Origin of the sequence: Pseudomonas sp. NBRC 111124, from assembly GCF_001320245.1 — a bacterium.
Lineage (GTDB): Bacteria > Pseudomonadota > Gammaproteobacteria > Pseudomonadales > Pseudomonadaceae > Aquipseudomonas.
Window position 1 is genome coordinate 1 of sequence record NZ_BCBA01000060.1, and the last position, 57,671, is coordinate 57,671.

Annotated in this window: 49 protein-coding genes (1 of these 49 running past the window's edge); 27 read left to right on the top strand and 22 right to left on the bottom strand. The window is 62.2% G+C overall.

Annotated features, from left to right (window positions below; translation table 11 throughout):
- The first annotated feature begins 218 nt into the window (after positions 1-218).
- On the top strand, positions 219-1,106 hold the full coding sequence (gene rhtA, locus APH28_RS22570; RefSeq protein WP_060512737.1) for a threonine/homoserine exporter RhtA: 888 nt from the start codon (positions 219-221) through the stop codon (positions 1,104-1,106).
- A 190-nt stretch (positions 1,107-1,296) separates the two neighbouring features.
- On the top strand, positions 1,297-1,578 hold the full coding sequence (locus APH28_RS22575) for a hypothetical protein (protein ID WP_060512738.1): 282 nt from the start codon (positions 1,297-1,299) through the stop codon (positions 1,576-1,578).
- A 54-nt stretch (positions 1,579-1,632) separates the two neighbouring features.
- Here APH28_RS22575 and APH28_RS22580 read toward each other — a convergent pair whose 3' ends face one another.
- On the bottom strand, positions 1,633-3,441 hold the full coding sequence (locus tag APH28_RS22580; RefSeq protein ID WP_060512739.1) for an aminopeptidase P family protein: 1,809 nt from the start codon (positions 3,439-3,441) through the stop codon (positions 1,633-1,635).
- 220 nt (positions 3,442-3,661) lie between these two features.
- Between APH28_RS22580 and APH28_RS22585 the strand changes: the two genes are divergently transcribed.
- Both APH28_RS22585 and APH28_RS22590 read left to right on the top strand, forming a co-directional pair.
- The gene (locus APH28_RS22585) at positions 3,662-4,780 is read left to right on the top strand and encodes a DUF3182 family protein (protein ID WP_060512740.1); all 1,119 of its coding nucleotides are present in this window, start codon (positions 3,662-3,664) and stop codon (positions 4,778-4,780) included.
- A complete protein-coding gene (locus APH28_RS22590) occupies positions 4,764-5,534 on the top strand; it encodes a S9 family peptidase (RefSeq protein ID WP_060512741.1) in 771 nt (256 codons plus the stop codon). Before APH28_RS22585 ends, APH28_RS22590 begins: the two co-directional genes overlap by 17 nt.
- Here APH28_RS22590 and APH28_RS22595 read toward each other — a convergent pair.
- On the bottom strand, positions 5,513-5,893 hold the full coding sequence (locus APH28_RS22595) for an antibiotic biosynthesis monooxygenase (RefSeq protein ID WP_060512742.1): 381 nt from the start codon (positions 5,891-5,893) through the stop codon (positions 5,513-5,515). The genes APH28_RS22590 and APH28_RS22595 overlap by 22 nt on opposite strands.
- Positions 5,894-5,977: 84 nt before the next feature.
- Between APH28_RS22595 and soxR the strand changes: the two genes are divergently transcribed.
- On the top strand, positions 5,978-6,430 hold the full coding sequence (soxR, locus tag APH28_RS22600) for a redox-sensitive transcriptional activator SoxR (protein WP_060512743.1): 453 nt from the start codon (positions 5,978-5,980) through the stop codon (positions 6,428-6,430).
- Here soxR and APH28_RS22605 read toward each other — a convergent pair.
- Positions 6,422-7,411 carry a GlxA family transcriptional regulator gene (locus APH28_RS22605; protein ID WP_060512744.1) on the bottom strand — a complete coding sequence of 330 codons (990 nt, stop codon included), beginning with the start codon at positions 7,409-7,411 and terminating at the stop codon, positions 6,422-6,424. The two genes, soxR and APH28_RS22605, sit on opposite strands and share 9 nt — an antisense overlap.
- An 82-nt stretch (positions 7,412-7,493) precedes the next feature.
- Between APH28_RS22605 and APH28_RS22610 the strand changes: the two genes are divergently transcribed.
- Positions 7,494-8,042, top strand: a complete 549-nt coding sequence (locus tag APH28_RS22610; RefSeq protein ID WP_060512745.1) for a cysteine hydrolase family protein — start codon at positions 7,494-7,496, stop codon at positions 8,040-8,042.
- 12 nt (positions 8,043-8,054) lie between these two features.
- On the opposite strand, the gene APH28_RS22615 is transcribed toward APH28_RS22610, so the two are convergent.
- Positions 8,055-8,618 carry a helix-turn-helix domain-containing protein gene (locus APH28_RS22615; protein ID WP_060512746.1) on the bottom strand — a complete coding sequence of 188 codons (564 nt, stop codon included), beginning with the start codon at positions 8,616-8,618 and terminating at the stop codon, positions 8,055-8,057.
- Between the two features lie 83 nt (positions 8,619-8,701).
- On the opposite strand from APH28_RS22615, the gene APH28_RS22620 reads away from it, so the two are divergent.
- The 7 genes from APH28_RS22620 to APH28_RS22650 all read left to right on the top strand — a co-directional run bounded on the left by APH28_RS22620 (position 8,702) and on the right by APH28_RS22650 (position 15,859).
- On the top strand, positions 8,702-9,652 hold the full coding sequence (locus tag APH28_RS22620; protein WP_060512747.1) for a DMT family transporter: 951 nt from the start codon (positions 8,702-8,704) through the stop codon (positions 9,650-9,652).
- Between the two features lie 149 nt (positions 9,653-9,801).
- On the top strand, positions 9,802-12,717 hold the full coding sequence (locus APH28_RS22625; RefSeq protein ID WP_060512748.1) for a monovalent cation/H+ antiporter subunit A: 2,916 nt from the start codon (positions 9,802-9,804) through the stop codon (positions 12,715-12,717).
- Positions 12,717-13,061, top strand: coding sequence for a Na+/H+ antiporter subunit C (locus APH28_RS22630; protein ID WP_003250128.1), 345 nt, complete (start codon positions 12,717-12,719; stop codon positions 13,059-13,061). The genes APH28_RS22625 and APH28_RS22630 overlap by 1 nt, the downstream gene beginning before the upstream one ends.
- On the top strand, positions 13,058-14,737 hold the full coding sequence (locus tag APH28_RS22635) for a monovalent cation/H+ antiporter subunit D (RefSeq protein ID WP_060512749.1): 1,680 nt from the start codon (positions 13,058-13,060) through the stop codon (positions 14,735-14,737). The genes APH28_RS22630 and APH28_RS22635 overlap by 4 nt, the downstream gene beginning before the upstream one ends.
- Positions 14,734-15,222 (top strand): Na+/H+ antiporter subunit E, encoded by a 489-nt coding sequence (locus tag APH28_RS22640; protein WP_060512750.1) that lies wholly within the window; start codon positions 14,734-14,736, stop codon positions 15,220-15,222. Before APH28_RS22635 ends, APH28_RS22640 begins: the two co-directional genes overlap by 4 nt.
- The gene (locus APH28_RS22645; protein WP_021783192.1) at positions 15,219-15,497 is read left to right on the top strand and encodes a K+/H+ antiporter subunit F; all 279 of its coding nucleotides are present in this window, start codon (positions 15,219-15,221) and stop codon (positions 15,495-15,497) included. Before APH28_RS22640 ends, APH28_RS22645 begins: the two co-directional genes overlap by 4 nt.
- Positions 15,494-15,859: a Na+/H+ antiporter subunit G gene (locus tag APH28_RS22650; protein WP_060512751.1), complete on the top strand. Its 366-nt coding sequence runs from the start codon at positions 15,494-15,496 to the stop codon at positions 15,857-15,859. Before APH28_RS22645 ends, APH28_RS22650 begins: the two co-directional genes overlap by 4 nt.
- Positions 15,860-15,870: 11 nt before the next feature.
- Here APH28_RS22650 and APH28_RS22655 read toward each other — a convergent pair whose 3' ends face one another.
- Both APH28_RS22655 and APH28_RS22660 read right to left on the bottom strand, forming a co-directional pair.
- Positions 15,871-16,083 carry a hypothetical protein gene (locus APH28_RS22655; RefSeq protein WP_060512752.1) on the bottom strand — a complete coding sequence of 71 codons (213 nt, stop codon included), beginning with the start codon at positions 16,081-16,083 and terminating at the stop codon, positions 15,871-15,873.
- The gene (locus APH28_RS22660) at positions 16,080-16,550 is read right to left on the bottom strand and encodes a hypothetical protein (RefSeq protein WP_060512753.1); all 471 of its coding nucleotides are present in this window, start codon (positions 16,548-16,550) and stop codon (positions 16,080-16,082) included. The genes APH28_RS22655 and APH28_RS22660 overlap by 4 nt, the downstream gene beginning before the upstream one ends.
- A 306-nt stretch (positions 16,551-16,856) precedes the next feature.
- On the opposite strand from APH28_RS22660, the gene APH28_RS28295 reads away from it, so the two are divergent.
- The gene (locus APH28_RS28295; protein WP_371263105.1) at positions 16,857-17,054 is read left to right on the top strand and encodes a hypothetical protein; all 198 of its coding nucleotides are present in this window, start codon (positions 16,857-16,859) and stop codon (positions 17,052-17,054) included.
- A gap of 6 nt (positions 17,055-17,060) precedes the next feature.
- On the opposite strand, the gene APH28_RS22665 is transcribed toward APH28_RS28295, so the two are convergent.
- Together APH28_RS22665 and APH28_RS22670 are read right to left on the bottom strand one after the other, a co-directional pair.
- Positions 17,061-17,255, bottom strand: coding sequence for a hypothetical protein (locus APH28_RS22665; RefSeq protein ID WP_060512754.1), 195 nt, complete (start codon positions 17,253-17,255; stop codon positions 17,061-17,063).
- 186 nt (positions 17,256-17,441) lie between these two features.
- The gene (locus APH28_RS22670) at positions 17,442-17,846 is read right to left on the bottom strand and encodes a TraR/DksA family transcriptional regulator (protein ID WP_012271506.1); all 405 of its coding nucleotides are present in this window, start codon (positions 17,844-17,846) and stop codon (positions 17,442-17,444) included.
- 302 nt (positions 17,847-18,148) lie between these two features.
- Here APH28_RS22670 and APH28_RS22675 point away from each other — a divergent pair, with 302 nt between their 5' ends.
- On the top strand, positions 18,149-22,705 hold the full coding sequence (locus APH28_RS22675) for a hypothetical protein (protein ID WP_060512755.1): 4,557 nt from the start codon (positions 18,149-18,151) through the stop codon (positions 22,703-22,705).
- 36 nt (positions 22,706-22,741) lie between these two features.
- Here the strand turns inward: APH28_RS22675 and APH28_RS22680 are convergent, their stop codons facing one another.
- The 9 genes from APH28_RS22680 to APH28_RS22720 all read right to left on the bottom strand — a co-directional run bounded on the left by APH28_RS22680 (position 22,742) and on the right by APH28_RS22720 (position 39,456).
- Positions 22,742-23,515, bottom strand: coding sequence for an enoyl-CoA hydratase (locus APH28_RS22680; RefSeq protein ID WP_060512756.1), 774 nt, complete (start codon positions 23,513-23,515; stop codon positions 22,742-22,744).
- Positions 23,516-23,528: 13 nt separating this feature from the next.
- On the bottom strand, positions 23,529-24,656 hold the full coding sequence (locus tag APH28_RS22685) for an acyl-CoA dehydrogenase (RefSeq protein ID WP_060512757.1): 1,128 nt from the start codon (positions 24,654-24,656) through the stop codon (positions 23,529-23,531).
- An 8-nt stretch (positions 24,657-24,664) separates the two neighbouring features.
- Positions 24,665-25,858 carry an acetyl-CoA C-acyltransferase gene (locus APH28_RS22690; protein WP_060512758.1) on the bottom strand — a complete coding sequence of 398 codons (1,194 nt, stop codon included), beginning with the start codon at positions 25,856-25,858 and terminating at the stop codon, positions 24,665-24,667.
- 11 nt (positions 25,859-25,869) lie between these two features.
- On the bottom strand, positions 25,870-26,637 hold the full coding sequence (locus APH28_RS22695) for an SDR family NAD(P)-dependent oxidoreductase (protein ID WP_060512759.1): 768 nt from the start codon (positions 26,635-26,637) through the stop codon (positions 25,870-25,872).
- 14 nt (positions 26,638-26,651) lie between these two features.
- Positions 26,652-28,298, bottom strand: coding sequence for an acyl-CoA synthetase (locus APH28_RS22700; RefSeq protein ID WP_060512760.1), 1,647 nt, complete (start codon positions 28,296-28,298; stop codon positions 26,652-26,654).
- A gap of 122 nt (positions 28,299-28,420) precedes the next feature.
- Positions 28,421-32,851, bottom strand: coding sequence for an NEL-type E3 ubiquitin ligase domain-containing protein (locus APH28_RS22705; RefSeq protein ID WP_371263106.1), 4,431 nt, complete (start codon positions 32,849-32,851; stop codon positions 28,421-28,423).
- 52 nt (positions 32,852-32,903) lie between these two features.
- On the bottom strand, positions 32,904-37,454 hold the full coding sequence (locus APH28_RS22710; RefSeq protein ID WP_060512762.1) for an NEL-type E3 ubiquitin ligase domain-containing protein: 4,551 nt from the start codon (positions 37,452-37,454) through the stop codon (positions 32,904-32,906).
- Positions 37,455-37,531: 77 nt separating this feature from the next.
- Positions 37,532-38,554, bottom strand: a complete 1,023-nt coding sequence (locus APH28_RS22715) for an AraC family transcriptional regulator (protein WP_060512763.1) — start codon at positions 38,552-38,554, stop codon at positions 37,532-37,534.
- 38 nt (positions 38,555-38,592) lie between these two features.
- The gene (locus APH28_RS22720) at positions 38,593-39,456 is read right to left on the bottom strand and encodes a LysR substrate-binding domain-containing protein (RefSeq protein ID WP_060512764.1); all 864 of its coding nucleotides are present in this window, start codon (positions 39,454-39,456) and stop codon (positions 38,593-38,595) included.
- A 112-nt stretch (positions 39,457-39,568) separates the two neighbouring features.
- On the opposite strand from APH28_RS22720, the gene APH28_RS22725 reads away from it, so the two are divergent.
- Positions 39,569-40,675, top strand: a complete 1,107-nt coding sequence (locus tag APH28_RS22725) for a 2-aminoethylphosphonate--pyruvate transaminase (protein WP_060512765.1) — start codon at positions 39,569-39,571, stop codon at positions 40,673-40,675.
- A 35-nt stretch (positions 40,676-40,710) separates the two neighbouring features.
- Positions 40,711-41,538 (top strand): phosphonoacetaldehyde hydrolase, encoded by an 828-nt coding sequence (gene phnX, locus APH28_RS22730; protein WP_060512766.1) that lies wholly within the window; start codon positions 40,711-40,713, stop codon positions 41,536-41,538.
- Positions 41,539-41,665: 127 nt separating this feature from the next.
- Here phnX and APH28_RS22735 read toward each other — a convergent pair whose 3' ends face one another.
- The gene (locus tag APH28_RS22735; protein ID WP_060512767.1) at positions 41,666-42,226 is read right to left on the bottom strand and encodes an NADPH-dependent FMN reductase; all 561 of its coding nucleotides are present in this window, start codon (positions 42,224-42,226) and stop codon (positions 41,666-41,668) included.
- Between the two features lie 159 nt (positions 42,227-42,385).
- On the opposite strand from APH28_RS22735, the gene APH28_RS22740 reads away from it, so the two are divergent.
- Entirely contained in the window at positions 42,386-42,604 is a 219-nt protein-coding gene (locus APH28_RS22740; RefSeq protein ID WP_027919089.1) for a hypothetical protein, read from the top strand.
- Here the strand turns inward: APH28_RS22740 and APH28_RS22745 are convergent.
- The 4 genes from APH28_RS22745 to APH28_RS22760 are packed head-to-tail and all read right to left on the bottom strand — an operon-like array spanning position 42,588 to position 46,938.
- Complete coding sequence (locus APH28_RS22745) at positions 42,588-44,837, bottom strand: Orn/Lys/Arg decarboxylase N-terminal domain-containing protein (protein WP_060512768.1); 2,250 nt, start codon at positions 44,835-44,837, stop codon at positions 42,588-42,590. The genes APH28_RS22740 and APH28_RS22745 overlap by 17 nt on opposite strands.
- Before the next feature lie 57 nt (positions 44,838-44,894).
- Entirely contained in the window at positions 44,895-45,653 is a 759-nt protein-coding gene (dnaQ, locus tag APH28_RS22750) for a DNA polymerase III subunit epsilon (protein WP_060512769.1), read from the bottom strand.
- A 51-nt stretch (positions 45,654-45,704) separates the two neighbouring features.
- Positions 45,705-46,151 carry a ribonuclease HI gene (gene rnhA, locus APH28_RS22755; RefSeq protein WP_060512770.1) on the bottom strand — a complete coding sequence of 149 codons (447 nt, stop codon included), beginning with the start codon at positions 46,149-46,151 and terminating at the stop codon, positions 45,705-45,707.
- 13 nt (positions 46,152-46,164) lie between these two features.
- A complete protein-coding gene (locus APH28_RS22760) occupies positions 46,165-46,938 on the bottom strand; it encodes a class I SAM-dependent methyltransferase (protein ID WP_060512771.1) in 774 nt (257 codons plus the stop codon).
- 85 nt (positions 46,939-47,023) lie between these two features.
- On the opposite strand from APH28_RS22760, the gene gloB reads away from it, so the two are divergent.
- The 9 genes from gloB to APH28_RS22805 form a co-directional block, all read left to right on the top strand.
- On the top strand, positions 47,024-47,803 hold the full coding sequence (gene gloB, locus APH28_RS22765) for a hydroxyacylglutathione hydrolase (protein ID WP_060512772.1): 780 nt from the start codon (positions 47,024-47,026) through the stop codon (positions 47,801-47,803).
- Between the two features lie 100 nt (positions 47,804-47,903).
- Positions 47,904-49,328 carry a lytic transglycosylase domain-containing protein gene (locus APH28_RS22770; protein ID WP_060512773.1) on the top strand — a complete coding sequence of 475 codons (1,425 nt, stop codon included), beginning with the start codon at positions 47,904-47,906 and terminating at the stop codon, positions 49,326-49,328.
- 177 nt (positions 49,329-49,505) lie between these two features.
- On the top strand, positions 49,506-51,278 hold the full coding sequence (locus tag APH28_RS22775) for an extracellular solute-binding protein (protein ID WP_060512774.1): 1,773 nt from the start codon (positions 49,506-49,508) through the stop codon (positions 51,276-51,278).
- On the top strand, positions 51,275-53,101 hold the full coding sequence (locus APH28_RS22780) for an extracellular solute-binding protein (protein ID WP_060512775.1): 1,827 nt from the start codon (positions 51,275-51,277) through the stop codon (positions 53,099-53,101). Before APH28_RS22775 ends, APH28_RS22780 begins: the two co-directional genes overlap by 4 nt.
- A gap of 1 nt (position 53,102) precedes the next feature.
- Positions 53,103-54,176, top strand: a complete 1,074-nt coding sequence (locus tag APH28_RS22785; protein ID WP_060512776.1) for a microcin C ABC transporter permease YejB — start codon at positions 53,103-53,105, stop codon at positions 54,174-54,176.
- A 1-nt stretch (position 54,177) separates the two neighbouring features.
- Entirely contained in the window at positions 54,178-55,197 is a 1,020-nt protein-coding gene (locus APH28_RS22790) for an ABC transporter permease (protein ID WP_060512777.1), read from the top strand.
- Position 55,198: 1 nt separating this feature from the next.
- Positions 55,199-56,800, top strand: coding sequence for an ABC transporter ATP-binding protein (locus tag APH28_RS22795; protein WP_060512778.1), 1,602 nt, complete (start codon positions 55,199-55,201; stop codon positions 56,798-56,800).
- Positions 56,801-57,115: 315 nt separating this feature from the next.
- Positions 57,116-57,358, top strand: coding sequence for a hypothetical protein (locus APH28_RS22800; RefSeq protein WP_060512779.1), 243 nt, complete (start codon positions 57,116-57,118; stop codon positions 57,356-57,358).
- Positions 57,359-57,515: 157 nt separating this feature from the next.
- Positions 57,516-57,671, top strand: partial view of a DUF3077 domain-containing protein gene (locus tag APH28_RS22805; RefSeq protein ID WP_060512780.1) — the 5' portion only. Its footprint extends 108 nt past the window's final position; 156 of the gene's 264 nt are visible here — the first part of the coding sequence; it begins with the start codon at positions 57,516-57,518; its stop codon lies beyond the right edge, outside the window.

The window sequence follows — 57,671 nt, forward strand, 5'->3', positions numbered from 1 at the left end:
TTCTTAACAACCTAACTCGTTGAATTTCAAGGAGTTTGTCGTTCCGATGTCGCTGGAAGTGGGGCGCATTATAAGGGGATTCAAAACGCCGTCAACCCTTAATTTCATGAAAGTTAAACAATCGATAAAAGCCTATGAAAGGCACCTTGCACCTCACACCCTCCATTGCGCACTATATTGCACACCCCGCCCCTCCGCCCAAGGATAGCCGCGCCGAAATGAACACCCAGCCCCGCAGCCTGGCCGCCACTCTCTTCCCGATAGGCCTGCTGCTCATTGCCATGGCATCGATCCAGTCCGGTGCCTCGCTGGCCAAAAGCATGTTTCCCATCATTGGCGCTCAAGGCACCACCACACTGCGCCTGATATTCGCCAGCATCATCATGTTGCTGATCCTGCGCCCGTGGCGCGTGCGCATGACGGCCAACACCCTGCGCAACGTTGTCATCTACGGGATGTCGCTGGGCGGCATGAACTTCCTCTTCTATATGTCACTGCAAACCACACCGCTGGGTATCGCCGTTGCCTTGGAGTTCACTGGCCCGCTGGCGGTGGCGCTGTTCGCCTCGCGCCGTGCACTGGACTTTGTATGGATTGCCCTGGCGGTTGCCGGCCTGTTGCTGCTCCTGCCAGTGGGGCATGGCGGCCAGCCGCTTGATGTGCCGGGTGCAGCTTATGCGCTTGGCGCGGGCGTATGTTGGGCACTGTACATTCTGTTTGGCCAACGTGCCGGCGCCGAGCACGGCATCCAGAGCGCCGCCCTCGGTGTGGTGGTAGCAGCCTTGTTTGTCGCGCCCATCGGCATCGTGCATGCCGGCAGCGCATTGCTCACCCCTGCCGTGATCCCTCTGGCACTGGGTGTCGCCATACTTTCGACTGCTTTGCCCTATAGCTTGGAAATGGTCGCCCTGACCCGTATGCCAGCCCGTACCTTCGGCACGCTGATGAGTATCGAACCGGCGATTGGCGCACTGTCAGGCCTGCTATTCCTCGGCGAAGTACTGAGCACCACCCAGTGGCTGGCAATTCTTGCCATTATCACGGCCTCGGTCGGCGCCACACTGTCCATGCGCCGTGAAGCGAATCCTGCGGTTGCCGCAGATTGATCTGAGAAATCTTTTCATTTGAGACGAGATTATTCATTGTCCCCACTCGCCTCGCTGATTAAGCTGTCACAGAATCATAATCTTTACGCTATCTACTTGTACGGACACGGAAGCCGAGGAAAATTCAGGAAGAACCGAAGCGATAACGACAGGGTCAGACAGCAGATCAGCCCTGCATTTAAGGACAGGAATGAAACGTATTTTGATCATCCTGGCCGTCTTGGCCATTGCCGGATGCGCCGCAACGGCCAAGACTGAGGTCAAAAAGGGGAAAAAGGGCCTGCATATCAATTGCTCCGGCCTGTCTTCGTCTTGGGACAAGTGCTACAGCAAAGCGGCCGCTTCCTGTACCGCTCGCGGCTACAAGGTGATCGCCCGCTCTGGAGACACCGACGAGGAGCCCGGGGACTACCTGTTCGGCATCAACCCCGCCGGTTACACCAGCCGCAGCATGATTGTCATCTGCAAATAAGAAAGGGCAGCCCACGCGCTGCCCTTCTTCTATTTGCCGACCTGTCAACCCCGCTCAAAGTGGCGCTGTGCGTGCCTTCAACCAGTCCAGCGAAGCCCCTTGCAGCAGGGGCGCCAGTCGCTCACTCACCGTTGCGTGATATTGATTCAACCAATCCCGCTCTTCCTTGGTCAGCAACTCGGGAAGCAGGCAACGGGTATCGATAGGGCACAGCGTCAGGGTTTCGAAGCGCAGGAAGTCACCAAACGCACTCTTGCCCGCCCCACGGTTGACTACCAGGTTCTCGATACGCACCCCCCAGGCACCGGGCCGATAAGTACCCGGCTCAATCGAACTGATCATGCCTTCCTGCATTGCCGTCTGCGGTGTGGTTGCCGCCTGATAGGCGATCACCTGCGGGCCTTCGTGCACGTTCATGAAGTAGCCAACGCCATGCCCGGTTCCATGGCCATAGTCGACCTGGTCCGCCCAGATCGGCGCCCGCGCGATGGCGTCGAGCAACGGTGACTGAATACCCCGCGGGAAGCTGGCACGCGACAGGGCGATCATGCCCTTGAGCACGCGCGTGCAATCCTGCTTCTGCTCCAGGGTCGGATTGCCGACCGGAACCATCCGCGTGATGTCGGTGGTGCCACCCAGATACTGCCCACCAGAATCGATCAATAGCAGGCCATCCCCTTCGATGACCGCATGGGATGCTTCGGTGGCGCGGTAATGTGGCATGGCGCCATTGCCGTTGAATGCTGCGATGGTCGAAAAACTCAATGAGACAAAGCCGGGCCGGCGGGCACGCGCGGCGCTCAACTGCTCATCCACCGTCAACTCGGTGATGACCTCCTGGGCCTGATGCGCTTCAAACCAGGCGAAGAATTCGCACAAGGCCGCACCGTCCTGCTCCATGACCTGGCGTACATGCATCAGCTCCTCTTCGCCTTTGCATGATTTGCTCAGCGTGGTGGGATTCAGCCCTTCGACCAATTGAACCTGGGCATCCAGGTTCTTCAGCAAACCGCAGGTCACGCGGGCCGGGTCGACCAGCAGCCGGCTAGGCGGGGCCAGCTCCGACAGCACCTGATGAACCTCCTCGTAATCGCGCACTTCGATGCCGTCGGCGTTGAGTACCTGGCGCAAATGCTCATCGAGCTTGCCCGCACCGACAAACAGGATCGCCTGGTCCTTACCGATCAAGGCAAAGGCCACGAAAACCGGGTTGTAGGACACATCACTGCCGCGCAGATTGAACAGCCAGGCGATGTCGTCCAGGGTCGCGATGAAATGCCAATCAGCGCCCTTTTCCTGCAGCGTTGCCCGCAGCTGGCGAAGCTTCTCGGCCCGGCTGACCGTGGCGTGGGGCGGCAGGTGCTGATAGATCGGGTTGGCAGGCAGCGCCGGACGGCCTTCCCAAACCTCGGCGAGCAAGTCCCGATCGGTTACCAGGCGTGCCTCGCGAGCCTTGAGCCGCTCTTCGAGCTGGCGCGCTGAAGCCAGCGCCATAACCGACCCATCCACGGAGACGGCGCCACCCACCTGAATATTGTCCCCTAGCCATTCCAGCGCGCCCGGCTTGCCCGGCAACAGCTTCATCAAGGTGATACCGCTACCAGCCAGTTCTTTTTCGGCTTGCTCCCAATAGCGGCTGTCGACCCACACGCCGGCAAAATGTGCAGTCACCACCATGGTGCCCACCGAACCCTCGAAGCCCGAAAGCCAGCGACGCCCCTGCCAGTAACCCGGCAAGTATTCGGAAAGATGCGGGTCGGCCGAAGGCACCAGCAGGGCATCGACGGCCTCACGGGCCATGACTTCGCGCACGCGCGCCAAGCGCTCCGGCACACTTTGCTGAATGGTGGTCTGAACGTTCATGCGCACTCCTGCGGACACATCGGGGTTGTTCCAGGATGAGAATAATGGAACAGCGGCCACGGAGCCGCAATCGCGACGACCGACTCACGGCATGCTATGCCCGTGATGTCACCTGCATATAAGACGATTCCTACAACCCGGCCGGGACCATCAGTCGCTTCCAGCTGAACTTACCGTTGGCACGGGCTTCACAAACTGTACATTCATTGCACACAGGCAAATCCCCATGCCCAGTGTCTGCGACCAGAAGACCGCCGTGGTGCTGCTCGACACCCGCGAACACACCCCGGAACACGAACATGCCGTGCACCTGAAACTGGCTGGCCGCCTGGCCCAGCTGCTGGGCTGCGATGCCGTGCTGCCCGATGTACCGGCCAAGGACGACCCGCACTACTATTACCTACCTACCGAAACCCTGGTCGGCCCTGAGCGTTATGCCGCGATGGGTATCTACAACGAGCAAGACCTGTTCGGCGGCTTGGTCAGCCACCCCTACATGGCCACCAAGGCCATCTCTCACCCGATACCGGCCGATGCCGAATTCCCGCCGGGCTGGACCGATGCCTTTGCTCGCCAGGCCAGTGACGCCCTCCTTTGCGGCTATACCGTGTTCAGCAAGGCCGATGCTCGACGCGCCGCTCAGTTGTTACTCCGTGATGGCCCGTTACGCGTGAAACCGGTGCTGGCTTGTGCCGGCCGTGGCCAGCATGTCATTAATCAGGTAGATGAACTGGAACCGCTACTGGCCAACATCGACGATCGGGACCTGGCCCTGTGGGGCCTGGTGCTGGAGGAGGACCTGAGCGACGTCGAGACGTTCAGCGTAGGCCAGGTCCGCGTCGCGGGCGTGACCTGCAGCTATCACGGCACTCAGCAGTTGACTCGTGACCATCAAGGGATCGAGGTCTACGGCGGCTCCGAACTGGTCGTGGTGCGGGGTGATTACCAAGCGTTGCTGCAGTTGCCTCTTGAGGATCACCTGCGCCTGGCGATCAACCAGGCCATGGCCTACGAGCAGGCCGCCGAACAACATTTCCCGGGATTTATCGCCTCGCGGCGCAACTACGACATCGCCCGCGGCACCACAGCCCAAGGCCATCTGCGCAGCGGCGTGCTGGAACAATCCTGGCGCATGGGGGGAGCCAGCAGCGCAGAGCTCCTGGCATTGCAGGCCTTCGCCGATGACCCCGCCCTGCAGCAGCTTTGCGCATCCACCCATGAAGTGTTCGGTACCCCCAACCTGCCCAGTGACGCCACCCTCTTCTATCAAGGAAACGACAGTGAACTCGGACAACTCAGCAAATACGCGCGGATTCGCCAGCATGAGCATTCAGAGTGAAACCGTGGAACTGCACGTCGAAGATGACAGCATCGTCGGCACCCTGGTCAGCCCCGGCAGCAAGATGCCCGGCATTCTCTTCGTTCACGGCTGGGGCGGCAGCCAGCAGCGCGACTTGGCGCGCGCCCGGCATATCACCGGTCTGGGCTGTGTGTGCATGACCTTCGACCTGCGTGGCCACGAGAAGACCGAAAGCCAGAGACTGACCGTCACCCGCGAACAGAACCTCAAGGACCTGCTGGCCGCTTACGACCGACTGGTCAGCCACCCGGCAGTCGACAGCAGTGCCATCGCCATCATCGGCAGCAGCTACGGTGGCTACCTGGCTACCCTGCTGACCTTGCAACGGCCGGTAAAGTGGCTGGCCCTGCGGGTACCGGCAATGTACTGGGACGACGAATGGAACATGCCCAAGCAGGCCCTCGACCGCCAGCGCCTCAACGCGTATCGCCAGCGCGTCCTCGGCCCGGGAGACAACCGCGCCTTGGCCGCCTGTGCCGAGTTTGCCGGCGATGTGCTGCTGGTTGAATCTGAACAGGATGACTACGTGCCGCATTCCACGCTGATGAGCTACCGCTCGGCATTTGTCAGCGCTCACTCGCTGACCCACCGAATGGTCGATGGCGCCGACCATGCGCTATCCAGCGAGGAAAGCCAGAAGGCCTACAGTTCGATCCTGGCCGCCTGGATCAGTGAAATGGTGGTCGGCGCACGCCTGGACCGCTATCCGCACTACGCCCCCTGGTATGCCTGAGGGTCACCGACCTGGCAGTGCAGGCCACCATCAGCCCCACGTACCAGGCTGCGCAATGCCTGGTACGCAGCAAAGTTGATACCTTTGGCCTGATGGCGACTGAGCAGATCGAAGAATGGCTCGTCGGCAAAGCACTGCGCCGCCTCCACCCAGGCCACGCGAGATTGCCATTGCAGGTACTGCAAGACGCGGCTGCCATCGTCGCTGGCCTGGATGCTGACACTTTGCAAGCCTTGGCAACGCGCAGCCAACGCCTCACTGCGCGTGACCAAGGCCTGCGCCAGCGAAGCCTGACGCGACGCAGGCACTTCATACTCGATCATCTGGGTAAACCACAGGGATTGCGGCGTGGCCGTCATGGCAGGTCTCCTTGCTGCGGCGCTTGCTACGGATTGGCCAGCAGGGTAAAACCTCCACTTAACTCAAGGTCAAGCGATTTTTCCATGTCGAGCACAACTTCAGCCACCACCGAAAAGCTGCTCAGTGTCGGCCAATTGGCAGCGCGCAGCGGTGTGGCAGTGACCGCGCTGCATTTCTATGAAACCAAAGGATTGATCCAGAGCACCCGCAATACTGGCAACCAGCGCCGCTACCCGCGGGCCATGCTGCGTCGGGTTGCCGTGATCAAGATGGCCCAGCGCCTGGGCATACCCCTGGCCGAGATCGCTTCTGCCCTGGCTGAGTTGCCCAACGATCACACGCCGACTGCCGAAGACTGGCGGCGGCTTTCGGCGCGCTGGCGAGAGGACCTGAACCGCAGAATCGACGAAATGGTCAGGCTGCGCGACCAACTCGATGGCTGCATCGGCTGCGGTTGCATGTCGCTGAAGGAGTGCCCGCTGCGCAACCGCCAGGACCATCTGGCTGACGCAGGGCCGGGGCCGCACCTACCCTGAACCGGGCAAGTTGAGGCGCTGCCGGTATTCGCTTGGTGTCAGCCCGGTGATGCGCTGGAACACCTTGCGGAACGCCCCTGGGTCCTGATACCCCACACCCCAGGCAATCTGCTCCACCGTACGCCGGGTGAACTCCAGCATCCGGCAGGCCCGCCCCACCCTGACCTGCTGGCAGTATTCGGTGGGTTTCAACCCGGTGGCCGCACGGAAGCGCCTGAGGAATGTGCGTTCTTCAAGCCCGGCACAGGCGGCCATGCCGGCGAGGTCGGCTTGTTGCGCACCGCCTGACTGCAACCAGTGCTGCACCCTCAGCACCGCCTGATCACCATGCTCCAGGCGCGGACTGAACAACGCCCCCGGCAACGGCCTGGTGGCCGGCTCAACGGACATGTAGCGCGCCGTTTCCCAGGCCACGGAGCCGCCAAGATAGCGCTCCAGCAGGCGCAGCCCCAGTTCGGTCCAGGCCATCAGGCCGGCTGACGTCATGATGTCACCGTCATCCAGCAGCGGCTGATTGGCCTCCACATGAACCTTGGGGTAATGCTCGGCGAGGGTCTGCGCGTAATTCCAGTGGGTACTGGCCGCCCGGCCATCGAGCAGGCCGCTGGCGGCGATGAAGAACACGCCGATGCACACCGAAGCCAGCACTGTGCCCTGGCTATGCCACTGGCACAGCGGCTGCCGATGACGCTCGAGCAGGTCAGACGCAGGCGTCGACTCAAGGCTCGGCGGAATGATCAGCACACGCAACGGCTGCCCCGTCGTGCCAGGGCTATCCTCAAGAAGCCGTAGTTGCCCCGTCTCATCGACTTGCCAGTGGCTGACACGTACCCATGGTAATTCGACCGCCCCCAGTTCGACGGCCACCCGGTTGGCCACGCTGAACAGGTCGCTCAGGCCATGAATCGCCGCGCGCTGCGCGCCCGGGTAATGCAGCAGGCCGATCTCGAGGCGGCCGCTGCTGTCAGTTTTTGCCGTCATTGTGTCGATCGCGCCAATCCTCAAGTCGGTGCCCACAGCCTATAACTATCGTCATCCAACGACTACTGCCACAGGAGGCAGCATGAGCAAGCAGGCCCTGATCATCATCGACATCCAGAACGACTACTTCCCCGGCGGCAAATGGACCCTCGACGGGGCCGACCAGGCCGCGGACAACGCCGCGCGCCTGCTGGCCGCGGCCCGCCAGAAGGGCGATCTTGTGGTTCACGTGCGGCATGAGTTCGAAACCGCCGATGCGCCATTCTTCGCCCCAGGCACCCAGGGCTCGGCCATTCACTCGAAGGTCACGCCAGCAGCGGGCGAACCTGTGGTGCTCAAGCACAAGGTCAACGCATTTCTGGGGACCGACCTGAAGCAGACGCTGGACCAGCATCAGGTCAAGGCCGTGACCATCGTCGGCAGCATGAGCCACATGTGCATCGACGCCGCCTCCCGTGCAGCTGCCGACTTTGGCTACGACGTCACCGTGGCCCACGATGCCTGCGCCACCTTGCCGCTGGAGTTCGATGGCAAACAGATACCGGCCGCCCAGGTGCACGACTCGGCCATGGCCGCGCTGGCGTTTGCTTATGCCAAGGTGGTGAAGACCGATGAGCTGATCAAGGGCTGACCCTGAAAGCTGTCAGATCACCACATTACGCACGAAGCGCACGGGCACTGCTCCATCATTGCGGTAGGCATAGCGACAGTTGCTGGGGAACACATGGAACTGTCCGGCCTGCAGGCAGTGCTCGGCGCCTTCGATGACCAGCGTCAATTGGCCTTCGGCGACGTAGATCTGCTCACGCCAGCCCTCGGCATCGGCTTCGCTGGTGTAGCACTCCCCAGGCGCGAGGGTCCACTCCCAGATTTCAACTTCACGCCGGGCGCTGCTGCTGGCCAGCAGCACGGCCTTGCTCTGCGGGTGCTCGCCGGTCCAGGCCAGCTCGTCGATGCGGCTGGGGTCGCGTTGATCCGGGGCTTGAATCAACGTGCTGAAGGCGACCCCGAGGGCTTCGGCAATCAAGTCGAGGGTGGTCAGGCTGACATTCTTCTCACCCGCCTCGATCGCCACCAGCATCCGCCGGCTGACCCCGGAACGTTCGGCCAGGGCACTCTGACTCATCCCGGCCGCGTTGCGCAGGCTGCGGACATTAAGGCTGACATGCTGCAGCACCGATGCACGGTGCGCGGACTCTTTGTGCACTATATTGCTCACTTGGATGGATTGCGCAGTATACTGCCCACTTTGCGGCGATTGTGCGCCGCCCCCTCCGAGTGCGCAAGCCCATGAGCCAACCGTCCAGCAACTCACAGCCCGCAGTCTCTTTTCGCCTGAGCAAGGCAGAAATGGTACTGGTGTTCATCACCATGTTGTGGGGCGGTACCTTTCTGCTGGTACACAACGTCATGACCGTCAGCGGCCCGATGTTCTTTGTCGGCCTGCGCTTTGCCGCAGCGGCGCTGTTCGTCGGCCTGGCCTCGGCGCGTGCCTTGTCCGGCCTGACCTTCACCGAACTGAAGGCCGGCGTGCTGATCGGTGTATCCATCATGTTGGGCTATGGCCTGCAGACCATGGGCCTGCAAACCATCAGCAGCAGTCAGTCGGCATTCATCACCGCACTCTATGTTCCGTTCGTGCCGCTGCTGCAATGGCTGGTGCTGGGTCGCCGTCCCGGGCTGATGCCCAGCATCGGCATCTGCCTGGCATTCGTCGGGCTGATGTTGCTCGCCGGCCCCGAAGGCGGTGCGTTGCATTTCAGCGAAGGTGAAGTGGTGACCCTGGTGAGTGCCGTGGCCATCGCCGCCGAGATCATCCTGATCAGCCGCTTCGCCGGCCAGGTCGATGTGCGCCGGGTCACCGTCGTGCAGTTGGCGACCGCTTCGCTGCTGGCATTCCTGATGATCGTTCCGACCCAGGAGCGTCTGCCCGATTTTTCCTGGTTGCTGTTGCTCAGTGCGCTGGGCCTGGGTGCCATGAGTGCAGTGATCCAGGTCGCCATGAACTGGGCGCAGAAATCGGTTTCACCGACCCGTGCCACGCTGATCTACGCGGGCGAGCCGGTATGGGCCGGCATCGTCGGGCGTATTGCTGGTGAACGCCTGCCCGGTATCGCGCTGATCGGCGGCCTGCTGATCGTCATCGCCGTGGTCGTCAGCGAGCTGAAGATCCGGCGCAACAACCAAACCAACGAAACGCTCGAAGCGCCAGCCCCTCACGAAACTGAAGCCGGCCTGTAAAGTGCCCGGCAGCGTCTATGCTCTGTAAAAAACTGTTATAAAAAAACAGCTTGTCACAGCGCTTTTGTAGGATTCTGCGACAGCTTGCGTGTTGGTGATCAACGGCCCGACACGTATGATCCTTGCATACCTTTCCAGAATAGAACGCTATGTCTTTGATAGTGCTACTGCTTCTGCCGTTCGTGGGCAGTTGCCTGGCAGCTGCGCTGCCGCACAACGCACGTAACGCCGAGTCCATCCTTGCCGGGCTCGTGGCCCTGGTCGGCACTGTCCAGGTAGCACTGCTGTACCCCCAGATTGCCGACGGCGGGGTGATCCGCGAAGAACTCCTCTGGCTGCCCAGCCTGGGCCTGAACCTCGTCCTGCGCATGGACGGTTTCGCCTGGCTGTTCTCATTGCTGGTGCTGGGCATCGGCACCCTGGTGTCGCTGTATGCGCGCTACTACATGTCGCCGCAGGACCCGGTGCCCCGTTTCTTCGCGTTCTTCCTGGCATTCATGGGTGCCATGCTCGGCCTGGTGATCTCCGGCAACCTGATCCAGCTGGTGTTCTTCTGGGAGCTGACCAGCCTGTTCTCGTTCCTGCTGATCGGTTATTGGCACCACCGCGCCGACGCTCGCCGCGGCGCCTACATGGCCCTGATGGTCACGGGCGCCGGTGGCCTTTGCCTGCTGGTCGGGGCCCTGCTGCTCGGCCATGTGGTCGGCAGCTATGACCTGGACAAGGTCCTGGCTGCCGGCGACATCATCCGCCAGCACGCGCTGTACCCCGTGCTGCTACCCCTGATCCTGATCGGCGCACTGAGCAAGAGCGCGCAATTCCCTTTCCAGTTCTGGCTGCCCCATGCCATGGCAGCACCCACACCGGTTTCCGCCTACCTGCACTCCGCAACCATGGTCAAGGCCGGCGTCTTCCTGCTCGCTCGTTTATGGCCGGTGCTGTCCGGGAGTGACGAGTGGTTCTGGATCGTCGGCGGCGCGGGTGCCATCACCCTGTTGCTGGGCGCCTTCGCCGCCATGTTCCAGAACGACCTCAAGGGCCTGCTGGCCTACTCGACCATCAGTCATCTTGGCCTGATCACTTTGCTGCTGGGCCTCAACAGCCCGCTGGCTGCAGTCGCCGCCGTGTTCCACATTCTCAACCACGCCACCTTCAAGGCCTCGTTGTTCATGGCCGCCGGCATCATCGACCATGAAAGCGGCACCCGTGACATCCGCCGCCTGAGCGGCCTGATACGCATGGTGCCCTACACCGCGACCCTGGCCATGGTGGCCAGCGCCTCGATGGCCGGCGTGCCGTTGATGAACGGCTTCCTGTCCAAAGAAATGTTCTTTGCCGAAACCGTGTTCATCAGTTCCACGGCCTGGGTCGAGGCCACACTGCCGGTGATCGCCACCCTCGCCGGGACCTTCAGCGTCGCCTACGCCCTGCGCTTCACCGTCGATGTGTTCTTCGGGCCCAAGGCCGAGGACCTGCCGCATACGCCGCACGAGCCACCGCGGTGGATGCGCGCACCGGTCGAACTGCTGGTGCTGACCTGCCTGGTGGTCGGCATCTTCCCGGCGCAGTCGGTCGGCCCGCTGCTGGCTGCCGCTGCGCTGCCGGTGGTGGGTGGCACGCTGCCGGAATACAGTCTGGCCATCTGGCATGGCTGGAACGCCCCGCTGATCATGAGCCTGGTGGCCATGAGCGGCGGTATCGTGCTCTATCTGGCGCTGCGCAAGCAGCTGCGCCGTGGTCGCTTCCCTTATCCGCCGCTGATCGAGCGATTCAATGGCAAGCGCTTGTTCGAAACCGGTCAGGTCCGGCTGATGCTGCTGGCGCGGCGCGTCGAGCGGTTGCTGACCAGCCGGCGCCTGCAGTCGCAGTTGTTCATGCTGGTGCTGGCCGCCTTCATCGCCGGCCTCACCCCGATGCTGTACAGCGGCCTGAGCTGGGGCGACCGGCCGAAGATCCCAGGTTCCGGCGTGTTCGTCGCGCTATGGCTGATCGCAATCGCGTGCGCCATCGGCGCCGCCTACCAGGCCAAGTACCACCGCTTGGCAGCCTTGATCATGGTCAGCGTGTGCGGCCTGATGACCTGTATCACGTTCGTCTGGTTCTCCGCCCCGGACCTGGCCCTGACCCAGCTGGTGGTCGAGGTGGTCACCACGGTGTTGATCCTGCTCGGACTGCGCTGGCTGCCACGGCGTATCGAAGGCGTCTCGCCGCTGCCCGGCAGCCTCGACCGCGCCCGTGCCCGGCGCTTGCGCGACCTGCTGTTGGCGGTGCTGGTCGGCGGCGGCATGGCGGTGCTGTCGTACGCCATGCTGACCCGGCCGACGCCCAACGATATCTCGTCGTTCTACCTCAGCCGCGCCCTGCCGCAAGGCGGAGGCACCAACGTGGTTAACGTGATGCTGGTGGACTTCCGTGGCTTCGACACCCTCGGCGAGATTACCGTGCTAGTGGCCGTGGCGCTGACCGTGTTCGCCCTGCTGCGCCGCTTCCGCCCGCCGAAGGAGAGCATGCAGTTGCCGGCCCAGCAGCGCCAGCTGGCGCCCGACGTGGTCACCGACCTGATCAACCCACGGCATGCCACCGACACCGCCTTGGGCTTCATGATGGTGCCTGCCGTGCTGGTGCGCCTGCTGCTGCCAATCGCCTTGCTGGTATCGATGTACCTGTTCATGCGCGGCCACAACCAGCCGGGCGGCGGTTTCGTCGCCGGCCTGGTGATGTCGGTGGCGTTCATCCTCCAGTACATGGTGGCCGGCACCCAGTGGGTCGAAGCGCAGATGAGCCTGCGTCCACTGCGCTGGATGGGCACCGGGCTGCTCTGCGCGACCTTGACCGGGGTCGGCGCCATGCTGCTCGGCTACCCGTTCCTCACCACCCACACCGCTCACCTGCACCTGCCACTGCTCGGCGACGTACATGTGGCCAGCGCGCTGTTCTTCGACATCGGCGTGTACACCGTGGTGGTCGGCTCGACCCTGCTGATCCTCACCGCCCTGGCGCACCAGTCGGTGCGTGCCTACCGCCCGGGCAACCCGTCGAAGTCCAGCCAAGCAGGAGCCGCCTGATGGAAGAAGTCATAGCAGTCGCCATCGGTGTACTGGCCGCCTCGGGGGTGTGGTTGATCCTGCGCCCACGGACCTACCAGGTGATCATGGGCCTGTGCCTGCTGTCGTATGGGGTCAACCTGTTCATCTTCAGCATGGGCAGCCTGTTCATCGGCAAGGAGCCGATCATCAAGGACGGTGTGACCCAGGACCTGCTGCACTACACCGATCCTCTGCCGCAAGCGCTGGTGCTTACGGCCATCGTCATCAGCTTTGCCATGACCGCGCTGTTTTTGGTGGTCCTGCTGGCATCGCGCGGCCTGACCGGCACCGACCATGTGGACGGCCGGGAGCGTGACGAATGAGTGGCATGAGTCAACTGATCGTCGCCCCCATCTTGCTACCGCTGCTGACCGCGGCAGTGATGCTGCTGCTGGGCGAAAAACATCGCCAGGTCAAGGCGCGCCTGAACTTGCTGTCCACCTTCACCGGGCTGGCCATTGCGATCTGCTTGCTGCTGTGGGTACGCAACCAGGGGCAGGCGGAATCGATCGGGGTCTATCTGCCTGGCAACTGGCCGGCACCCTTTGGCATCGTGCTGGTGGTGGATCACCTTTCAGCCCTGTTGCTGACCCTGACCGGTGTCATCGGCATCAGCGCCCTGCTGTTCGCCCGCGCCCGCTGGGATGGCGCCGGCGCCAGCTTCCATGCGTTGTTCCAGATCCAGCTGATGGGCCTGTATGGCGCCTTCCTCACCGCCGACCTATTCAACCTGTTCGTGTTCTTCGAAGTGTTGCTGGCTGCCTCCTACGGCCTGCTGCTGCATGGCTCGGGCCGCGCACGGGTGCGTGCCGGGCTGCATTACATCGCCATCAACCTGTTCGCCTCGTCGCTGTTCCTGATTGGCGCGGCGATGCTGTATGGCGTGACCGGCACCCTCAACATGGCCGACCTGGCGCTGAAGATCCCGCTGATACCAGAGGCCGACCGAGGCCTGCTGCATGCTGGCGCAGCGATCCTGGCCATGGCCTTCCTGGTCAAGGCCGGCATCTGGCCGCTGAATTTCTGGCTGGTACCTGCCTACTCATCGGCCAGTGCGCCCGTCGCCGCGCTGTTCGCCATCATGACCAAGGTCGGCCTGTACGCCGTACTGCGCCTGTGGACCTTGCTGTTTTCCGGGCAAGCCGGTGCGTCGGCACATTTCGGCGGGCAATGGCTGGTCTACGGGGGCTTGGTGACCCTGGCCGTGGCGGCGGTGTCGATACTCGCAGCGCAACGCCTGGAGCGCATGGCTGCGCTGAGCATCCTGGTTTCCGCCGGCACCTTGCTCGGCGCAGTCGGTTTCGCCCAGCCAGCGCTCACAGGCGCGGCATTGTTCTACCTGATCAACTCGAGCCTGGCGCTGTGCGCGCTGTTCCTGCTCGCCGAACTGATCGAACGCTCGCGCTCTGCCAACGAAGCGCCTCTAGATGACGAAGAAGACGCCATGCCCTCCCCCCTCGAGTCGCTGCACCCACCCAAGGGCATCAACCTCGACGATGACCAGAAGGTCGTGATCGGCCAGATCATTCCCTGGACCATGGCGTTCCTCGGCTTGAGCTTCATCGCCTGCGCCCTGCTGATCATCGGCATGCCGCCACTGTCGGGGTTCGTCAGCAAGCTCAACCTCATCAGCGCGCTGTTCAATCCCCAGGGGCTGGGCATGCCAGCCGAGCAGCCACTGTCGGCGGCAGGTTGGGTGCTGGTGGCGTTGCTGATCCTTTCGGGCATGGCCTCACTGATCGCCTTCGGTCGGGTCGGTATCCAGCGCTTCTGGAAGCCCGAAGAGCGCCCCTCACCGCTGCTGCGCCGCTACGAATGCCTGCCCATCGTGATCTTGCTCGGCCTGTGCATCATCCTCAGTTTCAGGGCTGAACCGCTGCTGCGCTACACCCAGGACACCGCAGCCAGCCTGCAGGCACCGGACGCTTACATCGAGGCCGTGATGGCAGCCCGCCCCATCCCTGGCCCGACCACACCCGACGCACAGGTGCAGCCATGAGCCGACTGTTCCCCACGCCGTTGCTGTCTGCCGCCTTGTTCGTACTATGGCTGCTGTTGAACCTGTCGCTCAGCCCCGGCAACCTGTTGCTGGGCGCAGCACTGGGCGTGCTGGCCCCGCTGCTGATGGCTCCGCTGCGCCCGCAATACGCACATGTGAGCAAACCGTGGGTTGTGGCAAAGTTGATTGGCCGGGTTGGCGTCGATGTCATCCATTCCAACTTGCTGGTGGCCATCGGCGTACTGCGTGCCGGGCATCGCCCGCCACGTTCGGCCTTCGTGCACATTCCACTGGACCTGCGCGACGCCCATGGCCTCGCGGCACTGTCGATGATCACCACCGTGGTGCCCGGCACCGTGTGGTCAGAGCTGGCCCTGGACCGCAGCGTACTGCTGCTGCATGTGTTCGAGCTGGACGACGAAGCGGCGTTCATCGAGCACTTCAAGCACACCTACGAACGCCCATTGATGGAGATCTTCGAATGACAGGCCTGCTTGCCAACGCAGTCCTCGCCAGCCTGTTCATCTTCGCCTTGGCCATGGGCCTGACGTTGATCCGGCTGTTTCGCGGCCCCTCCGCCCAGGACCGGGTGCTGGCGCTGGACTATCTGTACATCCTGGCCATGCTGACGATGCTGGTGCTGGGGATCCGCTATGCCAGTGACACCTACTTCGAGGGTGCACTGCTGATTGCATTGTTCGGCTTTGTCGGTTCGTTCGCCCTGGCCAAGTTCCTGTTGCGTGGTGAGGTGATCGAATGACCGAAACCCTTGAGCTGCCATTCTGGCTGGAGCTGGTCACTGCCGCGCTGCTGTTGATCGGTAGCCTGTTCGCGCTGATTGGCGCCATTGGCCTGCTGCGTCTGAAAGACTACTTCCAGCGCATGCACCCACCGGCGCTGGCTTCGACCATCGGTGCCTGGTGCGTGGCACTGGCGTCGATCATCTACTTTTCCTGGCTCAAGGAGGGTCCGGTGCTGCACGCCTGGCTGATCCCAATCCTGCTGTCGATCACCGTACCGGTAACGACACTGCTACTGGCCCGGGCGGCGCTATTCCGCAAGCGCATGTCGAAAGAAGCGGTACCTGAAGAAGTGAGCAGCGGCCGCGATCGCGGCCACTGAAACGGATGACCTTAGCCTTGGGCCAGGCGCTGCAGTTCGCGCCGGACCATGGCGGCATAAGGTGGCGGACTCAGCTGATAGAGCTGGGCTGCCACCCAGCTTAGCCAAGCTCCGCCCATCACTTCACGCTGCGCCAACAGGCGCTGGGCCTCGGCCGAGGCTTGCGCCTGGTGCTGCCGATGAAACGCGGCACGCGTGCCAGGCGCTTCGTCACTGTCACTCATTCACTGGCCTTGAAGGTGGTCAGCTCACCCTTGCGCCACTTGGCCACCTTGCCGGTGACGGCCTTGAGCAACTTGCCCAGGCCTTCCTGAACTTGCTGCTGCGCTGCGAACACCAGCATCACGCCGTGACCTTCGCGGAATACGATGCCTTCGCCTTCCGGCACCGAAACAAACGCGTAGTCGCCCACGCCGTAGACATTCAGCTTGATTTCGCGAAAGCGCATTTCCAGTTTGCCGCCTTCGCGGCTGGGTAGGACGGCGGCACGGAAGTGATCGCCCACCTTCAATTCCAGACGCTGCTTGTCATCGACCACCAAAGCACTTTCGGTATCGATCTCGGCCATGTACAGGCCTTCGGGGTTCTGTTCGGTGACATAGATGAAACGGCCCTGAAACAGCTTGGCCAACTTGCCGCGCAGATCGCCCAGGGCAAACAAGGCGTGGGTATCCAGTGTACTGACTGCCAATGAAGTAATCCTCAAACCGGTGACACCGCCCTCACTCGGAGTCGGTGAGGCGCGGCCATTTCTATTCGATAGGCGAAAAGAATAATAAAGTAATACACGAAACGTCTGTGCCTGCTGGCGATGCAGCACGCAGGAAACTTTACTCTGGCTTGCCAGATATAGCCTCAAGACAGGCTTTCGGCATATTCCCCATCAGGGAAGCGTAATGTCTGACAACAAACCCGCCAGAAAAGATGCGATAGATAACCGCTGGCCCTTCGGCAGAACGGGCTCAGGTATCCATCAGCGCATTACCGGGGAATGAATATGCACGAAAACACTGAAATCCGTCGAGAGGCAAAGAACATTTCTTACCTCCTATGCGGCCGTAACCGGCCACGCTACGTGGTCATACCGGCAGGTATCGAGTTCTTCCACGTTACCGAAAGCGCCACTGGCAGGGTCAAAGGCTTTCGCCGATTGCACCGCGATGCTTGCGCCCTGGCCCGTAGCCTGGAGGCGTGAAACCGCTCAGGCGGCGTGGCCTTCATCCATGATCTGCAACCATGCGGCCTTGCATTCCATAGCTTCGCCACGGGTGGCGAACGCTGTACCACGGCGTTCGCCATTGACCAAGACCACCCAACATACCCGCTTGCCCAGTGCCTGCATATTCGCAGGCACACCTGAACCGATCATCACCGCTACATCGACCCGGCTGTTCATCATTCCCTCCGGCACTTAGATAGCACCCTAACTATAAGGTCATGATACGCCGAGCGACTGCCGGGTAACAGCGCATCCTGGTACAGCAGTATTACGCGCTGAGCAACAAATGCCGCAAACTGATTTACGCAAGAAACGCAAAAAGCCCCAGAGATTGCTCAATGGGGCTTCGCGCACTGTGCCCGGTCAGACCTGGCGCTGATGGCGGTCGAGCTGCTCGTGGCGCTCCTGAGCTTCGATACAGTACTTGGTGGTGGGGCTGATCAGCAAACGTTTCAGGCCAATCGGCTCGCCACTGTCATCGCACCAGCCGAAGCTTTCGTCGGTGATGCGGTCCAGGGCCATTTCCAGCTGCGGCAGCAAGCGCTGGTCGCGGTCGATGGCATTCACCAGCCAGCTGCGCTCTTCTTCGACCGACGCCACGTCAGCAGGGTCCGACGGCGTATCCAGGCCTTCGATGGTAGTGCGGCTCAGCTCGATGCGTTCATGGGTTTCGACTTTCATCGCCTGCAGCAGCTCAGTGAAGAAGGCCAGCTGGTCAGCGTTCATGTAGTCATCGGCCGACATGGCCAGCAACTGTTCCTTGGTCATCGATTTCTCTATGAAAAAATGTGCATTTGGGCGATTCAGGTGCCGCCAACACCTCGGCATCGGCAGCGAAATTCTTCAAGCGCCAACCGGCACTCTTTTACAGGGGGCGGCAGTCTAAGGTGCCAAGCCGTCGCGAGCAACAGCAATCAGAGGGGAATTGCCAGAAACGGCCTGGAATCCGCTCACTGGCAACCTTTGATGGGTCAGCAGCGTTGACCAGGCAGGTAGCAACTACGTGCCACCTGGGTCTACACGAGAAATTGCCTGATAGGTGTTTTCACCTGAGAAGGAAGACCCTGCCCATGACCAACACGCTTTCACAGCGCCTGGCGCTTTACAGCAACCTCAATTGCCAAGTTGCCACTCGCTTCGCCAAGCGTCCCACCCTGCATGATGCTGCCGATCACATGTTGCGCGAACAATGGCAGGCATTCGGGCTGAGCGATCAATATGAGCCTGCGGACCTCAACCTTGTCAGCAATCAGCCGCAACAGGGGAGAACGTGGATCCGGCCCTTGGCCCAGGCCGTCGTCGAGCGCTACTGCCAACCCGGCACACTGCATTTGACGCAAGGCGAAGACTACCTCACTCGCCATTCACATGCCGACCCTGGCTGGGCGCTGGATATCGATCTGCTGCAGGTTCAACAGCTCATTAACCAGATTTCTCCTTTTCTGATCGAGGGCTACTCACAGCTTCTAGTGAACTACTGGAGCCAGCCTGATAGTTCGGGAGAAACCCCTTGGCAATGGTATGAGCACTATCTGAAGAATCTTCTGAGCACTGCCATTGAAACACATCGCTCTGCAACCAGCCTTGCGCCATTGGCATTGGCCACTGTGAGGCTGGTGCATGACTTTCCTCAAGCCAGCCAACGCAATGCCTGGGCGAACACCAGAACCCTCGGCGTCAGTGAATTGAGCGTCGATTACTCCGCCGATGGCAAGCTGGACGTCGACCTGGCCAGCGCCATTCTGCTCGAGCGCTCGGACGGCCCTCCACCAAAAGGCATCACATTGCTGTACACCCTGTCGGGGCGGCTTCTGGATTTCGATTCGCGCCAAGCGCTGTTGCACGACATCGGCCTGACATGGCCTTTGAACTCCAGGGTAAAACCACGGCAAGTTGCGCTTGTGCCGTCCACCGGCAACGTGTTCGCGCAGCAGGCACTGGGCATGTTGACGCAACAACTGCGCGTTATCGAACAGGTTGGCTCGCACCTGACCCCGCCATTGGGGCCACTGGCACTCAATCTGCAACTGGACCGCCTCACGGCCATGCTCGATCAGTGCAGCGATGTCGAAGTTGTCCAGCGGACCGCCCTCAACGCACAGTTACCCGAGTGGCTACGCAATGCCGAGAGCCGAACACTGCTGCACTACGGTAATTTGCTGGCAGACATCGCGCAGGCCTATCACGATGTAAATGGGCAGTTCTGGCTGGATGGCATCGACAGCGCCGAAGACTTCGCCAACCACCGCCTGGCAGCCCGTTTCGAAAAAGACCATCCGGGCACCCTCCTCAAGCCTGAACACGTGCGCGTGGTCAACTACCAGACCACCGCAGTGGCCACTCCCGGTCAAGAAGCCATCATTCAAACTGGCGAAGTTACCCCTGTGACCTTTACGTTGGCGCAGTTGGCAATCGGAAATCTCGGACTGCTCAAACCTGGGCGCGTGGCCATTGCCAACGATGGGCAGACGCCATTACCTGGCTGGCTCGACGAGACCTACGTGCGTACGGTGATCAGTGAGTTGGACATCGGCAGTGCCTACCCCGCCATGCTGCGCAAAAACATGCTGGACGACCCACTGCAGCACCAGGAGCGCCAGCAGTTGCTAACGCGCCAACTGCGCTCGCAGCTACCAAGCCAGGCATTGGAGCTGCATCTGCGCGGCAAGGACGTCGACAAGGATGCCGCTGAGCACATTGCCTTGGCGCTCAACCCTCAATGGTCAAGCCAAGCCCCGCGCTGGGTAATGCGGCCTTTGGGCTTCATCAAGTCACCGGGTGCGACCATAGACCATCCTTACAATACCTGGCTAATAGAAGCAGAAACACCCGCTCACCACCCGTGCCTGCTATACCGTCCGATGCATGAGGACACGCTGCTGCAGTTCAAGGATCGCATGGCCCTGTTCGTGGCAATCAGTACGCCCGGCGAACTGCAGGACGACCTGCTGCACCGGCTGCCCCCTGAAATCCGCCGATTCTATGCCCACGGGGGGTTTTTGCAGCCACACCTGTTTACACCGCTGGACTATTCCTTCGTGGTCCCACTCAGCACGCCAGCGCCTGTCCAATTGGCGGTGGAGCCAGCGTTGGACAACATTGGCGAGAAGATCTACCAAGCGTGCGTGGCAGAAACCATCAGTCGTTTCGAGGAGCATTCATCGACTTCATCCCAGACCCGCCTTACTCGGGTTAAAGACCTTGCATGGCTGGTGCTCAATTCAGTATTGCCGTTTGCCGGCAAGGTTCTGAACAGGATTGCCTGGCTTTTCCAAATGGAAGCAGCCCTGGCCGAGTACATCGAGCCCGAGGATGCACAAAACCCCACAGAGCACCGACTTGCACTGGTCAATCTGCTCGTCAATGTTGCCATGCTGCTGTTCTCGCATTCATTGTTCAAACAGCGGCTTGAACAGGAAATACCTGCCGAGACAACGCCTGTCATGCCCCTCCCCGCCCTCCCTGATCTCGACCCCGGCACAGAAGCACTGCCACCGGAGCTGATCGTTACAGCAGACAGTGCGCTGGACGCCAGCTGGTCACATGCCAGCGCAAAGCTGGACAACGCACAACGCGGCGCCCTGATGGCCCTTCGCGCTCCGGTGCCAGAGGCGTCGTTGGGTAGCGCCATCGCGCTAGGCGCACTGCGTGGCCTTCATCTCTATCAAAACCTGCTGTATGCGGTGGTGGAAGGGCAGGTCTATGAGGTCGCGGTGCAAGAGGACACTCAGCAAGTTCGCATCCTCGGCGCCGATGGCAGCACCGGGCCATGGCTGAAGCGCGACGCAAACGGCGCCTGGCAACTGGACTTGGGCCTGCGCTTGCGCGCGGGAATGCCGCTGGGCAGTCGGATTTTTAAAGCACAGGAAGAGAAACGTCAGGAACGCGAAGCAGTCGCCGCTCGCGTGAGAGAAGCCACAACCCGCTCGTCGCAGCAGAGCGAGGCCATGGTGCAAGACCTAGAGGCCATGATGACCGAGGACCCCAACCTGTTGCAGGCCTCGATCACCCGGTTGCAAGCCCAGGCAGATTTCTGGGAGCAGTACCTTAAAGACTTCGAGCGACTGGATACGCTCAGCGCCGGTACCAAGAACTTCAAGATCAACCGGGCCAAACTGTTATACCAGGCCGCCATGGCTCGCCAGGCCATGCACAGCGCTCTGCGTCGCCTCTACAAGAATCGGCATGACCCGCTCCTGCAATTGGCGCAAAAACAGAACAGCGGCGACACCTTCAGCGCGGCCGATGTGGAAATCATCCGGCAGCGCCTGGACGACATCGCCCCCTTGCTGGATACACTGATTGGAAATGCAACGCTGCTGAGTGAGCACCAGACACAACTACAGCAACTGACCAGCCTCAGCTTCCCCGAAATCACTACTTGGTACCAAGCCGCCAGCCGTATCAAAGTGACCAGCAAAATGCCCGTCGCCCTGCGATTCATGCGCCTTGAGTCTCTGATCAACCGCATTGAGTTCGTGCACCACCTAAGCTCGGTTGATAGCTATTGGCTGCATCGATTCTGGCAAAATACGCAATTGCTGGTTAGCCAGCGGCTGCAGTACCTGTCGCTAGGCGAAGCCAGCGACGAAGCCAGGGTTCGATTGCTCCAAGGCCAGGCGGAGCAACCGGCGAGCGCACGTCGGCAATTGCAGCACATCGAACCCGCACAGCTCGATGCCCCCGCCAAACTGACCCTGAGTCGGCTGGAAAATGACCTGGCCTTTATTGACCATGGCATTACAACCGATCTCGGCAACCTGCCGGCCTATCCGCCCACCGTCAGTGTTGCACAGCTGCGCAGCCAGTTACCCGGCCTGATCGAAACCTCGGAGCATGGCTTGCTGCTGGGCGAGCCACGTCAGGACGACGCCTCGATCATCGATATCGCCGGACCGGACAGCCATGTACCCGGCAGCGCGTATCACATGGTGGACGGTGGTTGGGTACAGATCCAGGCTCAACCACAGCCCGAACCCGCCCCTGCGGCGACGGGCAGGTCTCTCAAACGCTTGCTCAAGGAAAGTAACCAGGCACAACGCAAGGCCCGAGAGCACATGGCGCATCTTGAGCGACAGCTGACGGGCAGCTACCTACCCGTAGAGATCGAGGAGCAGATCAATCAACAACGCGAAGACTTGCTTGCTCACATCAACGCCATCGAGGCGCGTCTGACTGCAGATAATCAGACCGACGAAGCTACCCAGGCCGCAGATGCTGCGCGCGTCGTGCGTGCGCTTTATCAGCAAGCCGAACAGCTGCAGTCTGCTGCACCGCGCTTGCGCACTCAGGCAGCGTTGGCGCAGCTACCGAGGATGGGCGATCTGCAATACCTGATCGAGCAAGGCCAGGTACAGGTCAGTCGGCTGGGAGCCCGCATGCGAACGGCCAGGGTCAAAGGCCGCCCGGCGGACTTCTTCGATGAATACGCCATCGTGCATGAAGGCAAGGCGCTGTGGTACGCACATTTTCACTACCCAGCCATGGACAGCCCCAAGTCAGCCTTCATCGTCGGTCACCTGAAGACGGCAGCTCAGCGCTACCTGACCAGCAACGACCGTAACAAGGTTCACCGGGGTGCAATCACGGCACAAGCCGCACAACGGTACTTCTTCAATCTGGCGTGAAATCGCGGGCACTGCCTAGGGCAGTGCCCGTGCGCTTCAACGGTCCTTGAACTGCGCCTCGCGCTTGGCAATGAAGGCCGCCATGCCTTCTTTCTGGTCTTCGGTGGCGAAGGCGGCGTGGAACACCCGACGCTCGAAGCGCACGCCTTCGCTGAGTGTCACCTCGAAGGCGCGGTTGACGCTTTCCTTGACCATCATGCTGACCGGGATCGATTTACTGGCGATGGTCGCCGCCACCTTCAGCGCCTCTTCCAGCAGCTCCGCCTGCGGCACGATACGCGCTACCAAGCCAGCACGTTCGGCTTCCTCCGCGCCCATCAGGCGGCCAGTCAGGCACAGTTCCATGGCCTTGGCCTTGCCCACCGCACGGGTCAAGCGCTGGGTACCGCCCATGCCCGGCAGCACGCCGAGGTTGATCTCCGGCTGACCGAACTTGGCATTGTCGGCAGCCAGGATGAAGTCGCACATCATCGCCAGCTCGCAGCCACCGCCCAAGGCAAAGCCGGACACTGCGGCGATGATCGGTTTACGCCGGTTGGCAATGCGATCGGCATCGCTGAACAGGTCCTCAACGTAGATCTGTGGGTATTGCAGCTCGGCCATTTCCTTGATGTCGGCCCCGGCGGCAAAGGCCTTGGCAGAGCCGGTGAGCACCACGCAGCCAATGTTGGGATCACGCTCAAGCTGGTCCAGCGCCTGATTGATCTCGCCGACGATCTGCGCGTTGAGCGCGTTCAACGCCTGCGGCCGGTTAAGGGTAATCAGGCCGACCTTGCCGTGGATATCCAACAGGATGGTTTCGAATGCCATGCAGTCTGCTCCTTCAAAGATTACGCGCAATGACCATGCGCTGAATGTCGCTGGTGCCTTCGTAGATCTGGCAGACCCGAACGTCGCGGTAGATCCGCTCCAGCGGGAAGTCGCTCAGATAGCCATATCCGCCCAACGTCTGCAAGGCATCCGAACAGACCTTTTCGGCCATTTCCGAGGCGAAAAGCTTCGCCATCGACGCTTCCACCAGCGCTGGATGTCCGGCATCACGCAGTGCGGCGGCGTGTAGCACCATCTGCCGGGCCACGGCGATCTTCGTTGCCATGTCGGCGAGGCGGAACGCCACGGCTTGGTGTTCGATCAGCGGCTTGCCGAAGCTCTTGCGTTCATTGGCGTAGTCACGCGCCACCTCGAAGGCAGCGCGGGCCATGCCCACGGCTTGCGAGGCAATGCCGATGCGGCCGCCCTCGAGGTTGGCCAGGGCGATCTTGTAGCCCTCGCCTTCCGCGCCCAGGCGATTGGCCACGGGCACACGCACGTTGTCGAAAACGATCTGGCAGGTATCCGAGGCATGCTGGCCCAGTTTGTCTTCCACCCGCGCCACCTGATAACCCGGCGAGTCGGTGGGTACGATAAAAGCGCTGATGCCGCGCTTGCCAGCGTCCGGGTCAGTCACGGCAAAGACGATCACCACGCCGGCATTCTGCCCGGACGTGATGAACTGCTTGCTACCATTGAGCACGTAATGGTCGCCGTCAAGCCGCGCACGGGCCTTCAGGCTGCTGGCATCGGAACCGGCCTGCGGTTCGGTCAAGGCGAAGGCACCCAGCATCGAACCCGTGGCCAGCGGCGTGAGGAACTGCTCTTTCTGCTGCTCGCTGCCAAACCGCAGGATCGGCACGCACCCTACCGAGTTGTGCACGCTCATGATGGTCGAGCAGGCACCGTCACCGGCGGCGATCTCCTCCAGCGCCATGGCATAGGCCACATAACCGGTATCGCTGCCGCCCCACTGCTCAGGCACCAGCATGCCGAACAGGCCGAGCTCGGCCATTTCCTCGATGGCCTCCTTCGGGAAGCGGTGCTCCTTGTCCCATCGCTCGGCAAACGGCTTCAGGCGTTCCTGGGCAAAGGCGCGTACCGCATCGGCGATCTGTTGTTGCTCGTCAGTTACCAGCATGGTTCACCTCAATACAGGCATTCGACAGCCATGGCTGTGGCTTCGCCACCGCCGATGCAGATAGCGGCCACGCCACGACGCAGGTTGTTCTGGCGCAGAGCCGACAGCAGGGTCACCAGAATGCGCGCGCCCGAGGCGCCGATCGGGTGGCCCAGGGCGCAGGCGCCGCCGTGGATATTGACCTTGTCGTGCGGCAGGTCGAGGTGCTTCATGGCCGCCAAGGTAACCACGGCGAAGGCTTCGTTGATCTCGAACAGGTCGACATCGCCCAGGCTCCAGCCGGTGCGCTTCATCAGTTTGTCGATGGCACCAATCGGCGCAGTGGGGAACAGCGCCGGGGTGTCGGCGAAGGCGGCATGACCGTGAATCACCGCTATCGGCTTGAGGCCACGCTTGTCGGCTTCGGAGCGGCGCATCAGCACCAACGCTGCAGCACCGTCGGAAATCGAACTGGCGTTGGCGGCAGTCACCGTGCCGCCTTCGCGGAAGGCCGGCTTGAGCTGCGGGATCTTGTCCAGGCGCGCCTTGGGCGGTTGTTCGTCGTCCTTGATGACGCGCTTCTCCTTGCCCTCGATGACCTCTACCGGCACGATCTCGGCAGCGAAACGGCCATGCTTGATTGCGTCTTGGGCGCGGGTCAGCGAGGTGATGGCGAACTGGTCCTGGGCTTCGCGACTGAAGGCATTGGCCTGGGCGCAGTCTTCGGCAAAGGTCCCCATCAGACGGCCCCTGTCGTAGGCGTCTTCCAGGCCATCCATGAACATGTGGTCGATGATCTTGCCGTGGCCCATGCGGTAGCCACCGCGAGCTTTGTCCAGCAGGTAGGGCGCGTTGGTCATGCTCTCCATGCCGCCGGCCACCACTACATCGGAGGTTCCAGCCAACAGCAGGTCATGGGCCATGATCGCCGCCTGCATGCCCGAGCCGCACATCTTGTTCAGGGTGGTGCAAGTGGTGTGTTTATCCAACCCGGCGCCCAGCGCCGCCTGGCGCGCCGGTGCCTGGCCCTGGCCAGCCGGCAGCACGCAGCCGAACAGCACCTGCTCGACGCTGGCGGCATCGATGCCGGCGCGCTCGACGGCGCCACGGATGGCCGCGCTACCCAGCTGCGGCGCGGTCAGGCTCTTGAGGTCGCCTTGCAGGCCGCCCATGGGCGTGCGCACGGCGCTGACGATAACGATCGGGTCATTGGCGAGGTTCATGTGCGTACTCCTTACTTGGCAGCCATGCGCAGTGCACCGTCGAGGCGGATCACCTCGCCGTTGAGCATGCTGTTCTCGATAATATGGCGGGCCAACGCGGCGTATTCCTGCGGGCGCCCGAGACGTGGCGGGAACGGCACGCCAGCGGCCAGCGAGGCACGTACCTCTTCGGTCATGCCGGCCATCATCGGCGTTTCGAAGATGCCCGGGGCGATGGTCATCACGCGGATGCCGAAACGCGCCAGTTCGCGAGCAGCCGGCAGCGTCAGGCTGGCGATCGCACCTTTGGAGGCAGCATAGGCGGCTTGGCCAATCTGGCCGTCGTAGGCCGCGATGGACGCGGTGTTGATGATCACCCCACGCTCGCCATAGTCGTCTGCCTGCCCTTCAGCCATGGCCGCAGCCGCCAGGCGCAACAGGTTGAAGCTGCCGATCAGGTTGACGTTGATGACCTTGGCGAAACTGGCCAGCCCGTGCGGGCCTTGCTTGCCAAGCACCTTTTCGGCGCCGACGATGCCGGCACAGTTGACCAGACCGTGGATACTGCCAAAGGCTGCGACAGCGGCATCGACTGCCGCCTGAGCAGCCTGCTCGTCACTGATATCGGCGACTGCAAAGCGGGCATTGTCACCCAGCTCAGTGGCCTTGGCCTCGACGGCCTGGGCATTGAGGTCAACCAGCATGACCTTGGCGCCAGCCTCGACCAGCATCTGCGCAGTGGCTGCTCCTAGCCCGGAGGCGGCGCCACTGACGATGAAATGTTTATTGGCTATGTGCATGATGCGGTTCCTTTTCAGGCGCTGGCAGGGGTGGCCTGTTGCGCTTGTTGTTTGGCGACTTCCTGATTGCGCAGGATGAAGCGTTGCAGCTTGCCGCTCGGGGTCTTGGGCAGCTCGCTGACGAATTCGATTTCACGGGGGTAGGCATGCGCGTAAAGGCGCTGACGTACGTGCTGACGCAAGGCCTCCTCAAGCGCTGCGCTAGCGACGTAGCCACTGGCCAACACGACGAAGGCCTTGATCAGCTCGGTGCGCTCTGGGTCTGGCTTGCCGATCACCGCCGCCTCGATCACCGCCGGGTGCTCGATCAGCGCACTTTCCACGTCGAATGGGCCAACCCGGTAGCCAGAGGTGGTGATCACGTCATCACTGCGGCCGACGAAACTGATGCTGCCGTCCGGGTTCAATTCGACCGTGTCGCCGCTCAGGTAGTACTTGCCGACGAAGGCTTTGGTCGGCAAGCCGTGGTAGCCGCCGAACCAGCACAGTGGCGACTGCTCGCGGTCGACGGCGAGGATGCCCGGTTGGCCGGCAGGCAGTTCATTGGCCTGCTCGTCCAGGACCACGATGCGGTGGCCAGGGATGGCAAACCCCGCTGAGCCCAAATGCACCGGGTGCTGCAGGCCGTGGTGATTGCACAGCACCATGCCCAGCTCGGTCTGGCCGTAATGGTCGTGGATGGTCACCCCCAGTTCATCGGCAAACCAGCGGATGACCTCCGGGTTGAGCGGCTCGCCGGCACTGCTGACGACCCGCAGGCGCCCCTTGATCGGTGCCGAGAACGCGTTGCCGGCGGCGATCAGCAGACGGTACGCAGTGGGCGAGCCAGCCAGGTTGGTGATGCCCAGCTTGTCGATCACCCGCGCGCAGCTGTCGACACTGAACGGGCCATCGTAGAAGGTGGTGGCGTGGCCCAGCGCCAGCGGCCCGGTCACTGCGTAGTACAGGCCATAGGCCCAGCCCGGGTCGGCCAGGTTCCAGAAGTTGTCGTCTGGGTGCAAATCGATGGCATCGCGCATGTAGCCCTGGAAGGCAACAATGGCACGCAGCGGCACTTCCAGCGGCTTGGCCGGGCCGGTGGTGCCGGAGGTGAACATCAGCAGGAACGGGTCGTTTCCACTGCGCATCACCGGCTCACACACAGCGGCTGCCGCGTCCAGGCACTGATTGAAATCCAGCTCCCCACTGCGGGCGTTGACCGTGATGATTACCGGGCAGCCGTGAACTTCATCGAGCTTGGCGCGGTTCTGCGCGTCGGTCACAACTACACGGGCGTGAGACTGTTCAAGACGATGCTCGATGGCCTTAGGGCCAAAGGCGGTGAACAACGGCTGGTAAACCGCTCCCAGGCGCCAGGTGGCAAGTATCGTCACGAGCAGCTCGGCGGTCCGCGGCATCAGGCCGGCAACCCGATCGCCTGGACCTACCCCCTGCGCCTTGAGCACATTGGCGAAGCGGGCAGCCCGGACCTTGAGCTGGTCGAAGCTGTAACGGGCACTGTTGCCTTCACGGTCTTCGCAGACCAGCGCCAGCTTACCGACACCGGCATGGCGGTCACAGCATTCGACACAGGCATTGAGGGCGGTGAGGTCGCCATGCAGCGCCGCAGTAGCGGCTTGAGCATGGTCGAACGCACGCGCAGCCTCGGCGTAATCGCGCATCGTTGGACTCCTGGTTTCTTGTTTTTCGAGTTAAACCATCGGTCCAACGATGTTCGCGCCGCCAGGGCCTGGCGACAATGGTCAAAGCTGTCAATCTGGATGACCGGTTTTGCCGCCCTTGGTCAGCCATCGCCGCGTTCGGATGCGCGCAGGTAGGATTGGGTCAGACCCTTGACCAGGCGCTCTGTATCGTCGACCTCCTGCTGTCGCAAATGGCTGAGCTGCTCCTCATAGACTACCGGCGACAAGGCCGGCCGTTGAGCCTGAAGCTCAAGCGAACGCTGGCTGTAGTCGATTCGGATAGCGTCGAACATCTGGCCATGCTGCTGGTGCAAGTAGCGGCGCCAGAACTCGCGCTGGCTCAGGCTATCGGTGAGGGCTTCTATTGTCTGCGCCTGGGTAACCCGCTGGAACGCGTCCTCGACCTGGGCCTCCGTGAGCTCGGCAGCGTCGGAATAGCGCATGGCATAGGGTTGGCAGGGCAATTTCAAACGGCCACGCAGTTGCACTCTATAGGCCAAGCCCAGGGCCAACTGATCGAAATGTTCCCCGGCGACCTGTCGCTGCCAGCAATCGTGATAGGCAACCCTTTCCAGTTGGTCCAGGCGGTGCAGCTGTCGGCCCAGCTCCAGCAAAATCCCTCTGTTTTCAGGGTCGAGTGCTTCGGTTTCGGCCTGCGCCTGCCTTACCAGAACCTGAATTTCACTGAAGCGGCTGGCGGCCGCATCCGAACATGACAACGACAGGCCGGCACGTTGAAAGATCCGCCCAGAAAGTACTGGATCGGCGTCCAGCGCCTGCAGCACTGCCCAAACGCCATCGGCCAGTACAGTTCGTCCTTCCCCGGCATTACGGTAGTCAGCAGTGAGCTCCAGGCGGGCCAACAGCTGGAACAACCCACTGCTTTCAGGTTGCGCCAGCAACCGCTGCCACAATGCCTGACGTGATACCTGAACCGCTGCATCCGCATGCCCCACCCAGAGTGCCAGGGCGCGTGGCAAGTCAACATGGCCTGGCGCCTCAGGCAGGTGACCATGCTCCTCAATGACATCGAGCGCATATAGCCTCTGCAACTGCCCGCGAGGCAACGGGTTGCGCTCCACCATAATCGCGCGCCGGAACGCATATGGCATTTGCTGGATTTCGTTCGGCACCGTGCGCAGGAGGTTGTCGCGCAGGTCGGCTCGTTCGAGCAAACCACACAGTTCCAGGCGTTGCGGCCAGGCACCCAGCCGGCAATGGCGCAGATTCAGGCTGGTCAGATGGGAGAGCTGATGGAATCGCAGGTCCAATGCCTCCATCGGGTTGTAACTCAGATCAAGCTGGGCGAGGTTAGGCAGCCCATGCAGAATTTCGACTGCTTGCGCATCCAGCCGAAGCTGATTGTGTGCCAGGCGCAGCACTCGCAGCTCCGGTAGATAAGCGATGCCCGTCGGCATGTGTCGCAGCTGGTTGTTGCTCAGGCTCAGCTCCGTGACGGCAGTGAACGGGCGAAGGAAGTCGACCGGAACCTCGCTGACCGAAGAGTCGTTCAGGCTCAACACTGTGATGCGATGGAAATCGATTTGCGGCGGTAGCGCCGGTAGCGTGCGCAAATGCGAACCTCTGAGCGACAGACGCTGGCCAGGCGCTCGCCCGTCGCCCGCCGGAACCACTTCACCTTGCAGTCGCCATGCCCGCAGGATGCTGTCTGCCGTCAATCTGCGTGCGGCCTGGCGACTTTCCTGCAAATCAGCACTGACCCAGCGGTTAAGGTGCTGCACCAGTTGATCATGATCGTCCTGCAACTCCACCAAGCGCTCAAGCACCGGCCGGCTGCCCTGCTGCAGATGCGCCAGCTCCTCATCGAGCGCCTGCTCATCCAACCCGGGATACAGCGCGCGCAGCTGATCACGAATGATCGCCTGCTCATTGCTGGGTGGGGCAGCAGGGTGGTCACTGAGCGGGTACCCTACTCTTCCATCGTCAAGACGCCGCCCTGGATTGAACCAGGCAGGCTTCTCTGGCCAGCCGAGCATTCGGGTAATTCCCCACTGCGAAGCGGGCAGACGAGCCAGAAGCTGCTCACGAAGCTGTTGTGGTGAGACCATGCCGGCCCGCTGCTCGCCTGTAAGCACTGCAAAGATCGCCTCGAAGATGCAGCCCGGGTCGCTGAGCGTAACCGGCAGCCGTTCACCCATACCGTTGTAGACCTGGAACCTGCCCTCTTTGTGCACCAGAACCCTGTCTGCCTCTCCTTGCCCAACGCTACCCACCTGCTTGATCGAGCGCCCATCCACCCCGTCGTCACGCAAGTCGATGTTAAGCCCTTCAAGCTCAAGGCTATCTAGCAAGGTGAGCGCCAGCACTCCCGTTTCGTCGCTGTAGCCAGTGCTCAGATAAAGGCCGGCCAGCGCCCGGTTCAGACGTGCCAGGCGTAACAGCGATCGCGCGTTCTGGGCGCACGCCAAGGGCAACCGTTGCTCGACTCGCGCCATTTCACGCTCCAGGTCACTCGCCTGGCCGAGCACTTCACTGACATAGGCCGAAGGCAGGCCAGGAAAGTCGCGCTGGACCAACACACTCAGTGGGTCCTGGGCCGACGGCTGTTGCGTCAGGTGGGTGAACAGTTGCGGACGCAGTTCGGCCTCCTGCGCCAACACCGATTCCAAGCCTTTGCCAATGCCTGGGCGACGCTCACTCCAGGCCAGCAGTTCACTGTCTGGCGGCATCAACGTCCTCAGGCGCATACGCTCGAAGAATGTTTCAATACGTGCTTGTGCCTGGAACGCGCGCAGGGTCTGTACAAGATTCACCGGGGCCGGCCGGTTCTCCACCAGAATTCCACGTAGCTCCTCCTGGTCGATACCCGCCACCTGCAAGATCTGCTCGGCCTGAAGCTGATCGATTGGCGTATGTTGCGGCCAAAGCACATCCAGCATGCGCGCAGCATCCTCCCATGCCAGTGGCTGTTCGCGCATCAGTCGCCAGCCGCGCTCACCGTTATGCAATACCACTGGGCCGTAATCGCCGTGTCCCAGCGCATGGCGCAGCCTGTAGGGGCCGTCGGGATTGGGCTGGTGCACTTCATGGTAGCGCCCATCGATACGGACCCAGCGACGTTCTCCGACGCCAAAGCGCCCGTCCTCAAGTTGATCGATGCTGCCAGGCGTGGATCGATAATCTTCGGCATCATAGCGCCACAGACGTCCGTTCCTGCCTTCCAGACTTACCGGCTGCAGACCTTCGACAAACGCGCTGCGCAGATAACTGACAGCTCCGATAGTCGCGGCCGTGGCGGCCAAGGTTTCGGCAACCCCAAGCAAGTGTTCCATGGCTTCGTGCTGATGGCCCCGCGACCAATCCATCACCCCTTCGAACACTTCCGAGCAGGTTTGAACAACCAACTGCCCCAGCAGCAAGGCCCCCACCACCGGAATGAAAAACCCGGCCAGATTCACCAGGTCCAGGCCTGCAGCCTTCCATGCGGCATGCCTGGCGCGCACGGCCAGGCTGTCGGCATCGGCACTCGTCACCAGCAACATTCGCGCGTCATCCTTGAGCCGCTGTACCTGAAGGGCGGCAAGCTGGGTGAAGATGTTCGCGCTCTGTGCGGAGCCCTCCAGCGCCAGGTCCGGTTGATCATCCTTGAGGCGCTTGCCAAGGGTGGTAATAAAGTCTGCACGGTGCTCGAGGCTGATCAACTGCGTGAAATACTGGCGGTAATCTGCCTTTTGCAGCAACCGCGCCACTGCGCTGTTCATGGCCGGCGCATTGTCAAAAAGACGCAGCGCCTGATAGGGATCGCTGGGAAGGTAGAGTACGATGCCCCGGTCAACGCCAATGTTGTCACGCAACTGAATCAGCAAGCCATCAGCCACCGGTACTCCCAGGGCCATTAGCAGACCGGGGTATCCTTTGAGCCCCTCCTCTCTGTGTACCTCTCCATCGCTCGCAATCTCACGCAGGGCTATCTGCACATCGGCAGTGATTCGCCCCTGTAAGGCAGCCAGCTCGGTTGCCAGCTTCAGCCCTGAACGTTTGTCCTCGACCAGAATGGTCTGCGTTTCCGGATGGAAAATCCGCTCCAGCTCTTGCTGATAGCGAGTACCCACATCCAGCCTGCGACAGTTCTCGATCAACGCTTCCAGCGACCCTCCCAACGGCTTGTCGTCCCCCGGTAATACCAGCCCGGTGCCGTCAAAGTACGAGGTACCCGCCGAGAAATTGCGCATCAGCCGCAGCAGGCCGTTTTCACGCGTCTGGCTGTATTCGTAGGTCTGTTCCAAGGTACCTGGCCGCCTGCCAATGCGTGGTTCTACCGTCAGCCATTCGAGCTGATCGAATAGCTGGCCCTCTGGCAGCCGCTTATCCAGCAGCGTCACCAGGTATTGCTCGGCGAACTGCTGAATTGGCAGTAGCTCAAGCGTGAGGCCACGCAAGCGGGCCTGGCTTGCGTGATGAGCGTTCAGGCTGGCCCGCAGGGTGTTGATCTGCCCCCTGGAAGCTCGCTTGAGCCAGTCTGGTAACCTGGCCCCGATGAACTGGTCGGTGCCACTGGTAAGGTTGGCCATGATTGGCTCCTTGATATCTGAATGGAGCCAGCCATGTTGTCCAAATGTCAGGTCACGACGCAGAGGGAAGCGTTCCGTGGCGCACCGCCCCCCGTGAAGAGTCTTGTAACGGCATGTTCAGTTCATCCCGAGTGAGCTGTAATGCAAGTGCATCGAAGGCTTGCTCTCTGTCTCGGCGCAGCTGCTCGCAGCGCTGGACATAGGCGCCGCTCCCGAGGGTTTCCTTCTCTGCGTCCAGCGCATCCAACTGGCTGTCGAATTCGTCGGTGATCTTTGCAAAGGCCTCGGGGTATCTGGCGCGCAGGTATGGCGTCCAGAAGTCTCGTTGGCTGATATAGATAATTCGCTCGTCACCCGTTTCGGCACTCAGTACTGCGCGGTATGCCTCCTCCAGGTGATCCTGTGTGACGTCGGCCACATTCTGGTACGCCATGGTCTGCGGCTGACCCAGCAGATCCAGGCGCCTCGCCAGGCCAATACGATAGGCAAGGCTGACTTCGACTTCATCTACGCGATAACCTGCGGCGAGCCGGCCCTGAATATCGCTACGAGCGAAGCGTTCCACCTGGTCAAGACGGAACAGACGCTGGGCCAACAGCAAGCGCGCATCCCTTGTGGCAAGCGGCTCTCCCCCGAAGGTCACCTGTTGTACTTGCATGCGGACTTCCAGCTGGCTGAAGCAATGCGCCATGCTGTCGACGCAGGTACGCGGGTCAGCCGCTCGCTCGAACACCTCATCCCTTATGCGCGAATCGTCACTCACGACGCTGATCATGTGCCACACCCTTCGCGAAAGATCCTCGCGCGCCAGTTCAAAATCGGCACTGCCAGTCAGCTCTGCCAACAACGCAAAAAAATGCGTGCTACCGGTTTCCCTCTGCAGCGCATCCCATTGTTCAGCCCTGGCCGCCCGCTCTGGTTCGGCCAATGTTTCAAGCCAGGATGCCCTTGCACGCATAGCGCTTTCCCCAGCCTCAGCAAGGTGGCTATCGCGCGCATGGGCGTGCGCCAGCTCCGGTGCGTACAGCCGCTCACGGTCAGCCACCGAAAGCGGGTTGCCGTCCACATGAATGGCTTGCCGCAAAGCAGCCGGCGCGTTGAGCAAGGCCTGGGGCAAGCTGGAAATCTGGTTGCCGCGCAGGTCGGCATGTTCAAGCAAGCCACACCACTGAAGGCCGTCCGGCACCGCCAGCAAACCCGCTTGATGCAGGTGAAGCTCCCGCAGGCGGGATAATTGATTGAAACGCAGACTGATCGAACCTAGCGTGTTGTGACTAAGGTCCAGCACACGCAGACGCCCCATCTCGGACACCGTGCTCACCTGTGACGCAGTCATGCGAATCCGGTTGCGGGCCAGGCGCAGGTGACGCAGCCGGGTCAACCAAGCGAGGTCCTCTGGGACTGCGCGCAAGGCATTGTTGCTTAAATCGAGGCGCCGCAGCTCGGCGAAACTTCTGAGAAAACCGGCAGGCAGGGCCTCCAATCCAACCCCCACCAGTGCCATATCAGTGATGTGGGTGAAATCCGTACCAACAGGCAGGGCAGGTAGGCCACCGGCAGGCACGCCCAGCACACTGAGGCGCAATCCACCTGGGGCGCCGTTGCTGTAGACAACCTCTTCACCCTCCAGTCGCCAGGCCCGGCGAAACGCGTCTGCAACCGCCACCCTGTGTCCACGGTCAACACCGTCAACGGTGTGCGTCCAGCGCTGCAAACTCTCGTCAAGGCGGCGATATTCCTCCTCCTGGCGCAACAGGTTGCCATAGGCCGAGCCTGATTGATTCAACAGCAACTGCAGGAATCGCTCGACCGCCTCCTCATCGAACGAGGGGTACAGGCTGCGAATCCGCTGTCGCAAGATCTGCTCCTGAACCCGCGTGGAAACGCCCCGACCGCTAAGCAGGTAGCCTACGCGCCCATCGGGCAATCGGTGCAAGGCGGGCGGAACAGGCCTGGCTTCGCGCCAGCCAAGCAAGCGAATCAACGCCTGACGATCGCGTGGCAAGGCACTTTGCATGGAGGAGCGAATGCGTTCAGCAGCGCCCTCTCCTGCCCACCCTTGCCGTTGCAGGAAGTGGGGCGGCAGGCAAGCAGCCAAGACCTCGAACAAACCGTGCGGTTGCGCGACTTCGATCTCACTGGCGCGCCCCATCTCGTCGAACAGTTCGAACCCGCCGCCGTCCCAAACCATCACCGCAGCGCGCTCGACCCTGCCTTGCTCGGGGAACAGCCGTTCAAGCATCGGCCCGGTACTGGAGCGGTCTCGCAGCACCAGGCTTATTTCACTGGGCGCCAAACCCTGGCGGCGCAACAGCGAGAAGACCAGAGAGACCGCACCGGGATGATAGCTGCTACGCAGATAAAGTGCCTCGCGCGCCCGGGTCAAGCGGGCCTCCTGCAACATCCCTCGCGCCTGTTCCGCCAATGCCAGCGGAACACGAGATTCACTTGCCATGCGTTGCTGAACATCGACGCTGGCGTTTTTCAGCAAGTCCAATGCATAAGCATCCGGCAGCCCCGCGAAGCTGCCCTTCAGGGTGGCCAGCAGCGGGTTCACTGCCAGGTAGGCGTTGGCGAAATGCTCAAGCATCGGGCTGCGTAACGCTTCGGCCGAGGCCTGGATCGTTTCAATCTGCGTTGACGGGCTCTGCCCTTGCAGACTCAGCCTTTCGACACACCACTGCAAGGCTTCGGCATCCATCCCCCCCTGCCCTAATTGCGCGAAAAACAGGTGGATCCTTGCGTCGATGGCAAAGCGTTCCAACGTATCACGCAGCCTGACCGGCAATGGCCTGCCCTCTACCAGCAAGCCACGCAGATACACCTCATCGACATCCGCAACCGTAAGAATCTGGGTGATCCGCTCGGCGCTCAGATGCTCTGCTTCAGGCCACAAGCGCCTGAGCAGTATCTCCGTGCCTTGCCACTCCAACGGTCGCTCGAAGGCGAGCCGCCAGGCGCGTTCACCATTGCTCTGCAGTACGGGGCCAAACACGGCAGGCCCATCACGGTGCAACAGGCGCCAGCTACCTGCCGCATTTTGCCTTACTCGGTACAGGACACCGTTACACCGCCACCAATGGGCCTGGCCATCACTGAGCAAGCCGTTATCAAGCGCCACCAGTGACGGCACCGTCTTATGCTCCTCGTACGGCTGCAAGTCAGGTTGCCAAAGGCGTTTCTCGCCCGCCTCGGTGACTACCGGCTCCAGTTGCTCGACAAAAGCACTGCGCAGCACCTGCACGCCCCCCGCAAGCGCTGCACCGGTGGCGACCGTCGAGGCAACTTGAAGCAGGTGCTCCACTGCTTCGTGCTGATGCCCCTGTGCCCAGTCGCTGACGCCTTCGCACACCTGACTCAGTAGCTGCCGGGCAATATCGGCCAACAGCAATGCACTGACGCCCGGCACGAACAGCCCCGCCAGGTTCAGCAACACCAGCCCCGCCGTTTGCAGCTTGCCTAAACGTTCGGCAGTGGCCTTGGCATCTGCCTGTGCCGTCGGTACAGCAAGGAAGGCTGCATCGGCCTTGATGCGTTGCACATGCCCAGCTGCCAATCCCGCGAACATCTCACCGCTCTGGACAAACCGCATGGGCTCCAGGTCCGGTTTGGAATCCTGCAGGCGTTTGCCCAGGACCACCTGATAGTCCGCCTGGCCGTGCAATGCGATGCGATGGGCAATCGCCCGACGGAACGGGGCCCCGCGCATCGACCTGACCAAAGCCTGGTTCGCCAACGACCAGTCATCGAAGCGGCGCAGCGGCTGCTCTGGGTCGTCAGGCAAGTACAGCAGCACAGCCAGCAGCCGCTTGCGATTGAAGATCAACCCTGGCAGTCCGGACGGCGTGCCGACCAGTTCGAACGCCATTGCCCCGTCCACGGGCTGACCCAAGAGCTGCAACGCGCCCATGTTCAGCTCAAGATCCCAGGGCAACTCTTGCGGCTTGCCCTGAGCGACCCGCCGCAGCATCTGCAAATCGCTGTGCGTCAATTGCTGCTTGATAGCTGCGATTTCGATCACCACGGCCAGTTCCTGGCGCTTATCGGTGGCCAAATGACGCTTGAAGTTATCCGTGAATACGTGATCCAGATGGTCCTGATAGGCTTTACCCACGTCAACGCTTCGGCACAATCTGACAATATCGTCGATACGCTGCGAAACAACCCGCTCCGGCTCACCGGACGGCGTCGCAGCATCGGTCAATGCTGTCTGGTCATAGAACGTTTCACGCTCTTTGAAGTTTTGCAGCAGCTTCTGCAACGCAGGCACCGTCACGAAATAGTCGCCGTCATCGGGCAGTTGCCCGGGTGATACCGAGAAGTGACGGCGCTGCTCACGCCAGTGAAGCTTGGTCAAATCGATATCCAGCGCCAACTGCTGTTTCATCGCCAGTTCCAGCTTTTGGGCCGCGAAACGGTCAAGCGAGAGCAATTGCCTCGAGAACGCAGCCATGCTTTTCTGGCTGTGCAAATGCGCACTCATGCATGCGCGCAGCCTGGTGAGCTGCACTTGCGTGGCATTTTTCAGCCAGCCGGGTAACTGCTCAGCGATAAAGTCCTGCGTTGGCTGCTGTAATTTGGGGTTGATCATTGCTTCGGGCATGGTCGAAATCCTCAGGGTTGATCGACCTCCCACCCTGCGTATGCGCGTCGCCGCTGGGCAGACGGAAGCATTCGCCCTCAGCCCGCCGGGCCACGCGCCTGTATCAGTGCCCGATAGTGCCCAGGGTTGCAGCCAAACCACTTGCGAAACGCCTTGTAGAACGAGCTGCTGTCGGCGAAGCCCAAGCGCGCGGCAATCTCGCCCAAAGCCGCGTCTTGCTGGCTCAGCCAGGCAATTGCCAGCTCGCGTCGCACACTGTCCTTCAACCCTTGGTAATTCTGCCCTTCCTCGGCCAGCCGGCGGCGCAGGGTGGAAGGCGACAGGCACAACTGTCGCGCCAGGCTGTCGCCATCAGGCCAGTTGCCAGGGTCCAGATGCAGCAGATCGGTGCGAATGCGCCGGCCAAGGCTGGCGGGGTCACGGTACTTGACCAGGATGTTGCCCGGCGCCTCGGTCAGAAAGCGCTGCAGTTCCTCTTCACTGCGCCGCAACGGCCACTCGAGGCAGTCAGCGGCAATGATCATGCGCGTTCGCGGGCGCTCGAACTGCAGATTCTCGGAAAACATCACCCGGTAATCGTCGCAGAAGGGCGGCTCGGCACAGCGAAGGTCGATGGCCAGGATGGGTATGCGCCGCCCGGCAAGCCAACAGGCCACGCCGTGCACGATCATCCAGAAGGTGAAATAGGTAAAGGCTCGCCGCGGCATATCGCGTGGCTCATTGATGACGATTTCGGCCAAGCCCTGCTGGCGTACCAGGCTCGGTTGCAGGTCTTCGAGCATCAGCGCCAGAAAGCCCAGGGCGGTGTCCAGGCCGGTGCCCAAGGTCGGCTGTGCCATGCTCGCGCGGCACATGAACGCGAGACTGCCGCTGCGCAGGCCGCGCGGGTCCATGGCGAAGAATTCGTCGTTGCAGCGCCGCGCCAACAGGCGCCACAACCGCGCGTAAGCCTCGGCACTGACCCGAGCGGCCGGCGCCTGCAACTGCGCGGCGTCGATCCCGGCACGGGCCAGCAGTGCGGCATCAGGTTCGCCTGCCGGACAAGTCTGCAACAAGGCTTCACGCACCAGTTGCATGGAGATGGTGTCTTTTTCGCTCATCGGCATTCCATTCGCTGAGGCTGCCATCTTAGAGCGGCTCAGAGGCTGGCCGCCAGGCCCAGGAACGCCTGGATCAGGCGCAGTTCGCGGCGCCGTTCCAGGCAGCCGACCATGTGCTGGTTAAGCAAGCCTTGGCCGGCCAAAGGCCGCGCCACCACCCGAGGGTCGTTGGCCACCTCGGTCGATGACACCACGCCGATGCCCAACTCCGACGCCACAGCCTCTGTCACCGCCTCGCGGCTGTCCAGTTCCAGCTGAACCCGAGGCTGCACGCCCGCAACGCTGCACGCTTTGTCGAAGGTACGACGCGTGGTCGAGCTGGGTTCACGCAGCACCATGATCTGCTGGTGCAGCTCAGTCAACGGCAGGTCGTTTGCCGATTGTGCCCAGGCATGACCCGCCGGCAACAAAGCGCACAGCCGCGACTCGCAGAGGTTCTGCAAGTACAGGCCCTTGCGCGGCTCGATCTCGGTCAGCACGGCCACATCGGCATGCTCGCTGAGCAGTGCTGCCAAGGTTTCCTGGGCATTGCCCAGGCGCAGGTTGACGGTAATCCCCGGGTAGCGCTCACGCAGCTGCGCCAGCATCGGCATGACCCGATGCGGACCGTCGGCCGCCACCTCCAGGCGCCCGGTCAGCAACTGCCGATTGGCCTCGAGCATCGCCTGGGCTTCTTCGGCCAGGCCGAACATGGCCCGGGTGATGGCCGCCAGGCGGGTGCCCTCCTCAGTCAATTCCACCCGTCGCGCGGTGCGCCGCAGCAAGGTGATCTGGTAGTGCTCTTCCAGCGCCTTGACGTGCCCGGTCACCGCCGGCTGGCTGATGAACAGGCGCGCGGCAGCGCGGGTGAAGCTGCCTTCACGGGCGACGGCATCGAATGCGCGTAGCTGGAACAGGTTCATATCTATCGGCCTGACTTATAGCTCGGATAACGACAAACAATTTGATTGATAGCAAACGGAATTGCAACCTAGGCCCCGTAGTTTCAGCCCACCGCTTGTGAGGAATAACGGAATGAGCAACGCACCGATCCTGCTGACCCCTGGTCCCCTGACCACATCAATCCGCACCCGCCAAGCCATGCTGGTGGACTGGGGCTCCTGGGACCAGGACTTCAACCAACTGACCGCCAGTGTCTGCGAACAGCTGCTGGCGATCATCGACGGCAGCGCCAGCCACCACTGCGTGCCCCTGCAAGGCAGCGGCACCTTCGCCGTGGAAGCGGCCATCGGCACCCTGGTGCCCCGTGACGGCAAGGTCCTGGTACTGATCAACGGCGCCTACGGGCAGCGCCTGGCAAAGATTTGCAAAGTGCTGGGCCGCCCCTACAGCACCTTCGAAACCGCCGAAGACCAGCCAACCACCGCCGCCGATGTCGATCGCCTGCTGGCCGCCGACCCGGCCATTACCCACGTGGCGCTGATCCACTGCGAAACCAGCACCGGCATCCTCAACCCGCTGCCAGAGATTGCCCAAGTGATCAAACGCCATGGCAAGCGACTGATCATCGACGCCATGAGCTCATTCGGTGCGCTGCCAATCGATGCCCGTGAAATCCCCTTCGAGGCGCTGATCGCCGCCTCCGGCAAATGCCTGGAAGGCGTGCCTGGCATGGGCTTCGTCTTTACCGAAAAAACAGCCCTTGCCGCTGCCGAAGGCAACGCCCACTCGCTGGCCATGGACCTGCACGACCAGCATGCCTACATGGCCAAGACCGGCCAGTGGCGCTTCACCCCGCCGACCCACGTGGTCGCCGCCCTGCATGAAGCGCTGCAGCAATACAATGAGGAAGGCGGCCTGCCTGCCCGTCACCAGCGTTACGCCGACAACTGCAAGACCTTGCTCGACGGCATGGCCGCCATCGGCTTGCGCAGTTTCCTGCCAGCCGAGATCCAGGCGCCGATCATCGTCACCTTCCACGCGCCGAACGATGCCCGCTACCAGTTCAAGGACTTCTACGAGCGGGTCAAGGCCAAGGGCTTCATCCTCTACCCGGGCAAGCTGACCCAGGTCGAAACCTTCCGCGTCGGCTGCATCGGCGTGGTCGGTGCCGATGGCATGCAGGCCGCCGTGAACGCCGTGGCCGAGGTGCTGCGGGAAATGGAAGTGTTGGACATCTAAACCCCTTGCCCACCCGATTTCAGGAATCAGCGCACATGAACTACAGCAACCCTACCCAGCTGCAAGCCGCCATCCTCGACTGGGCCGGCACCGTGGTCGATTTCGGCTCCTTCGCCCCGACCCAGATTTTCGTCGAAGCCTTCGCCGAGTTCGACGTTCAGGTGTCCATCGAAGAAGCCCGTGGCCCGATGGGCATGGGCAAGTGGGACCACATCCGCACCCTCTGCGACGTGCCGGAGATCGCCGAGCGTTACCGCAAGGTATTTGGCCGTACCCCGACCGACGATGACGTGACCGCCATCTACAACCGCTTCATGCCGCTGCAGATCGAAAAGATCGCCGTGCACTCGGCGCTGATCCCCGGCGCTTTGGACACCCTCACTGGCCTGCGCAAGGACGGCCTGAAGATCGGCTCGTGCTCGGGCTACCCGAAGGTGGTGATGGACAAGGTGGTGGAGCTGGCCGCGCAGAACGGCTACGTCGCCGACCACGTGGTGGCCACTGACGAAACCCCGAATGGCCGCCCATGGCCGGCCCAGGCCTTGGCCAACGTGATTGCTCTGGGGATCGATGACGTGGCGGCGTGCGTGAAGGTCGACGACACCGTGCCAGGCATCCTCGAAGGGCGCCGTGCCGGGATGTGGACCGTGGCGCTGGTGTGCTCGGGCAATGCCCTGGGGCTGACCTGGGAAGGCTACCAGGCGCTGAGCGCAGAAAAGCTGGAGAGCGAGCGCAAGCGCATCCACCAACTGTTTGCTGGCTCGCGGCCGCACTACCTGATCGACACCATCAACGAGTTGCCTGAAGTGGTTGCCGATATCAACCGCCGACTGGCCAAGGGTGAGATGCCGCAATCATTCTGATAAAACGCGGTGGTGCCATTCGCGAGTGAACCCGCTCCGACAGGAACTGTGCTGCCCTTCAGAGCACCACGGAACCTGTAGGAGCGGGTTTACCCGCGAACGCATCAGTTCAGACAACAACAATGGATCAGACCGCCCGGTTCAACTTCACCCATGAAGCGAACTTGTCGATGAAGCCCTGCAGAAACGGTCGGGTCTTGTCACTGAGCTTGCCACCCTCATCGAACAGGCTCGCCGCCCCACCGATATACGCCTCGGGCATCTGCATGCACGGCATGTCGAGGAATACCAGCGACTGGCGCAGCGCATGATTGGCACCAAAGCCGCCAATAGCACCCGGCGAAACGCTGGCCACCGCCGCCGGCTTGCCACTCCAGGCACTCTGCCCGTAAGGCCGCGACCCCACGTCAATAGCGTTCTTCAGGCCGCCCGGGACCGAACGGTTGTACTCCGGGGTGACGAACAGCACGGCATCGCTGCGGCGGATCTCATCACGAAAACGCTTCCACGCCTCAGGCACGCCCTCGGCCTCGACATCTTCGTTGTACAGCGGCAGGTCGCCGATCTCGACGATCTTCAAGGCGAGGCTGGACGGCGCCAGCTCCGAAAGTGCGCGGGCCACCTTGCGGTTGTAGGAGTCCTTGCGCAAGCTGCCGACGACAACCGCTACCGAATACACCTGGCTCATGGCGTTATCCATCCGTTGCTGGGAAAAGGGACGTCAGTAGTTATAGATGACCGTTGTTTCGGCGGCCTGGATTTTTTTCCACTGGGTGAAAACTTCCAGGCACCTTTTACGGTCTATGGATGCAGACATTTCCTACGTAATTCAGAGGTTTTCACCCAAATGGCAGCAGTAATGGTCGGCCAATTCCACGCCCGTGACGCCGAAGGCCGTATCTACCCCGTGCATGAGTTCCAGGAGTCCACCCTCCAGGCGGACGGCAGCGCACTGGGCGCCCCGATCACCACCTACCGCCTGGCCATCGGCGACCGCGTTAACCATTTGGGCGAAAACCGCTTCGAACTGGCACAGACCGGCGTCGAGATCATCCGCATTCCTTGATGCAGTCGACCGTGTACTGGCCGCTTTCGTTCTGCAGGCCATGCACATCGGCGACGAAGCCCGGGAAGCCACGGTTGAAGGCCCGGGCGAACGCCAGGTAATCGAGGATCGAGCGGGTCGCGTGGGTGAACTGCTCACCCGGCATGATCAGCGGAATCCCAGGCGGATACGGCACCAGCATCACCGCCGCAACCCGCCCGAGCAGGGCCTCGATCGGCACCGCTTCCACCTCCCCGCGCACCATCTGGTCATAGGCCCGCGCCGGGCTCACGGCCACTTCCGGCAAACGTGTGAACAAGCGCTTGAGTTGCTTGGCCGTGGCATGGGTGCGGTAGCAGTCATGCAATTGCTGGCACAGGTCGCGCAGACCCAGCCCCTGATAACGCGCAGTATCGACCGCGACGACACTCGGCAGGCAGGCATTGAGCGCCGTGTTGGCGTCGTAATGGCGCTTGAACTCCAGCAACTCGGTAAGCAGTGTGCTCCACTTGCCCTTGGTGATGCCCATCGAGAACAGCACCAGAAAGCTGTACAGGCCGGTCTTCTCCACCACCAGCCCACGTTCCCAGAGAAACTTGCTGACCACCGCTGCCGGTATGCCGTGCTCACCCAGCACGCCACCGGCACTGAGCCCAGGCATCACCAAGGTCACCTTCAGCGGGTCGAGCAGCACATAGTCGTCGGCCACCTCGCCGAAGCCATGCCACTCGGCGGCCGGTTGCAGCAGCCAGTCCTGCGCGGCCAGGCGCTGGATGCCCTCCGCTGCTGGCGGCTGCCAGATGCTGAACCACCAGTCCTCGGCGGCGATGTGTTCACGCAGGTTGGCCAGGGCGCGACGAAAACTCAAAGCTTCATCGAACATCTCCTGCAGCAGCGAACGCCCGGCCGGGCCTTCCATCATGGTCGAGGCCACGTCCAGCGAGGCGAGGATGCTGTATTGCGGCGAAGTGGAGATGTGCATCATGAACGCTTCGTTGAAGCGGTCGCGGTCCAGCTGGCGCTGGGCGCCATCCTGCACGTGGATCATCGACGCCTGGCTGAAGGCGGCCAGAAGCTTGTGGGTGGAATGGGTGCTGAACACCAGCGGGCTGCTCTCGCTGCACGCAGTGCCCATGGCGAAGCGGCCCTCGAAAAACTCATGGAAGGCTGCATAGGCGAACCAGGCCTCGTCGAAGTGCAGCACTTCGACGCTGGTGCCCAGCGCCTGCTTGATCAGCCCAGCGTTGTAACACAGCCCGTCGTAAGTGGAGTTGGTCACCACCGCCAGCTTGATCCGGGGTTCACGCCCCTTGGCCAAGGGGTTGGCCTGGACCTTGGCCTGGATCGACTCAGGGCTGAACTCGCTGAGCGGGATCGGCCCGATGATACCCAGCTCGTTGCGCTCCGGGCACAGGTAGATGGGGATCGCACCGGTCATGATGATGGCGTGGACCACCGACTTGTGGCAGTTGCGGTCGACCAGCACCAGGTCATCGCGGCCCACCATGGCATGCCAGACAATCTTGTTGGCGGTGGAAGTGCCATTGATGACGAAAAAGGTGTGATCAGCGCCGAAGTTGCGCGCAGCGCGGGCCTCTGCCTCGGCCAGAGGGCCGGTGTGATCGAGCAGCGACCCCAGCTCCGGCACCGAGACTGACAAATCCGAGCGCAACGTATTTTCACCGAAGAACTGGTGGAACGCCTGGCCCACCGGGCTCTTGCGGTAGGCCACGCCACCACCGTGGCCGGGCGTGTGCCACGAATAGTTGGACTGGGCGGTGTGCTGCACGAGGGCCTTGAAGAACGGCGGCAACAGGCCGTCGAGGTAGTTGTGCGCAGCACGCGCCACCTGGCGGGCGAGAAACGGCACGGTATCTTCGAACAAATAGAGGATGCCACGCAGCTGGTTGAGCTCGCTCATGGCCTCGGCCGGGGCGTTTTCCAGGGTGACCTGCTCGCCCAGGGCGAAGATCGGCAGGTTGGGCGCCCGCAGGCGGGCCAGGCGGATCAGCTCTGCCATGTTCTGCAGCAGATGGGTGTTGTCGCCGACGCCCTCGGCGGCGATCAGCATGCAGGCCAGGCCATGGTGGGTGGTGGCGACCAGGCGCGCCTCGGTGTGATCGGCAGCCTTGATGATGGCGAAGCCGTCCTGGCTCAGTTCCTCGGCGATGCCGCGGATGCGCTCTCCAGCAACGCTGTCGGCCTTGATGGCGCGGTGGACGATGAGGATCGGGAACTTGAGGTCCTTGTACATCCAGCTGCTACCCCGCAGGACTGTTGGTCCTTTTCAGGGTAGTTGAGCCTTGTGCAATCAGCTGGCAGGTGTCTCGGTCAGGGCTTGCCACATCGAAGGCCCACCCGCCGACTTGGCGATTGCCGCCAGCCGCTCGGCATGCGCTTCGAGCTCTTCGGCATTGGCCATGATCACCCGCCCGGGCGCACGCCCGACGATGCGGCGGATCTCGCTGCCAGCGGTGCCCTGCCCATCGTCGTCGCCGTCAGCCCCGTGCCCAGCCAGCGAGAGGCTGGTCTGGCCACCGGTCATCGCCAGGTAAACGTCTGCCAGCAACTCGGAGTCGAGCAATGCGCCGTGCAGTTCACGGCCGGAGTTGTCGATGTCGTAGCGTTTGCACAGCGCATCGAGGCTGTTGCGCTGCCCTGGGTGGCGGGCACGGGCCAGCAGCAGGGTGTCGAGGATGGTGCAGTGGTTAGCGATGTCGGCGCGGTCGCTCTGCCCCAGCAAGGCGAACTCGTTGTTGATGAAGCCGACGTCGAACGCCGCGTTGTGGATGACCAGGGTGGCGCCCTGGATGAATTCGAAGAACTCTTCGGCCACATCGGCGAAGCGCGGCTTGCCGATCAGGAACGCATCGGTAATGCCGTGGACGTTGATCGCGCCCTCGTCACTTTCGCGGTCGGGCTGCAGGTAGACGTGGAAGTGCCGCCCGGTCAGGCGCCGGCCTATGACCTCGACACAGCCGATCTCGATGATCCGATGGCCTTCGCTGACCGGCATACCGGTGGTTTCGGTATCGAGAATGACCAGGCGTTTATCTTGCTGCTGCTCCACGCGGGGCGCTCCAACTTGCATCAGTTACAAAGGCGGCGATTGTACCGCAGCTCAACGCTTGGCGCGCACTTCCTCGACGCCGCGGTTGGCCAGCTGGTCGGCGCGTTCGTTGCCGGGGTGGCCGATGTGCCCGCGCACCCACTTCCAGGTGACCTTGTGGCGGTTGACCTGCTCGTCGAGCAATTGCCACAGGTCGGCGTTCTTCACCGGTTCCTTGGACGCAGTCTTCCAGCCGCGCTTCTTCCAGTTGACCATCCACTCGTTGATGCCCTTCATCACGTACTGCGAATCGGTGGTCAGCACCACTTCACACTCACGCTTGAGCGCCATCAGCCCCTGGATCGCGGCCATCAGTTCCATGCGGTTGTTGGTGGTTTCGCGTTCGCCGCCCCACAATTCCTTCTCGACGCCCTTGAAGACCAGCAGGACGCCCCAGCCGCCCGGGCCAGGGTTGCCCTTGCAGGCGCCATCGGTATACATCTCGACGCTTTCGCTCATGTACCACTCATGTTCAGTGCTTTTCGGTATCCGGATTGGCGGCGTTGCGGTTGACCTTGGCCAGTGGCAGCGGCAACAGCTTGCCCATCGGCTCGCGGCGCACCTGGCGCAACGGCCGCAGGCCGACCACCATCTTGCGCGCAACCAGCAAGTAGACGCCGCCGCCAGCACTTTGCCAGCCTCCCGCCATCCGCTCCCAGCCTGCCAGGCGATGCTGCCAGGCCGGCGAAGTGAGCGGCGGACGATAGCACCCGAAGCGGCGTTTCTCCAGCGCGAAGCCCAGCAGGTTGAGCCAGTCGCCGACCCGTGACGGCGAGATGCAGCGCGCCTTGCGCAGGGCGCCATGGCTGAAGAAATGGCGCATGCCCCAGCCGCTCCAGGGGTTGATGCCGACGATCAGCAGGTGCCCGCCCGGGCGCACCGCGCTGGCCGCTTCGCGCAGCAAACCGTGGGGCGACAGGCTGAAGTCCAGGCCATGCTGCAGCACCACCACGTCTGCCGCATGCTCGCTCAAGGGCCAGGCCTGCTCCTCGCAGACAATCTCCACCCCCGGCAGCGGTGCGCCCAGGCGCACGTTGCGCTGCACCTGCGGCGCGCTGGGTGGCGCCTCGGCACAGGGGCCGTAGTGCACGAGGTAGCCACCGAAGAAGCGCCCAAGCTCTTCTTCCAGCAGTTTTTCCTCTTCCTTCAGCATCAGCTGGCCGAGTGGACCATTGAACCACTCACGGGCCAGGCTGATCAGTTCAACCCATTCCGGGTCGGCCTGAGCAAAGGCTTGGTCGGTCATTGCGCTCTCCCTCGAAGGTTCTCGCACTGCGCCATCGCGGCTAAGATGGCCAGATGTGCCACGCCTGGCGATACGGATCCGCACCATGATACAGATCGACGCTCTTCCCGCTTTCTCCGACAACTACATCTGGTTGTTACAGGATACTGCCAAACGCCGCTGCGCGGTGGTCGACCCCGGCGATGCCGGCCCGGTGGAGGCTTGGCTAGCCGCCAACCCCGGTTGGGCACTGGACACCATCATGGTGACCCACCACCACCATGACCATGTCGGCGGCGTCGAACGCCTCAAGCAGAAGACCGGCGCCCGCGTCTGCGGCCCGGCCCGCGAGCAAATCCCGGGCCTTGACCTGGCACTGGACGAGGGCGACCAGGTCAGCGTGTTGGATGTGGCCTTCCAGGTACTGGCCTTGCCGGGCCACACCCTGGGGCATATCGCCTATTTCAGCGATCAGCCAACAACCCCGCTGCTGTTCTGTGGTGACACCTTGTTCGCCGCCGGCTGTGGCCGCATGTTCGAAGGCACGCCAGAGCAGATGCAGCCTGCCCTCGCCCGCCTGGCAGCACTGCCGGAACAGACCGAAGTCTACTGCGCCCATGAATACACCCTCAGCAACCTGCGCTTCGCCAAGGCCGTGGAGCCCACGAACCTGCATGTTCTGCAGCGGTTCGAAGACGTTACCCGGTTGCGTGCCGAAAATCGCATCACATTGCCATCAACCATCGGTCTGGAGCGCCTGACCAACCCCTTCCTGCGTACCGCTGAAACATTAGTTAAACAAAAAGCAGACGAATGGAAGGGACATTCAAACGACTCGCAGGTCACTGTTTTTGCTGCTTTGAGGTCTTGGAAGGACACCTTCTGATAACCTCAAGATATATCGCAGACGGTTCACAACGGTTGACCCAGGCGGGTGCGGTTTCTAGAATCGCCGAAATTTTTTGCCCGGACACCCCTGCCCGCCGATGTCTTCCCGTAGCCGCAGAACCGCTCATTCAGTCGCTCTGACGCGTCTGGCCCAAATCAGTGCGCTGGCGCTGGCCGCCACCCTGGTGGGCTGCCAGAGCACCCGTCAGGTCGACGAAGCCGACAGCGTTCGCGTGCACAGCTACCAGGCGCGGATCAAGCACAAGCCCGCGCCGCTGGCAGTCAAGCCTGCCGAACCGCCACAGGATGTATGGGAGCGCATGCGCCAAGGCTTTGCCCTGCAGGACAGCATCGACGTTAACCCGCGCATCGAGCAACAGCGCCTGTGGTTCGCCAGCAACCCGACCTTCATCGAGAGCGCAGGCGAACGCGGCAGCCTTTACCTGCATTACATCGTCGAGCGCCTCGAAGAGCGTGACATGCCGCTGGAACTCGCATTGTTGCCGGCCATCGAAAGCGCCTACAACCCGATGGCCTACTCGCGCGCCAGTGCTGCAGGCATGTGGCAGTTCATGCCGGCGACGGGGCGCCACTTCAACCTGCGCCAGACCAACTTCTACGACGGCCGTCGCGACATCACCGCGTCGACCAACGCAGCGCTGGACTACCTGACCCGCCTGCACGACATGTTCAACGGCGACTGGCTGCTGGCCCTGGCCGCCTACAATGCCGGCGAAGGTACCGTCAGCCGGGCCATCGAGCGCAACGAGAAGCTCGGCCTGCCGACCGATTACTGGAACCTGCCACTGCCGCAGGAAACCCGTGACTACGTGCCCAAGCTGCTGGCATTGTCGCAAGTAGTGTCCACGCCTGAAGCCTATGGCGTAAACCTCAACCCGATCGCCAACGAGCCCTACTTCGAAGCGGTGGCCATCAACGAGCGCCTCGACCTGTCGCGGGTCGCTGCCTTCGCCAACATCGACGAAGACGAACTGATCCAGCTAAACCCGGCCTTCAAGAAGCGCATGACCGTGGATGGCCCCCAGCAACTGCTGGTGCCCACCGCCAAGGCGCAACTGCTTAGCGCCAGCCTGTCCAACCTCAAGCCCGAACAGCTGGTCAGCCTGCAGCCGAACAAGGCCGTGTTCGCCGCGGCCGTGGCCGAAGCCAAGGCGCCTGCAGCGCGCAGCTACCGGGTCAAGCGTGGCGACAGCCTGGGCAGCATCGCCAAGGCCAACCGGGTTGCGGTCAGGGACATCCAGCGCTGGAACAAACTGCCGGGCAACCGTGTCAAGGCCGGCCAGGTCCTCGCCCTGCGCGGCGGCAGCGCGCCAAGCGCTGCCGGCAACCGCGTGGCAGCCTCCGGGCAGCGTTCTACCCAGTACAAGGTGCGCAAGGGTGATTCGCTGTATCTTGTAGCCAAACGTTTCAATGTCGAGATGCAGCACCTCAAGCGCTGGAACCCACGCAGCGGGCATGCACTCAAGCCAGGCCAGACGCTGACCGTCTACCTCTCGCATTGATAAGACGCCGGGGCCGCACGGCGGCCTCGACAACTACCTGCAAAACCTCTCTTTTTCCATACCCGGCAAGCTGTTACTGTACCCCGACCAAAGCCCAACGCCTCTGGATCGGATGCCGACTTGATACGTCCCCTCCTGCTGACACTCAGCCTGGCCTTGAGCTTCCCCGCCGTCGCGATGGTGAGCGAAAGCCACGGATACGCGCAGTTCGGCACGCTCAAGTACCCGGCCACATTCACCCACTTCGACTGGGTCAACCCGCAAGCGCCCAAGGGCGGTACCTTGCGGGCCATGGCATTCGGCACCTTCGACACGCTCAACCCCTACACCTTCAAGGGCACCAGCCCGGTCACCACGCCGAACTTCATGCAATACGGCGTCAGCGAGCTGAACGAAACGCTGATGGTCGGTACCGGGCAGTACGACCCGTCCGGTGACGAGCCCACTTCCAGCTACGGCCTGATCGCCCGTTCGGTGGAGTACAGCGAAGACCGCAGTTGGGTGGTGTTCAACCTGCGCCCGGAAGCACGCTGGCATGACGGCACGCCGATCACCGCCTCCGACGTGGCGTTCTCGTACCGCACCCTGCTCAAGCAAGGCCATCCGATCTACCGCACCAACCTGCAGGAAGTGCAGCGTGTCGACATCCTCGGCCCGTTGCGCATCCGCTTCGTCTTCAAGCGCGCCGGCAACCCGCTGCTGATCCTGCGCCTGGGCGAAATGCCGGTGCTGCCCAAGCACTACTGGCAAAAACGTGATTTCGAGGCCACCACCTTCGAGCCGCCGCTGGGCAGCGGGCCGTATCGCATCACCCAGGTGGAGCCCGGGCGGCGCCTGGTGTTCGAACGGGTAAAGAACTACTGGGGCAAAGACCTGGCGGTGAACCGCGGCAAGTACAACTTCAACCGTGTCGAGTACGAGTTCTATCGCGATGCCACCGTGGCCTTCGAAGCATTCAAGGCCGGTGAGTTCGACATCTATATCGAGCACCAGGCAAAAAACTGGGCCAACGGTTACAACTTCCCGGCCGTGCGCCGCGGCGAGGTAATCAAGGCACAGATCCCGCACCGCATCCCGACCCAGACCCAGGGCCTGTTCATGAACAGCCGCCGGGCCGCCTTCAGCGACCCCAGGGTGCGTCAGGCGCTGGGCCTGATGCTCGATTTCGAGTGGACCAACCGCGCCCTGTTCAGCAGCGCCTACCGCCGCGCGACCAGCTACTACCCCAACAGCGAGTTCGCCGCCGGCGGCGTGCCCACCGGCAAGGAATGGCTGCTGCTGGCGCCGTTCCGCGACCAGCTGCCCGACAAGCTGTTCACCCAGCCCTACCAGGTCAGCCATACCGACGGCCGCGGCATCGGCCGCCAGACCCTGCGCCAGGCGCTGGGCCTGCTGAACCAGGCCGGCTGGAAGCTCGACGGCCAGCGCCTGGTCAATGCCAAGGGTCAACCGCTGCGCATGGAACTGCTGCTGGTGAACCCGAGCCTTGAACGCATCCTGCAGCCTTATGTCGAAAACCTGGCCAGCATCGGCATCGACGCGCGCCTGCGCACCGTGGACCGTGCCCAGTACAAACAGCGCCTGGACCAGTTCGACTTCGACATGATCCTGATGACCCTGAACCAGACCTTGAGCCCGGGCCTCGAACAGTGGCTGTACTTCCATTCCAGCCAAGCCACGACCAAGGGCAGCAAGAACTATGCTGGGGTCAAGGACCCGGTGGTCGACCACCTGCTCGACACCCTGCTGGCCGCGCGTACCCGCGACGACCAGGTCGCCGCTGCCCGCGCCCTGGACCGCGTGCTCTCATGGCAGTACTACATGATCCCCAACTGGTACCTCGACAACCACCGCCTGGCCTACCGTAACCGGTTCGCCTTCGTCACCACGCCGCCCTACACCCTCGGGCTGAATACCTGGTGGATAAAGCCTTCGGAGAACGCCCAATGAAGCCGACGCATCGCCTGGCCTGCAGCCTGCTGTTCGCCTGCCTGAGCCTGCCCGCGCTGGCCGCGCCGCAACACGCGCTGACCTTGTACGACGAGCCACCGAAATACCCGGCCGACTTCAAGCACTTCGACTATGTCAACCCCGACGCGCCCAAGGGCGGCACCTTCCGCCAGTCCAGCTTCGGCGGCTTCGACAGCCTCAACCCATTCATCAACAAGGGTGTGTCGGCCGACAACGTCAGCATCATCTACGACACGCTGATGCGTCAGAGCCAGGACGAGCCGTTCACCGAGTACGGCCTGGTCGCCGGCAAGATCGAGAAGGCCCCGGACAACAGCTGGGTGCGATTCTACCTGCGCCCCGAAGCGCGCTTCCACGATGGCCACCCGATGCGGGCCGAAGACGTGGTGTTCACCTTCAACACCCTGATCAAGGACGGTGCGCCGCTGTACCGCCAGTACTACGGCGACGTGGCCGAGGTGGTGGCCGAAGACCCACTCAAGGTGCTGTTCAAGTTCAAGCACACCAACAACCGGGAACTGCCACTGATCCTCGGCCAGTTGCCGGTGCTGCCCAAGCACTGGTACCAGACCCGCGAGTTCACCCGCGGCAACCTCGAGCCGCCGCTGGGCAGCGGCCCTTACAAGGTTGCCGAGGTCAAAGCCGGGCGCTCGATCCGCTATGAGCGGGTCAAGGACTACTGGGCCAAGGACCTGCCGATCAACCGCGGGACCTACAACTTCGATGCCATGACCTTCGATGTCTACCGCGACAACAACGTGGCACTGGAGGCACTGAAGGCCGGCGCATTCGACTACGAACTGGAGATGAGCGCGAAAAACTGGGCCACCGCCTACGACGTCCCCGCCGTGCGCGACGGTCGCCTGATCAAGGAGGAAATCCCCAACGGAAACCCGGTAGGCATGCAAGGCTTTATCTTCAACCTGCGCAAACCCGTGTTCCAGGACGTGCGGGTGCGCAAGGCGCTGAGCCTGCTGTTCGATTTCGAATGGACCAACAAACAGCTGTTCAACGGTGCCTACATTCGCACCGACAGTTTCTTCGAGAACTCCGAAATGGCCGCCAGCGGCCTGCCCTCGCCGGCCGAGCTGAAAATCCTCGAACCGCTGCGCGGCAAAGTCCCCGAGCAGGTGTTCACCGAGGCCTTCGCCAACCCGGTCAGCGACGGCAGCGGGATGATCCGCGAGCAGCAGCGCCAGGCCTACAAACTCCTTCAGGAAGCCGGCTGGAAGATCGTCGACGACAAGATGGTCGACAAGGATGGCAAGCCGGTCAGCATCGAGTTCCTGCTGGCACAGACTCAGTTCGAACGTGTGCTGCTGCCGTTCAAACGCAACCTCGCAGACCTGGGCATCGGCTTCGAGATCCGCCGGGTGGACGTCTCGCAGTACATCAACCGCCTGCGCTCGCGTGACTTCGACATGATCGTCGGCGGCTACCCGCAATCCAATTCGCCGGGCAACGAACAACGTGAGTTCTGGTCCAGCGCCGCCGCCGACAACCCCGGCAGCCGCAACTTCATCGGCCTGCGCGCCCCGGCCATCGACCAGCTGGTGGAAGCGTTGATCAATGCTAACTCGCGCCAGAGCCTGATCGACCACTGCCGCGCCCTCGACCGCGTGCTGCAATGGGGCTACTACGTGGTGCCCAACTGGCACATCAAGACCAATCGGGTGGCCTACTGGAACCACATCGGCCACCCGAAAGTGTCGCCCAAGTACGACGTCGGCATCGACACCTGGTGGATCAAACCGGACGTGACCCCGGCGGTCACCGAAGCCCCTGCGCACGAGGCCCAATAACATGCTGGCCTACATCCTGCGCCGCCTGCTGCTGATCATCCCGACCCTCTTCGGCATCCTGATCATCAACTTCATCATCGTCCAGGCCGCACCTGGCGGGCCGGTGGAACAGATGATCGCCAAGCTCGAAGGCTTCGAGGGCGCCACCAGCCGCATTGCCGGCGGCGGCGCCGAGGTCTCGGTGGCCGGCTCCAACTACCGCGGCGCCCAGGGCCTGGACCCGGCCCTGATCGCCGAGATCGAGCACATGTACGGCTTCGACAAGTCGGCGCCCGAACGCCTGTGGATCATGATCAAGAACTACGCCACGCTGGACTTCGGCGACAGCTTCTTCCGCGACGCCAAGGTCATCGACCTGATCGCCGAGAAGATGCCGGTGTCGATCTCACTCGGGCTGTGGAGCACGCTGATCATGTACCTGGTGTCGATCCCGCTGGGCATCGCCAAGGCAGTGCGCCACGGCAGCCACTTCGACGTCTGGACCAGTTCGGCGATCATCGTCGGCTACGCTATCCCGGCGTTCCTGTTCGCCATTTTGCTGATCGTGCTGTTCGCTGGCGGCAGCTACTTCGACTGGTTCCCGCTGCGCGGGCTGACCTCGAACAATTTCGACGATCTTTCCGCCACGGGCAAGGTGCTGGACTACTTCTGGCATCTGGTGTTGCCGATCACCGCACTGGTGATCGGCAACTTCGCCACCATGACCCTGCTGACCAAGAACAGCTTCCTCGACGAGATCAACAAGCAATACGTGGTCACTGCCAAGGCCAAGGGCTTGAGCCGGCCGCGCGTGCTGTATGGGCATGTGTTCCGCAACGCCATGCTGCTGGTGATCGCCGGCTTCCCGTCGGCGTTCATCGGCATCTTCTTCACAGGCTCCTTGCTGATCGAGGTGATCTTCAGCCTCGACGGACTGGGCCTGATGAGTTTCGAAGCGGCCATCAACCGCGACTACCCGGTGGTCTTCGGCACCCTGTTCATCTTCACCCTGCTCGGGCTGGTGGTGAAACTGATCGGCGACCTGACCTACACCCTGGTCGATCCACGCATCGACTTCGCCAGCCGGGAGCACTGACATGGCCCTGTCCCCTCTCAACCGCCGGCGCTTCGAGCGCTTCAAGGCCAACCGCCGAGGCTGGTGGTCGCTGTGGCTGTTCCTGATCCTGTTCGGCCTGAGCCTGGGCGCCGAACTGATCGCCAACGACAAGCCGATTGCCGTGCGCTACGAAGGCTCTTGGTACTTCCCGGCGTTCAAGCGCTACCCGGAAACCACCTTCGGCGGTGAATTCCCGCTGGAGGCCAACTACAAGAGCCCGTACATCCGCGAGCTGCTGGAGAAGAAAGACAGCTTCGTGCTCTGGGCGCCGATACCGTTCAGCTACCAGAGCATCAACTACGACCTGCGTGTACCGGCCCCAGCGCCCCCTTCGGCGGATAACTGGCTGGGTACCGACGACCAGGGCCGTGACGTGCTGGCGCGGGTGATCTACGGCTTCCGCGTGTCGGTGCTGTTCGCCCTCACGCTGACCGTGCTCAGCTCCATCGTCGGTGTCATCGCCGGCGCCTTGCAGGGCTTCTACGGCGGGTGGGTGGACCTGGCCGGGCAGCGCTTCCTGGAAATCTGGTCCGGCCTGCCAGTGTTGTACCTGCTGATCATCCTCGCCAGCTTCGTGCAGCCCAACTTCTGGTGGCTGCTGGGCATCATGCTGCTGTTCAGCTGGATGAGCCTGGTGGACGTGGTGCGCGCCGAGTTCCTGCGCGGGCGCAATCTGGAATACGTGCGCGCCGCCCGCGCCCTGGGCATGCGCAACGGCGCGATCATGTACCGGCATATCCTGCCCAACGCCATGATCTCGACCATGACCTTCATGCCCTTCATCCTCACCGGTGCCATCGGCACCCTGACCGCGCTGGACTTCCTCGGCTTCGGCCTGCCCCCCGGTGCGCCGTCATTGGGTGAACTGGTGGCGCAGGGCAAGTCCAACCTGCAAGCCCCGTGGCTGGGCATCAGCGCCTTTGCCGTGCTGGCGATCATGCTGAGCCTGCTGGTATTCATTGGCGAATCCGCCCGCGATGCCTTCGACCCGAGGAAGTGAAATGAGCGAACAGAACCTGATCGAAGTGCGCGACCTGGCCGTGGAGTTTGTCACCGGCGAGCAGGTCAATCGGGTGGTCGACGGCATCAGCTTCGACATCCGCAAGGGCGAGACCCTGGCCTTGGTCGGCGAAAGCGGCTCGGGCAAATCCGTCACCGCGCATTCGATCCTGCGCCTGCTGCCCTACCCGCTGGCCCGCCACCCCAGCGGCAGCATTCTCTACCAGGGCAAGGACCTGCTGCAGCAGAACGAAAAGACCCTGCAGCGCATTCGCGGTGACCGCATCGCGATGATCTTCCAGGAGCCGATGACCTCGTTGAACCCGCTGCACTGCATCGAGAAGCAGATCAACGAGATCCTCTTGCTGCACAAGGGCCTGACTGGCAAGGAAGCCACGGCGCGCACGCTGGAGCTGCTGGAGCTGGTCGGCATCCCCGAACCGCGCAAGCGCCTGAAGGCACTGCCCCATGAACTGTCAGGCGGCCAGCGCCAGCGGGTGATGATCGCCATGGCCCTGGCTAACGAGCCCGAGCTGCTGATCGCGGATGAGCCGACCACGGCACTGGATGTGACCGTGCAGTTGAAGATTCTCGACCTGCTGAAAAAGCTGCAGGCGAAGTTGGGCATGGCCCTGCTGCTGATCAGCCACGACCTCAACCTGGTGCGCCGTATCGCCCATCGCGTGTGTGTGATGCAGCGTGGGCAGATTGTCGAACAGGCCGATTGCGCCACGCTGTTCAGTGCACCGCAGCATCACTACACGCAGATGCTGATCAATGCCGAGCCCAGCGGGCTGCCTGCGCATAACCCGATTGGCGCGCCGTTGCTGGAGGTGAAAGACCTGAAGGTGTGGTTCCCGATCAAGAAGGGCCTGCTGCGCAAGACGGTCGACCATGTGAAGGCGGTGGACGGCGTCAACTTCAGCCTGCCCCAGGGGCAGACGCTGGGGATCGTCGGCGAGTCAGGGTCGGGCAAGTCGACTTTGGGCCTGGCGATTCTGCGGTTAATTTCCAGCCAGGGCGGGATCCGCTTTCATGGGCAGCAGCTCGAAGGGATGAACCAGAAGGCAGTGCGGCCGCTGCGGCGGGAAATGCAGGTGGTGTTTCAGGACCCCTTCGGCAGCCTGAGCCCGCGCATGTGCGTGGCGGATATCGTTGGCGAGGGGTTGCGGATTCACAAGATCGGCACGCCTGAGGAGCAGGAGGCGGCGATCATTGCGGCGCTGGAGGAAGTGGGGCTGGACCCGCGCACCCGCCATCGCTACCCGCATGAGTTTTCCGGTGGCCAGCGCCAGCGCATCGCCATTGCCCGGGCGTTGGTGTTGAAGCCGGCGCTGATTCTGCTGGATGAACCTACCTCGGCGTTGGACCGCACGGTGCAACGCCAAGTGGTGGAGTTGCTGCGGAATCTACAGGCCAAGTACAACCTGACTTACCTGTTTATCAGCCACGATTTGGCGGTGGTGAAAGCGCTGAGCCACCAGTTGATGGTGATCAAGCATGGGCATGTGGTGGAGCAAGGGGATGCTCGGGAGATCTTCCATGCGCCGCAACATGTTTATACGAAACAACTGCTGGAGGCAGCGTTTTTGGGGGACGCTTGAAGCATTAAGAATCAGATTTAACCGCTGGTTTGTAGTCCATTTCCCAAAGATACTCTGGGCGCTCTTTTTCCGTTGCGGCTGTGTGGGGCGAGCCCTAGTCTCGGTTGGTCGCTGAACATCAGCGACGCGGCTTTGACAGGCCGAAATTGAAAGTTAGTGCACCCGCGTCGCCCTCAATGGCGGCTGTGCGTGTGGGCACGCTTGCGTGCGCCGGTCTTTCCTTTCTTTCCACCGGTCTGTCAACCCGCGCACAGCTGCCACCCAACCGTTTGACAGCGGACGGATGGCAGCAAAACCGGAAAAAAGGAGATGTTTATGCTGAAGATAGTCCCCGATCCACCCCACGATATTCACTCCCTCGCAGACACGCTGATCCAGGCCACCGACTACGCGCTGTGCGCGGCTACCGTGGTGCATCAGGCGTTACTGCTGCAGCCCAAGTCACCGGCGTCGATCCTGATGATGGCATCGATGCATGAACTGGAGGCGCTGCGAGTTTTGCTCGAATCGGCGCTGATCCAGGTGCAGATGCCAACTGGGCCTCGGACTTTGCACTAAGGCTTGAGTGATGTGCTGGCTGGTTTGGCCCTTTCGCGGGACAAGCCCGCTCCTACAAGTACAGCGATGGCCTCAGGCTTTGTACTGACCTGTAGGAGCGGGCTTGCCCCGCGAAAGGGCCCGACCAGGCAATAGAGATTTCAGGGGAGATTGACCAATGACTACAGACAACACTCAATGCACCGTCGGCAAGACCGCCTTCTTCCAAGGTGAAAACCAGACCCACCCACTGTTCTGCATCGAACCCGGCATCCCCTGCCGCGATGCCCGCGAGCAAGCCTCGGAACTGATGGGCTATGTGCGGGAACTGACC

Coding starts and splice junctions, on each gene's coding strand:
- rhtA (WP_060512737.1), top strand. CDS start 219: ATGAACACCCAGCCCCGCAGCCTGGCCGCCACTCTCTTCCCGATAGGC.
- APH28_RS22575 (WP_060512738.1), top strand. CDS start 1,297: ATGAAACGTATTTTGATCATCCTGGCCGTCTTGGCCATTGCCGGATGC.
- APH28_RS22580 (WP_060512739.1), bottom strand. CDS start 3,441: ATGAACGTTCAGACCACCATTCAGCAAAGTGTGCCGGAGCGCTTGGCG.
- APH28_RS22590 (WP_060512741.1), top strand. CDS start 4,764: ATGAGCATTCAGAGTGAAACCGTGGAACTGCACGTCGAAGATGACAGC.
- APH28_RS22595 (WP_060512742.1), bottom strand. CDS start 5,893: ATGACGGCCACGCCGCAATCCCTGTGGTTTACCCAGATGATCGAGTAT.
- soxR (WP_060512743.1), top strand. CDS start 5,978: ATGTCGAGCACAACTTCAGCCACCACCGAAAAGCTGCTCAGTGTCGGC.
- APH28_RS22605 (WP_060512744.1), bottom strand. CDS start 7,411: ATGACGGCAAAAACTGACAGCAGCGGCCGCCTCGAGATCGGCCTGCTG.
- APH28_RS22610 (WP_060512745.1), top strand. CDS start 7,494: ATGAGCAAGCAGGCCCTGATCATCATCGACATCCAGAACGACTACTTC.
- APH28_RS22620 (WP_060512747.1), top strand. CDS start 8,702: ATGAGCCAACCGTCCAGCAACTCACAGCCCGCAGTCTCTTTTCGCCTG.
- APH28_RS22625 (WP_060512748.1), top strand. CDS start 9,802: ATGTCTTTGATAGTGCTACTGCTTCTGCCGTTCGTGGGCAGTTGCCTG.
- APH28_RS22630 (WP_003250128.1), top strand. CDS start 12,717: ATGGAAGAAGTCATAGCAGTCGCCATCGGTGTACTGGCCGCCTCGGGG.
- APH28_RS22635 (WP_060512749.1), top strand. CDS start 13,058: ATGAGTGGCATGAGTCAACTGATCGTCGCCCCCATCTTGCTACCGCTG.
- APH28_RS22640 (WP_060512750.1), top strand. CDS start 14,734: ATGAGCCGACTGTTCCCCACGCCGTTGCTGTCTGCCGCCTTGTTCGTA.
- APH28_RS22645 (WP_021783192.1), top strand. CDS start 15,219: ATGACAGGCCTGCTTGCCAACGCAGTCCTCGCCAGCCTGTTCATCTTC.
- APH28_RS22650 (WP_060512751.1), top strand. CDS start 15,494: ATGACCGAAACCCTTGAGCTGCCATTCTGGCTGGAGCTGGTCACTGCC.
- APH28_RS22655 (WP_060512752.1), bottom strand. CDS start 16,083: ATGAGTGACAGTGACGAAGCGCCTGGCACGCGTGCCGCGTTTCATCGG.
- APH28_RS28295 (WP_371263105.1), top strand. CDS start 16,857: ATGCACGAAAACACTGAAATCCGTCGAGAGGCAAAGAACATTTCTTAC.
- APH28_RS22665 (WP_060512754.1), bottom strand. CDS start 17,255: ATGAACAGCCGGGTCGATGTAGCGGTGATGATCGGTTCAGGTGTGCCT.
- APH28_RS22670 (WP_012271506.1), bottom strand. CDS start 17,846: ATGACCAAGGAACAGTTGCTGGCCATGTCGGCCGATGACTACATGAAC.
- APH28_RS22675 (WP_060512755.1), top strand. CDS start 18,149: ATGACCAACACGCTTTCACAGCGCCTGGCGCTTTACAGCAACCTCAAT.
- APH28_RS22680 (WP_060512756.1), bottom strand. CDS start 23,515: ATGGCATTCGAAACCATCCTGTTGGATATCCACGGCAAGGTCGGCCTG.
- APH28_RS22685 (WP_060512757.1), bottom strand. CDS start 24,656: ATGCTGGTAACTGACGAGCAACAACAGATCGCCGATGCGGTACGCGCC.
- APH28_RS22690 (WP_060512758.1), bottom strand. CDS start 25,858: ATGAACCTCGCCAATGACCCGATCGTTATCGTCAGCGCCGTGCGCACG.
- APH28_RS22695 (WP_060512759.1), bottom strand. CDS start 26,637: ATGCACATAGCCAATAAACATTTCATCGTCAGTGGCGCCGCCTCCGGG.
- APH28_RS22700 (WP_060512760.1), bottom strand. CDS start 28,298: ATGCGCGATTACGCCGAGGCTGCGCGTGCGTTCGACCATGCTCAAGCC.
- APH28_RS22705 (WP_371263106.1), bottom strand. CDS start 32,851: ATGGCCAACCTTACCAGTGGCACCGACCAGTTCATCGGGGCCAGGTTA.
- APH28_RS22710 (WP_060512762.1), bottom strand. CDS start 37,454: ATGCCCGAAGCAATGATCAACCCCAAATTACAGCAGCCAACGCAGGAC.
- APH28_RS22715 (WP_060512763.1), bottom strand. CDS start 38,554: ATGAGCGAAAAAGACACCATCTCCATGCAACTGGTGCGTGAAGCCTTG.
- APH28_RS22720 (WP_060512764.1), bottom strand. CDS start 39,456: ATGAACCTGTTCCAGCTACGCGCATTCGATGCCGTCGCCCGTGAAGGC.
- APH28_RS22725 (WP_060512765.1), top strand. CDS start 39,569: ATGAGCAACGCACCGATCCTGCTGACCCCTGGTCCCCTGACCACATCA.
- phnX (WP_060512766.1), top strand. CDS start 40,711: ATGAACTACAGCAACCCTACCCAGCTGCAAGCCGCCATCCTCGACTGG.
- APH28_RS22735 (WP_060512767.1), bottom strand. CDS start 42,226: ATGAGCCAGGTGTATTCGGTAGCGGTTGTCGTCGGCAGCTTGCGCAAG.
- APH28_RS22740 (WP_027919089.1), top strand. CDS start 42,386: ATGGCAGCAGTAATGGTCGGCCAATTCCACGCCCGTGACGCCGAAGGC.
- APH28_RS22745 (WP_060512768.1), bottom strand. CDS start 44,837: ATGTACAAGGACCTCAAGTTCCCGATCCTCATCGTCCACCGCGCCATC.
- rnhA (WP_060512770.1), bottom strand. CDS start 46,151: ATGAGCGAAAGCGTCGAGATGTATACCGATGGCGCCTGCAAGGGCAAC.
- APH28_RS22760 (WP_060512771.1), bottom strand. CDS start 46,938: ATGACCGACCAAGCCTTTGCTCAGGCCGACCCGGAATGGGTTGAACTG.
- gloB (WP_060512772.1), top strand. CDS start 47,024: ATGATACAGATCGACGCTCTTCCCGCTTTCTCCGACAACTACATCTGG.
- APH28_RS22770 (WP_060512773.1), top strand. CDS start 47,904: ATGTCTTCCCGTAGCCGCAGAACCGCTCATTCAGTCGCTCTGACGCGT.
- APH28_RS22775 (WP_060512774.1), top strand. CDS start 49,506: ATGGTGAGCGAAAGCCACGGATACGCGCAGTTCGGCACGCTCAAGTAC.
- APH28_RS22780 (WP_060512775.1), top strand. CDS start 51,275: ATGAAGCCGACGCATCGCCTGGCCTGCAGCCTGCTGTTCGCCTGCCTG.
- APH28_RS22785 (WP_060512776.1), top strand. CDS start 53,103: ATGCTGGCCTACATCCTGCGCCGCCTGCTGCTGATCATCCCGACCCTC.
- APH28_RS22790 (WP_060512777.1), top strand. CDS start 54,178: ATGGCCCTGTCCCCTCTCAACCGCCGGCGCTTCGAGCGCTTCAAGGCC.
- APH28_RS22795 (WP_060512778.1), top strand. CDS start 55,199: ATGAGCGAACAGAACCTGATCGAAGTGCGCGACCTGGCCGTGGAGTTT.
- APH28_RS22800 (WP_060512779.1), top strand. CDS start 57,116: ATGCTGAAGATAGTCCCCGATCCACCCCACGATATTCACTCCCTCGCA.